The 57,671-nt window shown below is 40.4% G+C and carries 51 protein-coding genes and 1 other RNA gene (1 of these 52 running past the window's edge); 28 read left to right on the top strand and 24 right to left on the bottom strand.

Annotated elements, in window-relative coordinates; translation table 11 throughout:
- Positions 1-1,865, bottom strand: the 5' portion of a protein-coding gene (ftsH, locus tag BLS32_RS15405; RefSeq protein ID WP_091397893.1) for an ATP-dependent zinc metalloprotease FtsH. It extends 67 nt beyond the left edge of the window; the window shows 1,865 of its 1,932 coding nt (coding positions 1-1,865); its start codon is at positions 1,863-1,865; the stop codon falls past the left edge of the window.
- Positions 1,866-1,879: 14 nt separating this feature from the next.
- Positions 1,880-2,251, bottom strand: coding sequence for a ribosome silencing factor (gene rsfS / locus BLS32_RS15400; protein ID WP_091397891.1), 372 nt, complete (start codon positions 2,249-2,251; stop codon positions 1,880-1,882).
- 94 nt (positions 2,252-2,345) lie between these two features.
- Between rsfS and BLS32_RS15395 the strand changes: the two genes are divergently transcribed.
- Complete coding sequence (locus BLS32_RS15395) at positions 2,346-3,074, top strand: biotin--[acetyl-CoA-carboxylase] ligase (RefSeq protein WP_091398437.1); 729 nt, start codon at positions 2,346-2,348, stop codon at positions 3,072-3,074.
- A 57-nt stretch (positions 3,075-3,131) separates the two neighbouring features.
- Here BLS32_RS15395 and BLS32_RS15390 read toward each other — a convergent pair whose 3' ends face one another.
- Positions 3,132-3,524 carry an orotate phosphoribosyltransferase gene (locus BLS32_RS15390; protein WP_091397888.1) on the bottom strand — a complete coding sequence of 131 codons (393 nt, stop codon included), beginning with the start codon at positions 3,522-3,524 and terminating at the stop codon, positions 3,132-3,134.
- Positions 3,525-3,581: 57 nt separating this feature from the next.
- Positions 3,582-4,232 carry an orotate phosphoribosyltransferase gene (pyrE, locus tag BLS32_RS15385; RefSeq protein WP_091397885.1) on the bottom strand — a complete coding sequence of 217 codons (651 nt, stop codon included), beginning with the start codon at positions 4,230-4,232 and terminating at the stop codon, positions 3,582-3,584.
- Positions 4,233-4,239: 7 nt separating this feature from the next.
- On the opposite strand from pyrE, the gene BLS32_RS15380 reads away from it, so the two are divergent.
- Together BLS32_RS15380 and BLS32_RS15375 are read left to right on the top strand one after the other, a co-directional pair.
- The gene (locus BLS32_RS15380) at positions 4,240-4,842 is read left to right on the top strand and encodes an NUDIX hydrolase (protein WP_091397882.1); all 603 of its coding nucleotides are present in this window, start codon (positions 4,240-4,242) and stop codon (positions 4,840-4,842) included.
- Positions 4,843-4,925: 83 nt separating this feature from the next.
- Positions 4,926-6,275 (top strand): DEAD/DEAH box helicase, encoded by a 1,350-nt coding sequence (locus BLS32_RS15375; protein ID WP_091397879.1) that lies wholly within the window; start codon positions 4,926-4,928, stop codon positions 6,273-6,275.
- A 38-nt stretch (positions 6,276-6,313) separates the two neighbouring features.
- On the opposite strand, the gene coaD is transcribed toward BLS32_RS15375, so the two are convergent.
- From coaD to BLS32_RS15355, 4 genes are read right to left on the bottom strand one after another with little or no spacing between them, the layout of a single operon-like run.
- Complete coding sequence (gene coaD, locus BLS32_RS15370) at positions 6,314-6,772, bottom strand: pantetheine-phosphate adenylyltransferase (RefSeq protein ID WP_091397876.1); 459 nt, start codon at positions 6,770-6,772, stop codon at positions 6,314-6,316.
- A 44-nt stretch (positions 6,773-6,816) separates the two neighbouring features.
- Positions 6,817-7,509, bottom strand: a complete 693-nt coding sequence (locus tag BLS32_RS15365) for a DUF421 domain-containing protein (protein WP_091397874.1) — start codon at positions 7,507-7,509, stop codon at positions 6,817-6,819.
- Positions 7,510-7,554: 45 nt separating this feature from the next.
- Positions 7,555-8,169: a zinc ribbon domain-containing protein gene (locus tag BLS32_RS15360; protein ID WP_091397872.1), complete on the bottom strand. Its 615-nt coding sequence runs from the start codon at positions 8,167-8,169 to the stop codon at positions 7,555-7,557.
- A complete protein-coding gene (locus BLS32_RS15355) occupies positions 8,166-9,137 on the bottom strand; it encodes a D-alanine--D-alanine ligase (RefSeq protein WP_091397869.1) in 972 nt (323 codons plus the stop codon). Before BLS32_RS15355 ends, BLS32_RS15360 begins: the two co-directional genes overlap by 4 nt.
- A gap of 201 nt (positions 9,138-9,338) precedes the next feature.
- Here BLS32_RS15355 and BLS32_RS15350 point away from each other — a divergent pair, with 201 nt between their 5' ends.
- The gene (locus tag BLS32_RS15350) at positions 9,339-9,950 is read left to right on the top strand and encodes a PASTA domain-containing protein (RefSeq protein WP_091397866.1); all 612 of its coding nucleotides are present in this window, start codon (positions 9,339-9,341) and stop codon (positions 9,948-9,950) included.
- Positions 9,940-10,989: an RluA family pseudouridine synthase gene (locus BLS32_RS15345; protein ID WP_091397864.1), complete on the top strand. Its 1,050-nt coding sequence runs from the start codon at positions 9,940-9,942 to the stop codon at positions 10,987-10,989. The genes BLS32_RS15350 and BLS32_RS15345 overlap by 11 nt, the downstream gene beginning before the upstream one ends.
- Positions 10,990-11,150: 161 nt before the next feature.
- Here BLS32_RS15345 and ypfJ read toward each other — a convergent pair whose 3' ends face one another.
- From ypfJ to panB, 6 genes are all read right to left on the bottom strand, one after another.
- Positions 11,151-12,005 (bottom strand): KPN_02809 family neutral zinc metallopeptidase, encoded by an 855-nt coding sequence (gene ypfJ, locus BLS32_RS15340; RefSeq protein WP_091397862.1) that lies wholly within the window; start codon positions 12,003-12,005, stop codon positions 11,151-11,153.
- A gap of 25 nt (positions 12,006-12,030) precedes the next feature.
- Positions 12,031-16,086 carry a PAS domain S-box protein gene (locus tag BLS32_RS15335; protein ID WP_091397858.1) on the bottom strand — a complete coding sequence of 1,352 codons (4,056 nt, stop codon included), beginning with the start codon at positions 16,084-16,086 and terminating at the stop codon, positions 12,031-12,033.
- A 303-nt stretch (positions 16,087-16,389) separates the two neighbouring features.
- Positions 16,390-17,718, bottom strand: a complete 1,329-nt coding sequence (locus tag BLS32_RS15330; protein ID WP_091397855.1) for an aldehyde dehydrogenase — start codon at positions 17,716-17,718, stop codon at positions 16,390-16,392.
- Between the two features lie 12 nt (positions 17,719-17,730).
- Positions 17,731-19,074: a hypothetical protein gene (locus tag BLS32_RS15325; protein WP_091397851.1), complete on the bottom strand. Its 1,344-nt coding sequence runs from the start codon at positions 19,072-19,074 to the stop codon at positions 17,731-17,733.
- A 107-nt stretch (positions 19,075-19,181) separates the two neighbouring features.
- Positions 19,182-19,871 (bottom strand): RluA family pseudouridine synthase, encoded by a 690-nt coding sequence (locus tag BLS32_RS15320; protein WP_170227610.1) that lies wholly within the window; start codon positions 19,869-19,871, stop codon positions 19,182-19,184.
- 83 nt (positions 19,872-19,954) lie between these two features.
- Positions 19,955-20,773 carry a 3-methyl-2-oxobutanoate hydroxymethyltransferase gene (panB, locus tag BLS32_RS15315; RefSeq protein WP_091397844.1) on the bottom strand — a complete coding sequence of 273 codons (819 nt, stop codon included), beginning with the start codon at positions 20,771-20,773 and terminating at the stop codon, positions 19,955-19,957.
- 294 nt (positions 20,774-21,067) lie between these two features.
- Here panB and BLS32_RS15305 point away from each other — a divergent pair, with 294 nt between their 5' ends.
- The 9 genes from BLS32_RS15305 (at position 21,068) to BLS32_RS15265 (ending at position 31,709) form a co-directional block, all read left to right on the top strand.
- Positions 21,068-22,408, top strand: a complete 1,341-nt coding sequence (locus BLS32_RS15305; RefSeq protein ID WP_091397838.1) for a sigma-54-dependent transcriptional regulator — start codon at positions 21,068-21,070, stop codon at positions 22,406-22,408.
- Positions 22,409-22,569: 161 nt separating this feature from the next.
- A complete protein-coding gene (locus tag BLS32_RS15300) occupies positions 22,570-22,851 on the top strand; it encodes a DUF7674 family protein (RefSeq protein WP_091398434.1) in 282 nt (93 codons plus the stop codon).
- 101 nt (positions 22,852-22,952) lie between these two features.
- Positions 22,953-23,030 (top strand): K(+)-transporting ATPase subunit F, encoded by a 78-nt coding sequence (gene kdpF / locus BLS32_RS15295; protein ID WP_091398430.1) that lies wholly within the window; start codon positions 22,953-22,955, stop codon positions 23,028-23,030.
- Positions 23,031-23,034: 4 nt separating this feature from the next.
- Positions 23,035-24,756: a potassium-transporting ATPase subunit KdpA gene (gene kdpA, locus BLS32_RS15290; RefSeq protein WP_091398427.1), complete on the top strand. Its 1,722-nt coding sequence runs from the start codon at positions 23,035-23,037 to the stop codon at positions 24,754-24,756.
- 6 nt (positions 24,757-24,762) lie between these two features.
- Positions 24,763-26,817: a potassium-transporting ATPase subunit KdpB gene (kdpB, locus tag BLS32_RS15285; RefSeq protein ID WP_091397835.1), complete on the top strand. Its 2,055-nt coding sequence runs from the start codon at positions 24,763-24,765 to the stop codon at positions 26,815-26,817.
- Positions 26,818-26,902: 85 nt separating this feature from the next.
- Positions 26,903-27,454, top strand: a complete 552-nt coding sequence (locus BLS32_RS15280) for a K(+)-transporting ATPase subunit C (RefSeq protein WP_091397832.1) — start codon at positions 26,903-26,905, stop codon at positions 27,452-27,454.
- Between the two features lie 20 nt (positions 27,455-27,474).
- A complete protein-coding gene (locus BLS32_RS15275) occupies positions 27,475-28,854 on the top strand; it encodes an outer membrane beta-barrel protein (protein ID WP_091397829.1) in 1,380 nt (459 codons plus the stop codon).
- A 13-nt stretch (positions 28,855-28,867) separates the two neighbouring features.
- Complete coding sequence (locus tag BLS32_RS15270; protein WP_091397827.1) at positions 28,868-29,989, top strand: sensor protein KdpD; 1,122 nt, start codon at positions 28,868-28,870, stop codon at positions 29,987-29,989.
- A 1-nt stretch (position 29,990) separates the two neighbouring features.
- A complete protein-coding gene (locus BLS32_RS15265) occupies positions 29,991-31,709 on the top strand; it encodes a HAMP domain-containing sensor histidine kinase (protein WP_091397824.1) in 1,719 nt (572 codons plus the stop codon).
- Positions 31,710-31,855: 146 nt separating this feature from the next.
- Here the strand turns inward: BLS32_RS15265 and BLS32_RS15260 are convergent, their stop codons facing one another.
- Complete coding sequence (locus BLS32_RS15260) at positions 31,856-33,283, bottom strand: L-serine ammonia-lyase (RefSeq protein WP_091397822.1); 1,428 nt, start codon at positions 33,281-33,283, stop codon at positions 31,856-31,858.
- A gap of 304 nt (positions 33,284-33,587) precedes the next feature.
- On the opposite strand from BLS32_RS15260, the gene BLS32_RS15255 reads away from it, so the two are divergent.
- Both BLS32_RS15255 and dnaK read left to right on the top strand, forming a co-directional pair.
- Complete coding sequence (locus BLS32_RS15255) at positions 33,588-34,493, top strand: EamA family transporter (RefSeq protein ID WP_091398424.1); 906 nt, start codon at positions 33,588-33,590, stop codon at positions 34,491-34,493.
- Positions 34,494-34,724: 231 nt separating this feature from the next.
- Complete coding sequence (gene dnaK, locus BLS32_RS15250; protein WP_091397819.1) at positions 34,725-36,620, top strand: molecular chaperone DnaK; 1,896 nt, start codon at positions 34,725-34,727, stop codon at positions 36,618-36,620.
- Between the two features lie 47 nt (positions 36,621-36,667).
- Here dnaK and BLS32_RS15245 read toward each other — a convergent pair whose 3' ends face one another.
- A complete protein-coding gene (locus BLS32_RS15245; RefSeq protein WP_091397816.1) occupies positions 36,668-37,363 on the bottom strand; it encodes a carboxypeptidase-like regulatory domain-containing protein in 696 nt (231 codons plus the stop codon).
- 110 nt (positions 37,364-37,473) lie between these two features.
- Here BLS32_RS15245 and BLS32_RS15240 point away from each other — a divergent pair, with 110 nt between their 5' ends.
- A complete protein-coding gene (locus BLS32_RS15240) occupies positions 37,474-38,142 on the top strand; it encodes a hypothetical protein (protein ID WP_091397813.1) in 669 nt (222 codons plus the stop codon).
- Between the two features lie 31 nt (positions 38,143-38,173).
- Here the strand turns inward: BLS32_RS15240 and BLS32_RS15235 are convergent, their stop codons facing one another.
- Positions 38,174-39,007: an alpha/beta hydrolase gene (locus BLS32_RS15235; RefSeq protein ID WP_139171787.1), complete on the bottom strand. Its 834-nt coding sequence runs from the start codon at positions 39,005-39,007 to the stop codon at positions 38,174-38,176.
- Positions 39,008-39,143: 136 nt separating this feature from the next.
- Positions 39,144-40,199, bottom strand: coding sequence for a glutaminyl-peptide cyclotransferase (locus BLS32_RS15230; protein ID WP_091398421.1), 1,056 nt, complete (start codon positions 40,197-40,199; stop codon positions 39,144-39,146).
- Positions 40,200-40,287: 88 nt separating this feature from the next.
- Here BLS32_RS15230 and ffs point away from each other — a divergent pair.
- The 3 genes from ffs to fsa all read left to right on the top strand — a co-directional run bounded on the left by ffs (position 40,288) and on the right by fsa (position 42,457).
- Positions 40,288-40,386, top strand: an RNA gene (ffs, locus tag BLS32_RS15225) — signal recognition particle sRNA small type.
- A gap of 333 nt (positions 40,387-40,719) precedes the next feature.
- A complete protein-coding gene (locus BLS32_RS15220; protein WP_091397809.1) occupies positions 40,720-41,523 on the top strand; it encodes an SDR family oxidoreductase in 804 nt (267 codons plus the stop codon).
- A gap of 277 nt (positions 41,524-41,800) precedes the next feature.
- On the top strand, positions 41,801-42,457 hold the full coding sequence (gene fsa, locus BLS32_RS15215) for a fructose-6-phosphate aldolase (RefSeq protein ID WP_091397807.1): 657 nt from the start codon (positions 41,801-41,803) through the stop codon (positions 42,455-42,457).
- 93 nt (positions 42,458-42,550) lie between these two features.
- On the opposite strand, the gene BLS32_RS15210 is transcribed toward fsa, so the two are convergent.
- On the bottom strand, positions 42,551-43,960 hold the full coding sequence (locus BLS32_RS15210; RefSeq protein WP_091397805.1) for a TlpA family protein disulfide reductase: 1,410 nt from the start codon (positions 43,958-43,960) through the stop codon (positions 42,551-42,553).
- A gap of 201 nt (positions 43,961-44,161) precedes the next feature.
- Here BLS32_RS15210 and BLS32_RS15205 point away from each other — a divergent pair, with 201 nt between their 5' ends.
- Positions 44,162-45,778, top strand: coding sequence for an ABC-F family ATP-binding cassette domain-containing protein (locus BLS32_RS15205; RefSeq protein WP_091397802.1), 1,617 nt, complete (start codon positions 44,162-44,164; stop codon positions 45,776-45,778).
- Between the two features lie 44 nt (positions 45,779-45,822).
- On the opposite strand, the gene BLS32_RS15200 is transcribed toward BLS32_RS15205, so the two are convergent.
- The 4 genes from BLS32_RS15200 to BLS32_RS15190 all read right to left on the bottom strand — a co-directional run bounded on the left by BLS32_RS15200 (position 45,823) and on the right by BLS32_RS15190 (position 50,766).
- Positions 45,823-48,522, bottom strand: a complete 2,700-nt coding sequence (locus BLS32_RS15200) for a T9SS type A sorting domain-containing protein (protein WP_091397800.1) — start codon at positions 48,520-48,522, stop codon at positions 45,823-45,825.
- Positions 48,523-48,627: 105 nt separating this feature from the next.
- The gene (locus BLS32_RS18560) at positions 48,628-48,801 is read right to left on the bottom strand and encodes a hypothetical protein (protein ID WP_170227609.1); all 174 of its coding nucleotides are present in this window, start codon (positions 48,799-48,801) and stop codon (positions 48,628-48,630) included.
- 108 nt (positions 48,802-48,909) lie between these two features.
- Entirely contained in the window at positions 48,910-50,298 is a 1,389-nt protein-coding gene (locus BLS32_RS15195; RefSeq protein ID WP_091397797.1) for a sensor histidine kinase, read from the bottom strand.
- A gap of 6 nt (positions 50,299-50,304) precedes the next feature.
- Entirely contained in the window at positions 50,305-50,766 is a 462-nt protein-coding gene (locus BLS32_RS15190) for a response regulator (RefSeq protein WP_091397794.1), read from the bottom strand.
- A 143-nt stretch (positions 50,767-50,909) separates the two neighbouring features.
- Between BLS32_RS15190 and pyrR the strand changes: the two genes are divergently transcribed.
- The 7 genes from pyrR to BLS32_RS15155 all read left to right on the top strand — a co-directional run bounded on the left by pyrR (position 50,910) and on the right by BLS32_RS15155 (position 56,026).
- Entirely contained in the window at positions 50,910-51,449 is a 540-nt protein-coding gene (gene pyrR, locus BLS32_RS15185; RefSeq protein WP_091397793.1) for a bifunctional pyr operon transcriptional regulator/uracil phosphoribosyltransferase PyrR, read from the top strand.
- Between the two features lie 4 nt (positions 51,450-51,453).
- Entirely contained in the window at positions 51,454-52,380 is a 927-nt protein-coding gene (locus BLS32_RS15180) for an aspartate carbamoyltransferase catalytic subunit (RefSeq protein WP_091397790.1), read from the top strand.
- A gap of 76 nt (positions 52,381-52,456) precedes the next feature.
- Positions 52,457-52,789, top strand: a complete 333-nt coding sequence (locus tag BLS32_RS15175; RefSeq protein ID WP_091397788.1) for a ribonuclease Z — start codon at positions 52,457-52,459, stop codon at positions 52,787-52,789.
- 85 nt (positions 52,790-52,874) lie between these two features.
- Positions 52,875-53,780, top strand: a complete 906-nt coding sequence (locus tag BLS32_RS15170; protein WP_091397785.1) for a ribonuclease Z — start codon at positions 52,875-52,877, stop codon at positions 53,778-53,780.
- 11 nt (positions 53,781-53,791) lie between these two features.
- Positions 53,792-54,436 carry a pyridoxamine 5'-phosphate oxidase gene (gene pdxH / locus BLS32_RS15165; protein WP_091397783.1) on the top strand — a complete coding sequence of 215 codons (645 nt, stop codon included), beginning with the start codon at positions 53,792-53,794 and terminating at the stop codon, positions 54,434-54,436.
- A gap of 233 nt (positions 54,437-54,669) precedes the next feature.
- Positions 54,670-55,182 (top strand): CAP domain-containing protein, encoded by a 513-nt coding sequence (locus BLS32_RS15160; protein ID WP_091397780.1) that lies wholly within the window; start codon positions 54,670-54,672, stop codon positions 55,180-55,182.
- Positions 55,183-55,510: 328 nt separating this feature from the next.
- A complete protein-coding gene (locus BLS32_RS15155; RefSeq protein WP_091397778.1) occupies positions 55,511-56,026 on the top strand; it encodes a CAP domain-containing protein in 516 nt (171 codons plus the stop codon).
- A gap of 478 nt (positions 56,027-56,504) precedes the next feature.
- Here the strand turns inward: BLS32_RS15155 and BLS32_RS15150 are convergent.
- On the bottom strand, positions 56,505-57,671 hold a 1,167-nt coding region (locus BLS32_RS15150; protein WP_175453165.1), incomplete at its 5' end, for an OmpA family protein.

Genomic DNA, 57,671 nt, shown 5'->3' with positions numbered 1-57,671 from the left:
TCTTTAAATATGACTTCTTTTTCTATCAGAATATCAGCGAGTTGGTTCAGTTTGTCTTTATTGTCTTCAAGCAACTGGATCGCTCTTTGGTATTGGCTTTCAATTAACGCCGAAATTTCTTTATCGATGATGATCGCGGTATCTTCAGAATATGGTTTTGAAAAATTATATTCGCTCTGTCCGGTCGAATCGTAATAGGTGACATTCCCAATCTTATCATTGAGTCCGTAAATCGTAACCATAGCACGAGCCTGTTTGGTTACTTTTTCCAGATCGCTCAAAGCGCCGGTTGAAATCCTGTTGAATGTTACTTTTTCAGCAGCACGGCCGCCCATAGTTGCACACATTTCATCCAGCATCTGGTCAGGGCGAACGATCAGTCTTTCTTCAGGTAAATACCAGGCAGCACCCAAACTTTGCCCTCTTGGAACGATGGTTACTTTTACCAATGGAGCAGCATGTTCTAACATCCAGCTTACAGTCGCGTGTCCGGCTTCGTGAATTGCGATCGCTTTTTTCTCTTCGGGCGTAACGATTTTATTTTTCTTTTCGAGTCCGCCAACAATTCTGTCAACGGCATCAAGGAAATCCTGTTTGTCAACTGCTTTTTTATCGTAACGTGCAGCGATCAAAGCCGCTTCGTTACAAACATTTGCAATATCGGCTCCCGAGAATCCCGGAGTTTGTTTGGCAAGGAAATCGGTATCCAAACCTTCTACTTTTTTAAGCGGAGCCAAATGCACTTCAAAGATTTCTTTTCTTTCACGAACATCCGGAAGATCTACAAAAATCTGTCTGTCAAAACGTCCGGCGCGCATTAAAGCTTTGTCTAGCACATCGGCGCGGTTGGTCGCAGCCAACACGATTACATTAGAATTCGTACCAAAACCGTCCATTTCTGTAAGCAATTGGTTCAATGTATTTTCGCGTTCGTCGTTTCCGCCAGACATGTTGTTTTTTCCACGTGCTCTTCCGACAGCGTCAATTTCATCGATGAAAATAATAGCAGGTGATTTTTCTTTAGCTTGTTTGAATAAATCCCTTACGCGTGAAGCGCCGACACCAACAAACATTTCAACAAAATCTGATCCTGATAAAGAGAAAAACGGCACTTTGGCTTCACCGGCAACGGCTTTCGCCAATAATGTTTTTCCGGTTCCCGGAGGCCCGACCAACAAGGCACCTTTTGGAATTTTCCCTCCAAGGTTTGTATATTTTTCAGGGTTTTTCAGGAATTCGACGATTTCCTGTATTTCTTCTTTTGCACCTTCAAGTCCCGCAACATCTTTAAAAGTCGTTTTGATATCGGTTTTTTCATCGAACAACCTCGCTTTTGATTTCCCGATGTTGAAGATTTGTCCGCCGCCGCCGCCAGCTCCACCGCCGCTCATTCTTCTCATGATGAAGATCCAGATTGCTGCAATGATTAAAATTGGCAATAATTGGAATAGAATTTCGGTCCAGTTGCTTTTCGGAAGGAAGTTGTAATCTTTCAGCTTTCCTTCTGCGACAGCAGTTTCAAGTTTTTTCTGGAAAATTTCGTCATTCCCGATGTCGAAAACGAAGTGTGGCCCTTTATTCGGGCGGTTAAGCAAATCTTTGGCAACCGCTTTGAATTTTGGATCTTTTAATGCAGCCGCAGTCAGGTAAACTTCTGCTTCGGTTTTATTGTAAATGATGACTTTTTCAACAGCACCTTGCTCTAAAAAACTATTGAATTTTGAAGAAGTGGTTTTTGCCGGTTCAGAAAAATTCTGTCCTCCGGTAGCCACACTAATGAAAATAAAAATGAGTATGATCGCACCGTAAATAATCCACGGGCTGATTTTTACTCTGTTTGGATTTGGTTTGTTATCGTTGGCCATTATAGATTAATGCTTTAATATTTGTTTTGAATCGTAGTGATTTTTGCATCACCCCAAAGGCTCTCAATATTGTAGTATTCGCGAATTTGCTTTTGGAAAACGTGAACAACGATGTTTACATAATCCATTAAAACCCATTCGGCATTGTCCGCGCCTTCTACGTGCCAGGGTTTGTCTTTAAGTTCTTTTGAGACTGTTTTTTGGACAGAGTTAACGATCGCGTTAACCTGTGTGTTTGAATTTCCGTTGCAGATGATAAAATAGTCGCAGGCTGCGTTGTCTATTTCACGTAAATCCAGGATGTCAATATCGTTGCCTTTTACTTCTTCAATTCCTTTGATGATGTTAGCCAGTAAAACATCATTATTTATTGCTTTTTTCGCCATTTATTATTTTTGTATAAGTTTGCAAAGTTACCACTTTTTGTGATTAATTTTGATCCTTAACATAAGATTAAATTTAGTTTCAAAATTATTTCCGATGCAGCTAATCAAACTCGATGCCATAGATTCTACCAACGATTTCCTGAAAGCCATGGCAGCCAACAGCGATACATCAAATTTTACTGTAGTTACAGCAGAAAACCAGACAAAAGGCAAAGGACAAATGGGCGCGGTGTGGAATTCTGAAATTGGTAAAAATCTTATAATGAGTATTTTAATCAAGAAAGTGCTAAGCAATATTACCGATGTCTTTGATTTGAACATCGTCGTGGCGTTGTCTGTAATTGATGTTCTCAAAAAGCAAGAAATCCCTGACTTGTCAATTAAATGGCCAAACGACATTATGTCAGCTAATAAGAAAATTGGCGGGATCCTGATCGAAAACAGTATCAAAAGCGATGGCAGTATTTATTCAGTTGCCGGTTTGGGCTTAAATGTCAACCAGACCAATTTTGAAAATCTTCCAAAAGCATCTTCACTTGCGGTTGTAACTGATAAGAATTTTGATAAGGGAAATCTGCTGATCGATATTGTGGCATCAATGAAAATGAACATTGAGAAGTTAAAGGAAAACAAAACGGCACTTTGGCAAGAATATGAAAGCGAATTGTTCAGAAAAGAAATGCCCACAGTTTTCGAAAATCAAAATGCAGGACGGTTTATGGGAATTATAAAAGGCGTCAGCAAATCAGGGAGGCTTCAGGTTTTAATGGAAAATGATCAACTCAAAGATTTTGAAATCAAGCAAATCCAAATGTTATATTAAAAAAACTTCCATTTTTCAACAGAAGTTTTTAAATTATAAATTATAAAATTGATTCCACTAAAGCTTATTCATATTTCCAGCCAATGTTTCAATGAATTTAGAAATTGGGCCTTTAACCATCATTGCCATCATCGCATTGAATTCGCCTTCAAAAAACAATTGAACATCTGATTTGTCAGCCGATGTTTCGTCAATTTTTGCGGTTAGTGTAAACGGAAGCTTGTCACTTGCAGCGCCTAAGACCAATTTGTTCGGAGGCAATTTGTCTTTCATTTTAAGCTTGATTTCCGGCATGCCTTTCAATCCGAAAATAAACGAATCATCACCCGTAACTTCAAATTTTGAAATCGTTTCCGGCATTAATTTCTCAAAATTCTTTACATCCGATAAGGAATCAAACAATTGCTGCGCAGATTTGTCAACGCTGACTTTCGGGCTTTCTAAATTCATATTTTTGGTTGTTAAATCGTTTAATCGGTAAATTTTTTAATCGTAAAGATGTAAATTTCAAAGCGCTTCAACGCCCCATCCGGCTGGGTTTGCGCTCCATTCTTTCAATATTTCCTGCTCGGTTTCAGTAATGTATTTTTTCGCCAAAGCCAAATTCAGCAAATTCTCGTAATTCGATAAAGTATACAAATCCAGTTTTGCATTTTTGAAATTTTCTTCTGCAACGCCAAAACCGTAAGTAAAAATTGCCGCCATGCCTTTTACATTGGCACCAGCTTCGCGAAGCGCTTCTACAGCAAGTAAGCTGCTGTTTCCGGTACTGATCAGGTCTTCAACAACTACGACGTTTTGTCCTTTTTGTAAAAAACCTTCCACTTGGTTTTGCCTTCCGTGTTTTTTGGGTTCCGGGCGAACGTAGACGAATGGCAATCCGAGGCTTTCGGCAACAAGAATCCCGATTCCGATCGCGCCTGTCGCCACTCCGGCAATAACATCTGGTTTTCCAAATTGTTTTTCAATATTTTTGGCAAATTCATCCCGTACGTAATTTCTTATCGCAGGAAATGAGAGTGTTAGCCTGTTGTCGCAATAAATAGGCGATTTCCAACCCGAAGCCCATGTAAAAGGATTTTTCGGATTCAATTTAATTGCATTTATTTGCAAAAGCAACTCGGCTGTTTTTTCGGCTGTATCTTTATTAAAAATCATACTACAAATGTATAAAGTTTTTGTAAACGACAAACCACTTTTTTTGACAAATGAAATCCTGAAAGAAACAGATTTTCAAATGTTCCTGCTTGAAAGTATTGATATCGAACAGCTTATTGTGAAAATGTTCCAGAACAAAATTTCAAAGGCGTATTTGTATTATCCCGACGAAAAGGAGATGCTCAAAAAACTGAAGGAAAAAATCCCGGTTCAAAAAGCCGGAGGCGGATTGGTTTACAATAAAAACGGCGAAGTTTTATTTATTTTCAGAAACGGAAAATGGGATCTGCCAAAAGGCGGAATCGAAAAAGGCGAGGAAATCGAATACACTGCACTACGTGAAGTAGAAGAAGAAACCGGAGTAAACAAATTACTGATTTCTAAAAAGTTAGAGAAAACGTACCACGTATTTCGTCGCAACGGAAAATACAAATTAAAAATCACGCATTGGTTCGAAATGACTTCCGATTTTGATGGAATTCCAATCGGGCAGGCCGAAGAAGGAATCGAAAAAGTTGCCTGGCTCAATCCGGAGCAAATTCAGGAAGCACTCAAAAATTCTTACGAAAACATTAAATTATTGTTTGAAACGGAAAAGTCTCGATTATAGGGGCTTTTTTCGTTTTTAACTACAATCCAAATCTTTCGACTTTGCACTTTTCACTTTCGACTATAAAAACCTACTTTTGCCAAATGAAAAATCCCCACCATTCAAATAATATCCTGCTGAATTTAGGTATCGAAAACCTCAATGAAATGCAAGAAACGGCGCAGCAAACCATTTTAAATGACAGCAATGTTTTATTGCTTTCGCCAACAGGATCGGGGAAAACGCTTGCTTTTTTGCTGCCGATATTTGAAATGCTCGACGAGAAAATTAAAGCTGTTCAATGTTTGATTTTGGTTCCGTCACGCGAATTGGGCTTGCAGATCGAGCAGGTCTGGAAAAAAATGGGAACCGATTATAAAGTGAATGTGTGCTATGGCGGGCATTCCATTGAAACGGAAATCAAAAATTTAAGCAATCCGCCGGCAGTTTTAATTGGAACGCCTGGAAGAATTGCAGATCATATCGACCGCGGAACTTTTACAGCAAACACCATTACGACATTAATTCTTGACGAATTTGACAAATCACTGCAACTCGGTTTTCACGAACAAATGTCATTTATAATTGCACGTTTGCCGAAGCTGAACAAGAGAATTTTAGTTTCGGCAACTTCCGATATTGAAATTCCAAAATATACGCGTGTCATGCATCCGACGGTTTTGGATTTTATTCCCGAAGAAGAATCGAAAACCAATCTTTCCATGAAAATGGTGTTGTCGCCAAATAAAGACAAGATCGAAAGTTTGTTTCAATTGATTTGCTCGTTAAAATCAGAATCGGCAATTGTTTTTTGCAACCACAGAGACGCCGCCGAACGCATCAGCGATACATTAAATGAAAAAGGAATTTATTCAATATATTACCATGGCGGAATGGATCAGGACGAACGCGAACGCGCATTGATCCAGTTTCGAAACGGAAGTGTCAGTTATCTTGTGACTACCGATTTGGCTGCGCGTGGGCTCGACATTCCCGAAATGAAACACGTTATCCATTATCATTTGCCATCAAAAGATGATGAATTTACGCATCGAAACGGCCGGACTGCGAGAATGCTGGCATCGGGAACTTCGTATATTATCATCCACGAAAGTGAAAAAAAACTCGATTATATCGATTACGGAATGAAAGTCCTGAATGTTGAAAACTCAAATAAACTTCCTAAAGCACCTGAATTTCAAACGATTTATGTCAGTGGCGGAAAGAAAAACAAGCTCAATAAAATTGACATCGTCGGATTTTTCTCCCAAAAAGGAAAACTTGAAAAAGGCGATTTAGGTTTGATTGAAGTCAAGGATTTTATTTCATTTGCCGCGGTAAAATCTGCAAAGGTCAAAGATTTGCTTAAAAATATCCGCGATGAAAAAATGAAAGGCAAGAAATTCAAGATCGAGGTTGCCCGAAAAGTCATTAAAAAAGAAGAAGAAAAATAATTTTTGATTTGCGATTTCAGAAGTACGATTTGCGAAACTTACAATTTTACCCTTACCGAATCCGGAACTAAAACGGTGTAATCGCCGCCATTTCGAAGCACATCTCGCACAATGCTCGAACTGATGTAAGAAGTATTTGCGGCGGTCAATAAAAAAACCGTTTCAATTTTTGACAATTTCCTGTTCGTATGTGCGATCGCTTTTTCGAATTCAAAATCGGCTGGATTTCTAAGGCCGCGGAGTATAAAATTAGCTTTTAATTTCTTGCAGAGATCAATTGTCAAACCTTCATAAGTCACAACCGAAACAGATTTGTCATCTTTAAAAGCTTCTTCAATAAAGCGCAGGCGTTCTTCCAAAGTAAACATGTATTTCTTTTCGGCGTTGACGCCAATGGCAATCACAATCTCGTCAAACAGCGGAATGCTGCGTTTGATGATGTCGTAATGCCCAAGTGTGATTGGGTCAAATGAGCCTGGAAATATTGCTTTTCTCATGGTTTTGGATTGGATTGAAATTCAAAAATACAATAAAATTCAATTTAAGTAATGCGAAGTGTTTTTATCGCTTCGACCCATTCGTCGCGTTTGCAGGATTTACAGGTTGCTGTTCCGGGTTTTTGAATTTGCGTATTTCCGCAAAATGTACAGGAATAAAGTCCGTCGGAAAGGATGATTTTGCTTTTGTTTAAAAACAATTGCGGAATGATCGGCAATCCAGGAAGCACATTTTCATCTTCGTAATAAAAAACGCTGACTTCACCGCTGGTTTCAAGATATGCAAATTTGACCTGGCCTAAATGTTCGATGGATTTTAATCGCAATTCCGAGAAGAATTCATCCTGGGCGAGGCTTTCTTTTTCAAATGTGCTGATCGAAAATTTTCCGTCATTGATTAGGCATTCGGTTTTTCCTTCGATGAATTCCTCGAATTTTTTGCTTTTTCCCGTCAGCCAGGTCACCAAACGATACATGATGATGATTACAGTAAAAACCATCACAGCTGGAACAATTCCAACATCTTCATAAAACATCGGATCGCCTGCAGCTGAACCAAGTGCAATGATAATTACCGTTTCAAAAACCGATAATTGTTTGACGCCGCGTTTTCCTGTCAATTTTAGTGTCAGCAGCAAAACGGTAAACATAATCACCGAACGGAAGATGACTTCAAATAAAAATTCGCCCGGCAATTCGTTAAATAAAACCCTATTCCATTCGAAAGTTTGATGCATGATGATTGATTTGTCTTATAAATGTACAAGTTTTAATTTGAAAAGCTATTTCCTTTTTATAGAAATGATTTCGCCTTCGGCATATCGCTTTTTCAAATCGGTTTTCAAATAGCGCTCTTTTTTTGAAGTATAATTTTCTGGTTTACCAATATTGCCGGTTTCATAAAACATGCCAGCCTGATAGTCATTTGCCGTACTGAAAATGATGTCCTTTGTGGCTTTATCAATTCTTAAAGTCGAATAATAGCCGTTTGAAAACTTCAGGTCATACACATCTCCAGCAATTGGATTTTCGATCCATTCTGCAGTTAGGTCTTTCACAATGAAATAATTGTAGCCGCTGTAAGCTAGGAAACCAATCAAAAGAATTGTCCCCGAAAACATCCAGATTGGTGTCCTGAACTGGCTTTGGCTTTCCCGTTGCTGCATTTTCCTAAGGATATTTTCGGGAAGATTATCGTAATCAAAAATGCGGTTGCAATGGTTGCATTGCGTTTCAATAAGCGTATCAACCGGAAACAACGGAATGAAAGTCAGGTGCGTGTATCTTCTCAAAACACGATAAGTAAATGTTGTTGAAGTATCGCATTCAGGGCAAATTACATTATTGACAGTTCCTGTTTTCTGATTGTATGATGTTGTTCCGGCGAGAACGATCATGCTAGAGCCAATTCAATAGCGTTTGTAAACAAATCTTCCAACGAAATTCCGGCAGCTTTAGCCTGTTGTGGAATCAAACTTTCAGTTGTTAATCCGGGAATCGTGTTCATTTCAAGCATGTAAGGTTCGCCACCAACAAAGATGAATTCGCTACGCGAAAACCCAGACATTTTTAAGATTTCATAAGCGCGTTTGGCGATATCGCTGACTTTTTTTGTCATTTCATCAGAGATTCTGGCCGGTGTAATTTCCTGGGATTTTCCGAGATATTTGGCTTCATAATCGAAAAAGTCGTTTTCAGAAACGATTTCGGTAATGGGAAGTACTTTGATTTCGCCTTTGTAATTGATCACGCCAACAGAAACTTCGATTCCGTCGAGGAAACTTTCTATGATAATTTCGTTGTCTTCTTTGTAAGCGACTTCAATGCCGATAGGCAATTCGGCTGCTGATTTTACTTTTGAAATCCCGAAGCTTGATCCTGATTTATTTGGTTTTACAAAACATGGCAAACCGACTTTCGAAATGATTTCTTCAGCGTTGATTTTTTCGCCTTTATTCAGATAATATGAAGTAGCCGATTTGATTCCGTATGGCTTTAAAACCGAAAGCAGGTCGCGTTTGTTGAACGTCAGCGCCGCCTGATAATAATCGCAGGATGATTGCGGCATTCCGATGAGCTCGAAATAAGCCTGAAGCAAACCGTCTTCGCCCGGAGTTCCGTGGATCGCATTGAAAACGACATCGAAAGAGATCTTTTTACCGTCTACGAAAGCCGAAAAATCATTTTTATCGATGGGAAATTCGTTGTTATCGGCATCAACATAAACCCATTTTTCCTTGAAAATATGAATGCGGAAACCGTTATATTTGGTTTTGTCGAGAAATTGATAGACGACATTGCCGCTTTTTAACGAGATTTCGAATTCGCTGGAATATCCGCCCATGACAATGGCTATGTTTTTCATTTTGATTTTTTAAATTTAATTGAAATTATGGTTTTGGAACGGGAACATTTTTAGCCCAGATAGCAGTGGAAATCCTTTTGATTTTTTCTTTAAAAAGCAAAAGATTGCAACGGATAGCGGGAAATAGCTTCTCATAAACGCCTAACAAAAATATCATTTTTTGTTGAAAGGAAATTATATCTTTGTGGAAATAATTTGTTTATGAGTTTACGTAATTTTCTTACGAGCCGGGTTTTTGTAATCCAGCTTTTGATTGCCGCTGTGATTGTTGGCGTTTTGGGTTATTTGTTTATGCATTGGCTGACTTTTACAACCGATCACGGTGAAGAAATCACGGTGCCCAATTTGAGCAAACTGAGCGAATTGCAGGTTGAGGAGAAGCTTGATGACCTAAATTTAGAATATGTTTTGCTGGACAGCGTTGATTTTAGAAAAGGGTATCCGAAGCACAGCGTGGTCGAACAGGATCCGGTTGCAGGCGCAAAAGTAAAAGAAGGAAGAAAAATTTATATTAAGATCAATTCGTCTGGGTTTACGACCGTGAGGATTCCGAATTTGGTTGAAAAAACATACCGCCAGGCTGTTCCAACATTGAAATCTTTAGGTTTGGAAGAAGGCACGATTACCTACAAACCCTATCTTGGAAAAGATATGGTGCTTGAAATGCGCTTTAACGGAAAGAAACTGAATCCGGGCGATAAAGTATTCAAATCTTCAAAAATCGACCTTGTTCTGGGTGACGGAAAAGTGGGTTTTGATGAAGCTGAAATGGATACGATTAAAAAAACTGAAACCCCAAAAGATGAACAATAACGAAGAAAACCAGGAATTGCCCGAAGACGAATTGTATGAGCATTTGAGGTTTGATGTTACCAATGGCCAGTCGCCGTTGCGGATTGATAAATTTTTGATGGGTTTACTGCCGAATGCTTCACGCAATAAAATCCAGGCTGCTGCTACAAATGGCGATATCTATGTGAATGATGTTCCGGTAAAATCGAATTACAAGGTTAAACCGATGGATGTTGTGCGGCTGTTGTTGTCGCATCCGCCGTTTGAAAACCGCGTAGATCCCGAGAATATTCCGCTTGATATTGTGTATGAAGACGATGCTTTGTTGCTCATTAACAAGCCGCCGGGATTGGTGGTGCATCCCGGACACGGAAATTATACGGGAACTTTAGTCAATGCTTTAGCGTATCATTTTGAAAACCTTCCGATGAACAGCAGTGAGCGTCCGGGATTGGTGCACAGGATCGATAAAGACACTTCGGGGCTTTTGGTGATTGCAAAAACCGAAGCGGCCATGACGCATCTGGCCAAGCAATTTGAACAAAAAACTTCTGAAAGAGAATATGTTGCTCTCGTTTGGGGAAATGTCAAAGAAGACGAAGGAACGATCGAAGGCAACATTGCAAGACACGTAAAAGACCGCATGCAAATGGCTGTCTTTGCCGATCCTGAAATTGGAAAACCGGCGATCACACATTATAAAGTATTGGAGCGTTTTGGATATGTAACTTTGGTTTCATGTATTTTGGAAACCGGAAGAACGCACCAGATCCGCGTGCACATGAAACATATCGGACACACTTTGTTCAACGATTCGCGTTATGGCGGTGACCTGATTTTGAAAGGAACGACGTTTACAAAATACAAACAATTTATCGAAAACTGTTTTAAAGTATTGCCAAGACAAGCGCTTCACGCAAAAACATTGGGATTCGTTCATCCAACGACTGGCGAAATGATGCGTTTTGATACCGAATTGCCGCAGGATATGAAAGACATTATTGAGAAATGGCGCGGCTATTCCAAATCGAATGCTGCGGAAGAAGAGGAAGAAGATTAATTTTTGGTCGAACGTCGAAAGTCAAAAAACGTACAAGAAAATAATAAAAGGCATAAGTGTTTTAACTCATGCCTTTTTATTTATAATAATTTGCCTTTTGTTGATTTCGTAATTTAACGCAAAAGTGAAAAATTTAGACTTTCAACTTTTTGACTTTCGACTTAATTCACCTCCGCAAAAGTATCTCCCTGTTTAAAATCACCTGATTTGAATCCGCGGTTAAACCAATACATACGCTGTTCTGAACTTCCATGTGTAAAAGAATCGGGAACAACCTGCCCTTGCATTTTTTTCTGAATGGCATCGTCGCCAACAGCATTTGCGGCACTTAGCGCTTCTTCGATATCTCCGGGCTCAAGGACGTGGTTTTTTTCTTCGTTGTAATGTGCCCACAATCCGGCGTAGAAATCGGCTTGCAACTCTAAAGCTACAGATAATTTGTTGGCATCGCGCTCGCTTAATCCTTGCTGCTGTTCGCGCATTTTTGCAGATGTTCCGAGCAAGGTTTGTACGTGATGTCCGACTTCATGCGCGATCACATACGCAATAGCAAAATCGCCACCTTCGGCACCAAAACGCGTTTTGAGTTCATCGAAAAAAGCCAAATCCATGTATACTTTATGATCGCCCGGACAGTAGAATGGGCCTGAAGCAGCACTTGCGCCGCCGCAGGCTGTCTCTACAGAACCTCTGAATAAAACCAATTTGGGTTCTTCATATTGCAAACCGTTTTCCTGGAATATTTTGTGCCAGACATCTTCGGTATCGGCAAGGACAACGCGAACGAATTTGCCCATTTCTTCATCTTCTTTGCTTAAAGGTACTGCTTCGGTTTGCTGGCCTTGCTGCATTTGTTGTTGCACCTGATTCAGCAATTGCGACGAATCGCCTCCCATAAACATATTGATCAATAGGATTACAATTCCGATTGCACCGCCGCCCAGCGCAACTTTTCCGCCTGAAATCGACCTGCGGTCTTCCATGTTATCACTTTCTCTTCTGCCGAACCATTTCATAATTTTGAGTTTTTGAGTTTGTAATTTAAATCCAGTTGTGGATTATTTTTTCGAGTGTTTCTTTGATAATTGGTTTTGAAGCGTAATCGTCCATTCCGGCTTCAAGGCATTTTTCCCTTTCGCCAATGACTGTACCTGCGGTAAGCGCAATGATCGGAATGTGTTTTTTCTGGATTTTCCTGATTTCAACTGAAGCCTCATAACCGTTCATGACCGGCATTTGGATGTCCATGAAAATCATATCCGGATTGGTTTCTATGAATTTCTGAACGCCTTCTTTTCCATCATAAGCCTCAGTAATGTGGCAATTCGGAATAATCTGCCTGATAAGCGTTTTCGCGAGCAGCATGTTGATTTTATTGTCTTCTACTAACAATACTTTGAAGTTTTTTCCTGACGTTTCTTCTTTTTCTTGTTCTGTAAAAATGATGATCGGATCTTGTTGGATCAGGATTTTTTCTGTAAACCCGGCTTCATCTGAAGTTTTGAATGTGACTTCGAAGAAAAACGCGCTGCCTTCGCCATAATCACTTTTGAGCTGCAATTTACTGTCCATTAAATTCAGTAATTTGTTGGAAATCGTGAGTCCGAGCCCAGTTCCTCCGAATTTTTTCGTCGTATATGTATCTTCCTGTGAAAAAGCCTCGAAGATCTTTTCCTGATTGGCTTTCCGGATTCCGATGCCGGTGTCTTTTACGGCAAAGCGGATTGTTGATTTTCCATCGTGGCTTTCAATGAGGCTGATGCTAAGTTCAATGATTCCTTTTTCTGTAAATTTAATCGCGTTACTTAACAGATTGATCAGGATTTGCTTGAGCCTGATGTAATCGGCGTAGATCATTTTTGGCAATTCGGGGCTGATGTTCAGGATCAGGTTGATTTTTTTAGCATTGGATTCATACGCGACCAATCCAATAACCTGGCTTGCAAGATCGGTTAAATTGTGCTTTTCAATATTGAGTTCGAGTTTTCCCGATTCGATTTTAGAGAAATCAAGAATGTTGCTGATGACTTCCATGAGCAATTTTGCCGATTGGTTTACCGTATTCATGTACTGTTTTTGAAAATCCTCGAGTTTGGTATTGGCCAATAAATCGGTAAAACCAATGATTCCGTTTAATGGTGTACGGATTTCGTGGCTCATATTTGCCAGGAATTCTGATTTTGCTTTGTTGGCCGCTTCTGCGATTTCCTTTTCTTTTACGGCAGTTTCATTTAGTTTTCTCTCGGTAATGTCGATAAAAATCCCTTCGATGAAAGCAATTTCGCCATCTTTGTAAATCGGTTCACCAAATTCTTCAACCCAAACCGTTTCGCCATCTTTTCGTTTGATGCGATAAATCGAATGAATCGGCTTGCCGCTTTGTATGGCATCATTGTCTTCCTGCAAAGTCCGCTCCTTGTCTTCGGTAAAAATCAGGTCGATAAAATGCCTTTTGTTTTCGAGGAAATCCGATTTTGGATAACCGGTCAGTTTTTCGATCTCGTCATTGAGGTAAATTTTCGTCCAATTCGGGTCATTTTTAGACAAATAAACCGTTCCCGGAATGTTATTGGCCAAAAGCCTGAATTTCTCTTCGCTTTCCTGAATGCTTTGCTCGCTGTAGATTTTCTCGATCGTCAGGGAGACATTTGTGGCAAGATTGAAAAGGATCTTAATTTCATCATCGGTCCAAATGCGTTCTTTGTAGATATCGTCAAAACCCAAAAATCCGTGGAATTTATTTTTTACGAAAATCGGGAACAAGATGATCGATACCACTTCCAATTGCTGCAGTTTGGCTTTAAGCGATTCATTTTTAATTTTCCGCGTATGCGCTACGAAGATCTTGTTGTTCAGCAATGGATCGATCAATTCCTCAAAAAAACTGTGGGGTAAATTTTGAAGCTTTTCGTTGTTTGCTGTCAGCGCCGTATTGTTGGTCAGCCAACGGTGCTTCTGGCTGATCAGATTGGTTTCGAGGTCATTTTCGTAATAATAGGCGCGGCTTGATTTTGTTGCATTCCCGATGATAATCAGCACATCGGCAAATACGTCATCGATGTTTTTGCTGTTCAGAAATTTTTCGGTACACTGTGACATCGCCGATAGCAGTTCGCTTTTATAGGCCAATGTGTTTTCGGCTTCAAGCCTGAGCTGTGATTCTAAAGCGATGATAATCAGGTCGGAAACCGAACGTGCAAAATTTATGTCTTCCGTATCCCAGATTTTAATTTCGGATGTAGTTTCGAAGCAAATAATTCCTTTGAGTTCGCCATTCATGAAAATCGGCGTATCGAGTAGAGAAAGGATTTTATTCTTCGGGATGTAATCTGTGCACAATTCTGCCGTAATCGGATTTGAATAAACATCTGAAGCCACAACCTGCATTTCATTTTCGATCGTATCGAAATATTTTGGATAAGCGGCTTTCGAGAGCGTAAAATTTTTCTCAAATTTATTCCGGCCAATGTCAAACATATTGCGGCAGCGGATTTTATCCGGATAATAATTCCAGTAACTCGACCGGTTTACGCCCAGGGTTTTCGTTGCTGTTTCAAGGATGTTTTTCAGGATATTTTCAAAATCTTCCTGGTTGGAGTAGGTTGTTTCCGCAAAAATCTTTAAAGTTTCATTGTAATGCTGGGTTTTTTCCTGGCGGTTTGCCCTTTCGGTCTCAAGGATTTTTATTGCGGTAATGTCACGTGCTATCGATGAATATCCGATCACCTCACCATTGTTATTTCTCCGCGCATTTACTTTTTGCGAGATCCAGATGAGTTCGCCGTTTTTATTGTAGATTGGAATATCCAGCGTTTCATGATTGGTGATGTAATAATCAAGGCTGTCGAAAAAGGACAGGACAGGCTCTTTAAAATCATCGCGGATGAATTCGGTGTAATGCATTCCCAGCACAGATTTCAGGCGGTAACCAAGTGTTTTTTCTGTAAATTCGTTGATGAAAGTCAGGTTTCCTTCGACATCGGTTTCCAAAATGATATCGGTCGCCGATTGCACGAGGTTTTTGTATTGATCCTGCATCAAAACCTGTTCTGTTACATCCTGGCCAATGCCAATAGTCATATCTTCGGTGTACTTTTTGTCTTTCCACTGAATGTATTTGTATTCGCCGTTCTTGCATTTGAGCTTTCTGATGTGCAGTCTTTCGTCAATAAAATTATCATGATAAGCTTCTCCTATGAATTCGGGGTCTTCGGTAATTTTCCAGAATCCCATGCCCATGGCTTCCTGTGGGGAATATCCTAAAATGGGCGTGATGGTGTCGCTGCAAAAGGACACTTCCCCTTTTTTGTTGGTGACAATGGTGAGTGAATTTCCCTTGTTTACGATTTCATTGGCAAATAAAAACTTGTCCTGGGCATTCAGCAACCCGATGTGTTTGGTGTAATGAAATACCGAGATGATGATCAAGGCATTGTACATGATACCAATGATTGCCGAATCAAGCCTTTCGTCCACAAGCAGCCAGGTCACTACTGCAAACATCGATCCGATGAAAAACAGGTATTGCCTGATGTTTTTGAACGTGTTGTATGAAAAGAAAAACGCCAGGATCAATTCTGTTAATGTAATGATCTCAAATGGCAGGAAGGTGATCTTGTAAAGCGAATAAAAGATGTAAAGAAGGAAAAGCGCTAGGAAAATCTTCTGGATGTTGTCCTTGATTGTTTTAATTTTCTTGCTGATAAAATACAAGGCAAGCAATACCAAACTGAAAACGGTATTGGCGAGCAATTCGGTTTTTACGCGGACTTTAAACAGTTCCAGGAAAACTTCTGTAATGAAAAAGACAATCCCTAAAAACAACAGATACAACTGGTATTGATCGGCTGTTGTGTTGATTTCAGAATAATTGCGTACTAAATTTTTATTGTATTTTGATTTTCGGGTAAACAGCGCATAAAATAAAATTCCGGTAATGAGCAACAATGCTATTAAAAACCAGGGATGAAAATAGAATGGCTGTGTTTCAATTCCAGCCCGAATTGCCGTTTGCCCAAACAATCCCGAAGCATGTGTTTCAGACACTACAAACAGGCTGATCAGTACAGATGTGAATATTTTGTAGCTTGGAGGCATTGATTTTATTGGCTTGAGACATTATAAAAATATAAAATTTAGTTTTACAGCCACTTATTTTCTCAGAATTTGTTGAAAGAAACTCCCGGACAATTGGCATTATAAGGAAAATATAGCCTTAAAGTGTGGTAAATACTGAAAATTTATTTTTTAAAACTCTGAATATCAGTATTTTGAAATTTTATTTGTATAAATGAATGTATTTTTTTTTATTAATCCAAGCCATATATATACTTCAGTAAATTATTTCTGATATTTTAGTAATAGAGAAAAAACCTACATAAACTTTAGTAGTTAAAATATTTACATCCATCGCATGAAAAACCTGATTGCCTTGAGTTTATCTTTGTATGGCGCATATCTAAAAGGCAAATCGAGCCAGTTGGCTTTCCTGACGATTGCTTTTTGATGGGAAAACAGGTCAAAACTGCTTCTGCCGTGATAAGCGCCAATTCCAGAATGGCCAACGCCGCCAAAGGGCAGGTTTTTATTTGCAAAATGAATCACGGCATCGTTAATGCAGCCACCGCCAAAAGAGAAATCCCGAATGATTCGACGCGCAAAAGACTTATCGTCTGAAAAAATGTAAAGCGACAACGGTTTTTCGTATTTGGCAATAATAGTTTCGAGTTCTTTTTCGTTTTCATAAGAAATGATTGGCAGTATGGGCCCAAAAATCTCCTCCTGCATGACAGCACTCTGAAGATCGGGTTCGTTGATCAAAGTAGGAGACAGGTATAAATTTTCTGGATTGCTTTTCCCTCCGGTTAAAACTTTGGTTTGGTCGATCATATCTGCAAGCCTGCTCCAGTTTTTAGCGTTAATAATGCGTGGAAAATCTGGAGACAATTCAGGATCTTCGCCATAAGCCGCAGTAATTTCTGACGTCAGAAGGGAAACAAGTTTGTTTTTTACTTTGTTCTGAACCAGGATATAATCAGGTGCAATGCAGGTTTGGCCGGCATTGATGAATTTTCCCCAAACGATTCTTTTTGCTGTTATAGGCAGATTCGCAGTCGCATCAACAATACACGGATTTTTTCCTCCGAGTTCCAATGTAACTGGCGTAAGATGTTCTGCTGCAGCTTTTGCAACAATTTTACCTACAGCGACACTTCCTGTAAAAAAGATATAATCCCAGCGTCTTTCAAGCAATCTTTTTGACACTTCAGAACCGCCTAAAAAAACCTCCACATGTGTTGGGTCAAAACTTTCACGGATAATTTCAGCAATCACGCCCGATACTTTTGGAGTTAATTCTGAGGGTTTTAAAACAACCGAATTTCCGGCAGCCACAGCAGCGATCAGCGGACACATCGCAAGCTGAAAAGGATAATTCCACGGTGCAATGACCAATACATTTCCGTAAGGTTCGCTATAAATGAAATCTGATGACGGAAAATTCAGTAAAGAAGGAAAAACCCGTTTCGGCTTCGTCCATTTTTTGATATTTTTTATGGTATGCTTTAGATCTGAAATGACATAACCTGTTTCAGTAACGACCGCTTCAAATTCAGATTTTTTAAAATCGTCATATAATGCCTGGATGATTTCCTGCTCGTGTAATAAAATACTGTCGAGCAATCGGTTGAGTGATTGTTTCCTGAAATCAATATCGGTTTTAAAATTCATCCTCAATAGTTTTTATAGCGAAGTCCGGAATCCAAAATAAGCATCTGCCTGACTGCTATCGCTGGTAAGTGCTGTAACGACGGCATTTGACCCGATGAAAAACCCGCCAACGCGAAATCCTAAGCCAAGTGTCGTTCCTGAAATTTCATTGAATGACAATGGCATATACGCTTCAAAATAATCCATTGTAAATCGCGGCGTGACTGAAAAAACATTCTGAGAAGTGATTTGACCGTTTTTATTGTCGTCGTTTATTTTTTGCCTTAAATATACGGTTGCATTTAATTTAGGGACAATATTTACATCTGCGTAAGCATTAAATGTTGTGGGAAGTTTGATCTTGAAATCGGTTTTTTCCGGGGAAGTTTTGTTTAGATAACCACTACTAATCAATACATTTTCAATGTCTTTAATGCTTTCTGAACCGTTAAACTGATTTAGGTTTAAACCTTCAGATGGAACTGCGTAATCCGGAATGCTCAAAGTATAATTTGTAGAGTGGTTGTCATTTGACCTGAACGTCATCGTACCGATGTTTTTCACGGCAAGACCAACTTTTAACCTATAACTGCCATCGTCGTTTTTCATTTGGTAATCAATCCCGAAATCTGTTGCGAGGCCGCTTAAACCGCCAAATAAAGATTTGGTGTAATCGCTGGTATTGGTAAAATCGCTGGCAAGCGAACCCGAATAAGCGATATTCAGATTGGCATTGGCATTGTCCAATACAAAATCGCCCAGCGTATTATTGATGGTTCCGCTAAAATCTCCTGCACCAAAATTCACATACGAACCGGGAAACAATAACTTTATTGTAAGTCCGCCGTTTAATTGATGTTTGTCATTTGAAAAAATCTTTCTCGCCGCAGATAAACCCACTTCACCCCAGGTCGTCGCACTGACACGCTGGTTTTTTGAGCCTGTTACCGCCGTCGCATAAAGCAAATCGTTAGTCGTTACCGCAAGCCCCAGATTTGGATCGACATCAACGATATTCGCCTGTATGTTCGCTCCGGTCGTAATCGCAAATCCCCAATCCATAACTTTTATTGCCGCTCCCGGCCCCATGATGTAAGCATCGAGCTTAAAATTTGCCGGGCTGTTTCCACTAAACAAAAGCTTTTCAAAATCATTGCCGTCGATAAGATCGCTAAAGCCGATTTTGTTGCTGCTCGCATTGACGCTCATGCCGAAAAAATTAAGTTCCAGATAGCTTTTTAGATTCGCCAGTTCTGAAGGATTGTTCAAAGCATTGACAATCCCAACGCGTTTGGAGGTCGATATTCCCGAGAATTCTTCCTGCGCTAAAGCAGGTAAAAATAACAACGAGCAAAAGGGCAGCAGGAATTTTTTCATTGATGCAGATTTTAATTTACGTTAAAAATACCGATATATTAGATACTTTTTATAAGAAGCCACAAAAAAGTAAAAATAAAATAATCTTTAAGAAGTAAAAAAGGCAATTATACAGATTTCCAAACCGCATCTTCAGGAACCGGCGCGGTGATTTTCAATTCCTCTTTGCTTACCGGATGAATAAATACGAGCTGCCGTGCATGCAAATGAATGCCGCCGTCAGGATTGCTGCGGTCTGCGCCGTATTTGAGATCGCCTTTTATGGGTGAACCAATGGCAGAAAGCTGCGCCCGGATTTGATGATGCCTACCAGTATGCAGATTAATTTCGAGTGCAAAATAATTGTTGAGTTCCTTAATGATTTTATAATCAAGGCTCGCAAGCTTACTTTCGGGAACTTCTTTTAAATATGCTTTTGAAGTATTGTTTTTTTCATTTCTCTTCAGATAATGAACGAGTCTGTCTTCAGATTTTGTCGGTTTGTTTTTAACAACGGCCCAATAGGTTTTTTGCGTTTCCCTGTTTTTAAACAACTCATTTAACCGTGTCAATGCTTTGGAAGTCCGCGCAAAAACCACAATTCCCGTTGTGGGCCGGTCAAGCCGATGCACCACACCCAAAAAAACTTCCCCAGGTTTGTTGTATTTATCCTTGATGTATTCTTTAACAACTTCCGACAAAGGTTTATCGCCGGTTTTATCGCCCTGAACAATGTCGCCCACACGTTTGTTGACCACGATAATGTGGTTGTCTTCGTGAAGCACCTGCAGGTTATTCTTATCAGAAATGGTTTTCATGTCAATTAATAATTAACAATGAATAGTTGACAGAAGTTATGGCCAATACGAGTAATTATTAATTGTTAATTATGCATTATTAATTAATACTGTTCTTTCTCATTGGGAAAGTCTTTCGACTTCACATCAGTCACATATTGCCCGATCGCCGAAGTCATCGTGTCATATAAATTGGCATACCTTCTCAGAAAACGCGGACTAAATTCATTGTTCATCCCAAGCATGTCGTGAATCACCAAAACCTGTCCGTCAACGCCGCCGCCAGCGCCAATTCCAATGACGGGAATCGAAATGCTTTCGGCTACTTTTTGTGCCAAATGTGCCGGGATTTTTTCAAGAACAACTGCAAAACAGCCAATTCTTTCGAGCAATTTAGCGTCTTCAATTAATTTCTCAGCTTCAGCTTCTTCTTTAGCACGAACGGTGTAAGTCCCAAATTTATAGATCGATTGCGGTGTCAAGCCCAAATGCCCCATCACAGGAATTCCGGCATTTAATATTTTTTTGATCGAATCTTTAATTTCGCTTCCGCCTTCCATTTTTACAGCATGTCCGCCACTTTCTTTCATGATCCTGATCGAGGAGCGCAACGCTTCTTTCGGATCCGATTGGTAACTTCCAAAAGGCAAATCAACCACGACTAAAGCGCGTTCTACCGCACGAACCACCGATGCCGCGTGGTAAATCATCTGGTCTAAAGTGATCGGCAAAGTCGTTTCATGCCCGGCCATGACGTTTGAAGCAGAATCGCCCACAAGAATCACGTCAATTCCGGCCGTATCCACAATTTTCGCCATTGTAAAATCGTATGCCGTGAGCATCGAGATCTTTTCGCCATTGGCTTTCATCTCGATCAGTGATTTCACCGTAATCCTTTTGTAATCTTTTTTCGCAACCGACATAAATGTTTTTTTTGGTACGTAAAAGTACTAAATGCTTTATTTCTGCAAGTCAAATCACCAATCTTTTTGACATATTTTTTCGGTTTAGGCGTTTCCCCGGCAGGAAAGTTCCCTCAAAACCGAAACAGCTTCCATGCCGGCGCCAGGCTGTCCGCTGTATCTTTTGTTCCGCTACGCTTCTCAAAAGGATGCCGCTTCCATCCCTAACGCAGAACCCACCGTAAAATGAAACCTGTCGTTTTACATCAACAGCCAAACAAAATAATGTAATTTTGTACCCAAAAATAGCCCGTTTTGAAAAACATCCTTATCATCGACGACGAAGAAAAACTCCGCGGATTGCTCGTTCGCATCATCAAATCAGAAGGTTTTGAAGCTTTTGAAGCACCCGATTTAAAGTCGGGTTTCAAAAAGATCGGACAAAATAATATTGACGTCATCCTCTGCGATGTCAAGCTTCCCGACGGAAATGGCGTCGAATTTGTCGAAAAAGTCAAAGCTGAATTTCCATTCATCGAAGTCATTTTACTCACAGCTTTCGGAAAAATCTCCGACGGCATCCAGGCGATGAAAAATGGTGCTTTTGATTATATCGTCAAAGGCGACGACAACGACAAGATCATTCCGCTGCTTTATAAAGCGCTCGAAAAAACGCAGTTGCAGCAAAAGGTACAGCAACTCGAAAAGCGCATTTCCGATAAATATTCTTTCGATACCATCATCGGAAAATCCAAAGCCATCGAGCAAGCCATCAGCCTCGCAAGAAAAGTCGCCAAAACCGATTCAACCGTATTATTAACCGGCGAAACCGGAACCGGAAAAGAAGTTTTTGCCCAAGCGATCCACGAAAACAGCAACCGCGCCGGGCAATCTTTTGTTGCATTGAATTGCAGCACATTCAGCCGGGAAATTCTCGAAAGCGAATTGTTCGGGCATAAACAGGGCGCGTTCACCGGCGCTTTAAAAGACAAAAAAGGTTTTATTGAAGAAGCCAACGGCGGAACATTATTTCTGGACGAAATCGGCGAAATGCCGCTCGAACTTCAGGCCAAGTTGCTGCGCGTGCTTGAAACCAGCGAATACATCCGCGTAGGCGATACGACACCAAAAAAGTCAAACTTCCGGTTGATTGCCGCTACAAACCGCGATTTAAAAACCGAAAGCGAAGCGCATCATTTTCGTTCTGATCTGTATTTTAGATTGAATATTTTCGGGATCAACATGCCGCCATTGCGCGAAAGGGTCAAAGACATTGCACCTTTGATTACATATTTCACACGCCAATTTTCGGCAAAAACTAATAAAAAAACTTTGGCAGTCGACGCCGCTTTTGTCGAAAAACTCGAAACTTACCATTGGCCGGGAAATGTGCGCGAACTCAAAAACATCATCGAAAGATCGGTAATCCTGGCCAATGAAGATCGGTTGACGGTTGACGAATTGCCTTATGAAATCCAGCATCAGGCGGAAAAAACTACAAAATCCATGTCGGCATTTTCACTCGCAAGTACTGAAAAACTCCAAATCCAAAAAGTTTTTAATTATGCTAAAGGCAATAAAGCTGAAACCGCGCGCCTGCTTGAAATTGGGATTGCAACACTTTACCGCAAACTCGAAGAATACAACATTCATTAAAATGGTATCATAACGATAAAAGCCTATCAAAACGATAGGCTTTTTTTATGAAAAAAAATCATGGATTTGACCTAAATAACTGTTTTTCAAAGCATTGTTTGTACGTGCCAGTTTTCGGAACACCTTTCGCTAACTGCGGTGCAAACATAAAAAATCACCCTATGAAAAATCAGGTCAACAACATCTACAACCAGGCAGAACGTTTTGCCGAAATCACCAAAACTGCGATTATTACAGGAAACATCATCCGTGCAAAAAAATGCCTCGCGTTGGCCGAAAGGCTTTTTGCAACAGGAAGCAATGAAACGAAAATTGCCATTTCAAATGTGTATGTTTTTTCGGTTTCGTCTTTTATGGAACTGCGTCACTGCAACATTTTAAACCTGTTCCCAAAAACGCTCAAGGCAGAATACATCAGGCAAATCAACGCTACCGGCGTTTAATTCAAACTCAAATGATCCTTACCATTATCTTAATCGGAGTAGCCATTTTGCTGTTTGCGATTTGTTTCAAAACCGTCGATTTCTTCGAAAAAATTTAAATCATGGCTATACTATTTATTGTTGCGCTCGCCGTTTTCGGCTATTTGGTTTATGTCCTCATCAAACCTGAAAAATTTTAATATTATGAATACAGAAATACTTGGCGTCATTGTCATTTTTATCATTTCGATCGCGCTTGCCTTGCCGCTTGGAAGTTATATTGCCCGGATTTTTTCGGGTGGCAAAACGTTTCTCGATCCGGTTTTCAATCCGATTGAAAAAGCCATTTTCAAAATATCGGGAATCGATTTCCAAAAGGAAATGAACTGGAAACAGCATTTAAAAACCTTATTGGGACTCAACATGGTTTGGTTTTTCCTCGCATTTTTCGTCCTGCTCGCACAGGGATTTTTACCGCTAAATCCGGATCACAATCCATCTATGTCGCCAGATCTGGCATTTAATACTGCCATTTCATTTTTGGTCAACTGCGATTTGCAGCATTATTCCGGAGAAACCGGCGTGTCTTATTTGTCCCAACTTGTATTGATGTTTCTGCAATTTGTTTCTGCCGGAATCGGGATTGCCGCGGCTGTTGTCGTTTTTACTGCAATGCGGGAACGCACGACTGACAAACTCGGGAATTTTTACAATTATTTCGTAAAAAGCTGTTTGCGTATTTTGTTGCCGCTTTCCGCTATAGTTGCGATCATTCTCGTTTTTAGTGGAACGCCTATGAATTTTGAAGGCAAAGATTCGATCACAACATTACAAGGACAAACGGTTGAAGTGTCGCGCGGGCCTGCTGCGGCGTTTATCGGAATCAAGCATATCGGTACGAACGGCGGCGGATTTTTCGGAGCCAATTCGGCGCATCCGTTGGAAAACCCGACTTATTTCACCAATGCGGTAGAACTTATTGCACAACTACTGATTCCGTTTGCGATGATTTTTGCGATTGGTTTCTTTCTAAAAAAAAGAAGATTTTCTTTTATCATTTTCGGCGTGATGACGGCAGGTTTTTTATTGCTGCTGATTCCGACGATGATCGCAGAAACCAGCGGAAATCCGGCGATTGAGAAAATGGGAATTTCCCAGATTTCCGGTGCGATGGAAGGTAAAGAAGTACGTTTTGGGCCAGCCGTTTCCGGATTTTGGAGCATTGCAACGACGGTCATTTCGACCGGCTCAGTCAACAGCATGCACGACAGTTCGATGCCGGTTTCGGGCGCAATGCAACTACTTGGAATGATGGTCAATGCCTTTTATGGCGGCTGCGGCGTAGGTTTTCTGAATTTCTATATCTTCATCATACTCGCCGTTTTTATTTCGGGTTTGATGGTCGGAAGAACGCCGGAATTCCTCGGCAAAAAGATCGAAGCGCGGGAAGTCAAGATTGCGGCATTTATTGCGATCCTGCATCCGTTTTTAATTTTATCCGGAACCGCATTGGCTTCTTATTTTGCCGCTCATGATACCGACATGGGTTTTTGGTTCAGTGGAAATGCCACAGACTGGCTTAACAATCCCGGACATCATGGTTTTTCTGAAATGCTATACGAATTTACTTCAAGTGCTGCGAACAACGGTTCCGGATTTGAAGGACTGGCCGATAACAATCCGTTTTGGAACATTTCGACCGGAATCGTTTTACTGCTAGCGCGTTTTCTCCCAATCATCGGCCCATTGGCTATAGCCGGATTACTCGCCAATAAAAAATACATCCCGGAAAGTGCCGGAACTTTAAAAACCGATACCACGATTTTTGGCGTGATGGTTTTTGCAGTTATCTCGATCATTGCTGCCTTGTCCTTTTTTCCTGCTTTGGCACTTGGCCCATTGGCCGAATATTTTACCTTAAAATAAATTAAAATGTCTCAAAATAAATCCAATTCATTGTTCGAAAAACGCCAGATGAAAGAAGCGCTTGTGCAATCTTTTGTCAAGCTGAACCCGAAAGTAATGTTCAAAAACCCGGTCATGTTTACCGTCGAAATAGGGACTGCCATAATGTTTGTCGTATGCATTGCCATTTTATTCGGCGCACAAGAGCAAGGCAGTTTCGCCTATAATTTTATCGTGTTCCTGATTTTACTAGCCACGCTTTTGTTTGCCAATTTTGCTGAAGCGATCGCCGAAGCCCGCGGAAAAGCCCAGGCCGACAGTTTGCGTAAAACCCGCGAAGAAACACCAGCCAGAAAAGTTTTATCTGATGGTACTTTTGAAAACGTCAGTTCGTCGGCGTTAAAAAAAGGCGATATTTTCATCTGCGAAAGCGGCGATCTGATTGCAACCGACGGCGAAATTATAGAAGGTTTGGCTACAATCGACGAAAGCGCCATTACCGGAGAAAGTGCTCCGGTGATTCGGGAATCTGGTGGCGATAAAAGCTCGGTTACGGGCGGGACAAAAGTACTTTCTGATAAAATAAAAGTCATCGTAACATCTGAACCCGGAGAAAGTTTCCTTGACAAAATGATTGCATTGGTTGAAGGGGCAAGCCGCCAGAAAACACCGAACGAAATCGCTTTAACCATATTACTCGCCGCTTTTACGCTCATTTTCGTGATTGTCTGCGTGACCTTAAAACCTTTTGCTGACTACGCAAACGCGCCTATTACCATTGCGGCATTTATTTCTTTGTTTGTTTGTTTGATCCCAACAACGATAGGCGGTTTGCTTTCAGCGATCGGGATTGCGGGAATGGACCGTGCGCTGCGTGCCAATGTGATCACCAAATCGGGAAAAGCGGTCGAAACTGCCGGAGATATTGATGTGTTGTTGTTGGATAAAACCGGAACAATTACGATAGGAAACCGGAAAGCCACGAATTTTTATCCGACAAAAGGCATTGCTTTTTCAGATTTTGTACGGTCGGCGGTGATGAGTTCGCTTGCAGATGACACGCCAGAAGGCAAAAGCATCATCGAACTCAGCGAACAACTCGACGAAAACGGGGGAAAATTATTGCTGACTTCATTGGCTTCGGATATTTCAGAAACGATCAAATTTACCGCCGAAACCCGAACCAGCGGCGTCATTTTAAAAGACGGAACAAACATCAGGAAAGGCGCACAGGACGCGGCAAAAAATATCGCGCAACAAGCCGGAAATGCTTATCCGCAAGATACTGCGAACAGAGTCATCGAAATTTCTTCAAATGGCGGAACACCTTTGGTCGTAATAAAAAACGGACAAATCCAGGGTGTAATCGAATTGCAGGACATCATCAAAACCGGAATGAAAGAACGTTTTGACCGTTTGCGGAAAATGGGTGTTAAAACAGTAATGGTCACCGGCGACAATCCGCTGACAGCAAAATTTATCGCAGAAAAAGCCGGTGTCGATGATTTTATCGCCGAAGCCAAACCCGAAGATAAAATGAATTACATCAAAAACGAGCAGCAAATGGGCAAGCTTGTCGCGATGATGGGCGATGGCACGAATGACGCTCCGGCGTTGGCCCAAGCCGATGTTGGCGTAGCAATGAACAGCGGAACACAAGCTGCAAAAGAAGCCGGAAACATGGTCGACTTAGACAATGATCCTACAAAATTGATTGAGATTGTTGAAATCGGAAAACAACTGCTGATGACACGCGGCACGCTGACGACATTTTCGATTGCAAATGATGTGGCGAAATATTTTGCGATCGTTCCGGCACTTTTCATCACCGCAATTCCTGCGCTTGAAGGTTTAAACATCATGCATTTGCACAGTCCGGAAAGCGCGATTTTATCGGCAGTGATCTTCAATGCGATCATCATTCCGATCCTGATTCCGCTTGCGCTGCGCGGCGTAGATTACAAACCCATCGGAGCCAGCGCGATCCTAAAAAGAAACCTTTTGATCTATGGCCTTGGCGGATTGATTGTGCCGTTTATCGGGATCAAACTAATCGATTTACTTGTCGCTTTATTCATGTAAAGTGACTGAGCAGTTGAGAAACTGAGCCATCAGAAAACTCAGGTACTCAGTTTCTCAGGCACTCAGCAACTAAAAAATCCAAATTATGAAAAATATATTTCCAATGATTAAATTAACGATTGTGACACTCGTTTTATTTGCCGGAATTTATCCGCTGGCGGTATTCGGCATTGCGCAGTTTGCACCAAACCATGGCAAAGGCGAAACGATTGTACTCAACGACAAAACTATAGGTTACCGCAGGATCGGACAGGAGTTCAACCAGTCGAATTATTTCTGGGGCAGGCCGTCGGCAGTAAATTACAATGCAGCAGGAAGCGCGGGAAGCAATAAAGCACCTTCAAATCCTGAATATTTAGCATTGATTCAGAAACGCATTGATACTTTTTTGATTGCACATCCGTATTTGAAAAAATCTGAAATTCCGTCGGATATGGTGACGGCTTCGGGCAGCGGACTCGATCCGGACATTTCTTTTCAAGGTGCAAAAATCCAAATCAAACGCATTGCGGCTGTTCGGAAAATCGATGAAAGTAAAATTCAAAAACTGGTTTCGGAACACATTGAAAAATCGGTTTTCGGGCCTGAAAAAGTCAATGTGCTCGAACTCAACCTTGCTTTAAACAAATTACAATAACAACATTTACCATTACTCTTATGAAACTATTCAGCACCTTACTCTTGCTATTTTTCTGTGTCATTTCGATGAACGCACAAACCGATTCAATCAAATCTAAAATTCCGTTTGACGGCATGGACTTGAGTTGGATCAACGGACAAAACCGCCAAAAGAATTTTCCATTGTCACTAAAAGACAGCGAAGGTGAAACGATTTTAACCGGCGTGGCGTATCTCGATACGTATTACAATTATAATTTTGCAAAGCCGACCGACAATACCCAGACGAATTCATCGACCATTGGCCGTCACAACGAATTCACGCTGAACCTTGCCAGCATCGGAATTGAGACCAATTACAAAAATATCATCGGAAGGATTTGGCTGCAATATGGCCAAATGGGTTCTATCGTAAATGACCTTGACGGATCGGTGTATCGCGGACGAAATACAAACATCAACAACCTCAAATACATTCGTGAAGCCGCAGCCGGTTATCATTTTGATGTCATGCACGGATTGAACATTGAAATGGGGATTTTCATGAGTTACATCGGATTGGAAAGTTACATCACGCAGGAAAACTGGAGTTACCAGCGCAGCATGGTGTGCGATTTTACGCCTTTTTATTTTTCAGGAGCGCGGGTGCAATTGTATCCATCGGCGAAATTTAAGACTGAATTGTGGCTTTTGAACGGCTGGCAAACCTACAACAGTTACAGCAAAGGTCCCGGAGTTGGAAATTCAAATTATTACCGCCCGAACGAAAATTTACAACTTGTTGCCAATTTTTATTACGGAAAAGACACACAGAATCCGGACGAATTTGGCAACCAATCCAACCGCATCCGCTTTCACCACGACAACAGTATCGTTGCGCGTTATTATAAAAACCCGAACTCAAAAGGCATTTCGCAAGCGGCGTTCAGCCTGAATTCGCATTATGGTTTCCAGAAAAATGACGAAGCAAACGACGTGGTAAAAGCATCACAGAATTTTATGCTCGGAACGTCATTGGCCAACAGAATCTGGTTCAATAAAAACAAAATGGCGGTGACGCTGCGCGGCGATTATTTAACGAACCAGTCGGTTGTCAACGGTGTGAACACTTCACCTTATTTAGCTTTTACACCGGCTGCAACAGGAGATATTCCGAACAATTACGACGAGGCGATTGCCAATAATGAAAAACTGCGTTTGTTTCAGTTTACCACTACATTTGACATCATGCCAAGCGATTACGTGACTTTCAGATTTGAATATGGTTACAGAAATGCATCGGTTCCTTATTTTACAGGATCTGGCGGAACGACATCGCCAACCGGATTTACAAACGGTGCGCCGTCAACATTGCCTTGGGCAGCCAATTTAAGGAAAAATGAAAACCGATTTACAGTTGCCGTGAATTTCAGGTTATAAAAACAACACAATTATGGATAAAGAACAGCACGTTCAGCAGTTCCTCGACCTGATCCAGAAATCGCGCAAAGGAAAGTTTAAAGTCTACATCGGGATGAGCGCCGGTGTAGGCAAAACGTATCGGATGTTGCAGGAAGCGCATACGCTTTTGCGAAATGGGATCGATGTGAAGATCGGGTTTATAGAAACGCACCACCGCAAGGAAACCCACGAATTGCTCGTGGATTTGCCGGTTATACCGCGGCGTACGTTATTTTATAAAGGCAAGCAGCTTGAAGAAATGGATTTGAATGCGATCATTAATTTGCGGCCCGAAGTGGTAATTGTCGATGAATTGGCACATACCAATATCGAAGGCAGCAAAAACGAAAAGCGCTGGCAGGACGTTTTGGAAATCCTGGACGCCGGGATCAACGTGATTTCGGCGGTCAACATCCAACACATTGAAAGCCTGAATGCAGCGGTGAAACGCATTACGAATGTCGATGTTCAGGAACGCATTCCGGACAATGTTTTACGGTTGGCCGATGAAGTCGTCAATATCGACCTTACGGCAGATGAACTCATTGCGCGGCTCAAAGAAGGAAAGATTTATACTTCCGACAAAATTGCAACGGCGCTGAATAATTTCTTTAAATCGGATCAGATTTTACAATTGCGTGAACTTGCTTTGAAAGAAGTGGCGAGCCAGGTGGTACGGAAAGTGGAAAATGAAGTTCCGAAAAGCATCGCGCTTCGGCATGAAAAACTGCTCGCGTGCATCAGCAGCAATGACAAAACGGCAAAGATCGTGATTCGGAAAACAGCGCGGCTCGCCGGATATTACAACAGCAAATGGTATGTTTTGTATGTCGAAATTCCGAAGGAAAGCAGCGACAAAATCGCACTCGACAAACAACGGCATCTGATCAATAATTTTAAATTGGCTACAGAACTCGGTGCTGAAGTCATCAAAATCCAAAGCTCGAATATTACCGACGGCATTCTCGAAATCTGCGCCCAAAAACAAATTACAACCGTTTGCATCGGAAAGCCGCACCTGAACTTATTTAAAGTAATTTTGTCAACGAATATTTTTAATAAATTGCTAAACAACCTCTCATCGTCAAATACGGATCTTGTAATTCTGTCATGAAATGAAAATTAAAACCAAACTCAACCTCGGCGTCGGATTGTTATTTGTGCTGATTATTATACTGGCGCTTACGGCGGCTTTTTATGTGTTTCAGATCAAAAAAGACACGGAGAATATCCTGAAAGCCAATTACAATTCGCTTGAATATTCCCGAAATATGTTGCTTGCCATTGATGAAATTCTGCCTGAGCAAACGCAATCGACACAAATTTTCGAATCGAGCTTAAAGAATCAAACTGCCAATGTAACCGAACCCGGAGAAAACAATTTTACAATGTCCTTGCAGAAAAATTTCAATCTGCTCAAAAAAGACCCGAACAATGAACACGTTAAAAGTGCCGTGCGCCGCGATATTTTTGAGATCATGAAACTCAATATGGCAGCGATCAAGCAGAAAAATGAAGTCGCCAGGAAAACTGCCGAAGCTGCAAATTTTTACATTGCCATTACCGGAACGTTGTGTTTTTTGATCGCATTTAATTTGCTAGTGAATTTACCGAATAACATTGCCAATCCAATCAAGGAATTAACAGCCAGCATCCAGCAAATTGCGAATAAGAATTATTCTGAGCGTGTGCGGTTTACAAATCATAACGAGTTTGGCGACCTTGCAAAATCATTCAATACCATGGCGGAAAAACTGCAGGAATACAACAATAGCAATTTGTATAAACTGTTATTTGAAAAGCAGCGGCTCGAAACGCTGATCAACAACATGCACGACCCAATCATCGGACTCGACAACGAAGGAACGATTTTGTTTGTGAATGATGAAGCGCTTCGGATCATCGGATTAAAATCTGAAGATATCATAGGAAAATCTGCGTCTACATTGGCGTTAACCAATGACTTGCTGAAATCGCTGATCATTAATGACCTCGAATCCGGGAAACCGCACCCAATGAAAATCTATGCCGATAATAAGGAAAGCTATTTCGAAAAAGAAACTGTCAACATTACGATTACGCCCATTGGCGAAGACCGGACAATCGACATTGGAAACGTCATTATCCTCCGGAACATCACGCTTTTTAAAGAACTCGATTTTGCCAAAACCAATTTCATCGCTACGATTTCACATGAATTGAAAACCCCGATCGCATCGATCAAACTCAGTTTGCAGCTGCTGGAAAAACCGGCGACCGGAATGGTAAATGAAGAACAGCAATTGCTGATTGAAAGCATTAAAGACGACAGCCAAAGACTCCTCAAAATTACCGGCGAATTGCTCGAACTTTCACAGCTGGAAACCGGCAACATTCAACTCAATATCGAAAAAAGCAATCCGTATGAAATTGTAAATTATGCCATGGAAGCGGTAAAAGCACAAGCCGAACAAAAGCATGCCGAACTGGTCATCCATACAGAATCCAATCTGCCAAATGTGAAAGCCGACACCGAAAAAACTGCCTGGGTTTTGATCAATTTCCTGACCAACGCGATCCGTTATTCTTCAGAAAACAGCAAGATTACAGTCCATTTAAAACGAGAAGCGCAACAAATTATTTTTCAGGTAACAGACACCGGAAAAGGCATTGATAAACATTATCAATCCAAGATTTTTGACAAATATTTCCAGGTTCCTGGCAGCCACAAATCGGGAACTGGCCTCGGCCTGGCCATCAGCAAGGAATTTATCGAGGCGCAATCTGGGACAATAGGCGTGGAGAGCGCGCTGGGATTGGGAAGTACGTTTTATTTCAGATTGGGAATTGTTTGATTTTTCAGGAGCTTTTTCCTGCTATCCGCTCTATCTTTTGTTTCACTGCGTTGCACAAAAGGATGCCGCTTCTATCAGGGCTAGGGGAGTTTTGAAATGAAAAAGCGACTCAAAATGACAATAGCGTTTTTAACTCAGGCACTCCATCAACAATCTGCCATATTCACAGCCACTGCCAATCCGCCTTCAGAAGTTTCTTTGTACTTCGAATTCATGTCTTTTGCAGTTTGCCACATCGTATTGATGACTTTATCCAATGGCACTTTGGCGTTTCTGGCATCTGTTTCCATCGCAAGTTCGGCGGCATTGATCGCTTTGATCGCGCCCATGGTATTTCTTTCGATACACGGAATTTGTACGAGTCCGCCAATTGGGTCGCAAGTCAAGCCCAAATGGTGTTCCATTGCGATTTCGGCAGCCATTAAAACCTGTTCGGGAGTACCGCCCATGACTTCAACGAGCGCAGCCGCTGCCATTGATGACGACACGCCAATTTCGGCTTGGCATCCGCCCATAGCGGCAGAAATTGTAGAGCCTTTTTTGAAAATGCTGCCAATTTCGCCTGCAACCATTAAAAATTGCTTGATCTCATTTGGTCCGGCATTGTGGTTTTCGATTACCAAATAATACATTAAAACGGCTGGGATTACGCCGGCGCTTCCGTTTGTAGGCGCAGTAACAACGCGGCCTAAAGCTGCATTGACTTCATTTACAGCCAGTGCAAAACACGACACCCATTTTAAGATCTGGCGGAATTTGACTTCCGTTTTGCGGATTTGTTCGAGCCATTCTTGCGGATTTGAATAATTAGCCAATCCTATTAAGTTTTGGTGCATGTCGAAAGCACGTCGGCGTACATTCAATCCGCCGGGCAAAATCCCTTCTGAATGGCAGCCGATGTACATGCATTCGAGCATCGTATTCCAGATGCGCATCAGTTCGTGATCGATCACTTCTTCAGAACGCATCGATTTTTCGTTGTCGTAAACGATTTCTGAGATTTTTTTATTTTCGGAAATCGTATAATTTAAAAGTTCTTCGGCGTTTTGAATTGGAAATGGAAACGCGCATTTGATCTCGATTTTTTTCTTCGCATTGATGCGTTCTTCTTTGACCACAAATCCGCCACCGATAGAGTAAAAGGTCGATTCGTATTGAGAATCATTTGACAAATAAGCGGTAAAAGTCAGTCCGTTTGCATGAAAAGGCAGGAAGTTTTTATTAAAAACAATGTCTTGTAAAAACGAAAATGGAATGATCATTTCATTACCAAGATTGATTTGCTGTTTGTCTTCTATCGATTTGATAATGCCGGAAATATCATTAATCGGGATGTATTCAGGATCTTGTCCGCTGAGACCGAGCATTACCGCAAGATCAGTAGCGTGGCCTTTTCCGGTTAGGGAAAGCGACCCGTAAAGGTCGATTTTGACGCGTTCTGTTTGCTGCAAAAAACCTTCAGAACGCAATTCCGACAGAAAACGTTCGGCGGCGCGCCAAGGCCCGAGTGTGTGCGAACTTGAAGGTCCGACACCGATTTTTAGCATATCAAAAACAGAAATACATTCTTCCATAACAAAACATTATTTGAGTGACAAATATATAACGATTGCAGAATTAAAACGTTTTAGTGGCGTTAAAAATTGAGAATTTGATAAAATATGATTTTTAAAATTGGAATACTTTAAAAATTTAGTTTTTTGGGAAATTAGTTTTGAAAAAAATTAAGCATTACTTAACCAGACTCTCATTTTAATTGGAGTTCAGTGAATTTCATCTAAGGTATTAAAAGACATTAAGAGCTTAGGCTAGAATAGTTATTCAGTTTTGCATTTAATTGTGATGGGCTTGTGTACCTTTGCGGCAAAATTTCCAAACATGCCAACGAATAAATATTACGTTTCTGCGATTGCCGCTTTTGTGATTTGGGGATTTTTTAGTCTGGTTTTAAAGCCTTTGCATTTGTATCGGTCGTTGGATATTTTGTTTTACCGCGTGTTTTATGCCGTGACTTTGCTGTTGGTTATCAATTTGGTTTTTAGAAGAAAAGCCTTAAAAAATGATTTAAAAGTTTTTAAAAGTTTTAATAAAAAAGCACGGCGAAGTACCATAATTTTAACCATAGTTAGCGGATTTTTATTGGTGACAAACTGGTTTTTGTTCATTTATGCCGTCAATCATGTCAGCTTAAAATCGGCGTCGTTTGCGTATTTGTTGTGCCCGATTTTGACTACAATTTTGGCGTTTTTTATTTTGAAAGAACAACTTAGCAAATGGCAATGGGTCGCAGTAGCAGTAAGTTTAGCGAGTTGTGCGATCTTGTCAATTGGGAGCCAGAAAGATTTGATTTACAGTTTTTTCATTGCTTTGAGTTTTGCTTTTTACCTGATTATCCAAAGGAAAAACAACCAGTTTGACAAATTTGTGATGCTTACGATCCAAATGGTAATCGTTGCGGCAGTGTTGATCCCGTTTTTTCCTAAATACAGTGGCAGCATTCCGCAGGAATCGTTGTTTTACATCATGTTGACGTTTATTGTGGTTTTGTTTACGATCATTCCGATGTTTTTGCAGTTGTATGCTTTAAAAGGCATGAAATCGTCGGCAGTTGGGATTTTGATGTACATCAATCCGATGATCAATTTTTTACTGGCCGTGTTTTATTTTAAGGAAGAGATTGATGATATTCAAATCGTTTCTTATGGATTGATATTATTGTCGGTTGTGATTTTTAATGAAAAATATCTTTTTAGAAGGAACACAATTGCGATTGAAAAACCTTAGCCCCGATAGCAGCGGAAATCCTTTCATGCAGCGTAGCGGAATAAAAGATTGCAGCGGATAGCGGGATTAGCTCCTAATAAAACTCAAAAAAATGCCAACTTGTCAGCTATTGAAATGACAAATTTTAACAAAAACTGACAATTTACATATTTTCCCGACATGGCACAAAGATTGTCTAATGCTCGCCGAGTTTAAAAATACACACACGAATAAAAATTAAATATATTAAAAATGGGTAAAATAATTGGAATTGACTTAGGAACGACGAACTCTTGCGTGGCCGTAATGGAAGGCAGTGAAGCGGTAGTAATCCCTAATTCAGAAGGAAAAAGAACAACGCCGTCTGTCATTGCTTTTGTTGAAGGTGGCGAAATTAAAGTAGGTGATGCTGCGAAAAGACAAGCGGTTACCAATCCTACAAAAACGATTGCTTCGATCAAACGTTTCGTAGGTCACACTTACGCAGAATCTAAAGATGAAGCAACAAGAGTACCTTATAAAGTAGTGCAAGGTGACAACAATACGCCACGTGTGGACATTGACGGTCGTTTGTATACTTCACAAGAACTTTCTGCGATGACTTTGCAGAAAATGAAAAAAACAGCTGAAGATTATTTGGGACAAACCGTAACTGAAGCGGTTATTACTGTTCCTGCATACTTTAACGATGCGCAACGCCAGGCTACGAAAGAAGCTGGTGAGATTGCTGGTTTAAAAGTAATGCGTATCATTAACGAGCCAACGGCTGCAGCTTTGGCTTATGGATTAGACAAAAAAGGAATCGACCAGAAAATTGCAGTGTACGATTTAGGTGGTGGTACTTTTGATATTTCTATCCTTGAATTGGGTGACGGTGTTTTCGAAGTATTGTCTACAAATGGTGACACACACTTGGGTGGAGACGATTTTGACCAGGTAATCATTGACTGGTTGGCTGACGAATTCAAAAATGACGAAGGCATCGACTTGCGTTTGGATCCAATGTCATTGCAACGTTTGAAAGAAGCTGCTGAAAAAGCGAAAATCGAATTGTCTGCCGGTGCAGAAACTGAAATCAACTTGCCTTATGTTACGGCTACGGCTTCAGGACCAAAACACTTGGTGAAAAAATTATCGAAAGCAAAATTCGAGCAATTGGCAGATTCACTGATCAAAAGATCGATGGAACCAGTTGCAAAAGCGTTGAAAGATGCAGGTTTGTCAAAATCTGATATCGACGAAGTAATCCTGGTTGGTGGTTCTACAAGAATCCCAAGAATCCAGGAAGAAGTTGAGAAATTCTTCGGAAAAAAACCATCAAAAGGCGTAAATCCTGATGAAGTTGTAGCGATTGGTGCTGCGATTCAAGGTGGCGTTTTATCTGGTGATGTAAAAGATGTATTGTTGTTAGACGTTACGCCTTTGTCACTCGGAATTGAAACTATGGGTGGTGTTTTGACGAAATTGATCGAATCAAACACAACAATCCCAACTAAAAAATCTCAGGTTTTCTCTACAGCAGCAGATTCTCAGCCAAGCGTTGAAATCCACGTGTTGCAAGGAGAAAGAGCATTGGCTGTTGATAACAAAACGATTGGTCGTTTCCACTTAGACGGAATTCCGCCAGCGCCAAGAGGTGTTCCGCAAATTGAAGTGACTTTTGATATTGATGCAAACGGAATCATCAAAGTGTCTGCAACTGATAAAGGAACAGGAAAATCTCATGACATTCGTATCGAAGCTTCTTCAGGACTTACTGCAGAAGAAATCGAAAGAATGAAAAAAGATGCTGAAGCTAACGCTGGAGCGGATAAAATCGCAAAAGAAAGAATCGACAAATTGAACGAAGCCGACAGCATGATTTTCCAAACGGAAAGCCAGTTGAAAGAATTGGGAGATAAATTGTCAGCCGATCACAAAACAGCGATCGAATATGCATTGACCGAATTGAGAATGGCACACCAGGGACAAGATGTTGAAGCCATCCAAAAAGGTCTTGACAACGTCAACGCAGCTTGGAAAACCGCTACTGAAGCAATGTATGCTCAAGGTGACCAAGGTGGAGCGCAGCCGCAAGGTGACGCACAGCCACAAGGTGACGCGCAAGGCGATAACGTTCAGGATGTAGATTATGAAGAAGTGAAATAATCCTTCTGAATTATAGATTGGAAACCGGGCAGCAATGTCCGGTTTTTTCATTTAAAGATATTTCCGATCGAATTAATGATGCGGCCAAGTAAACTGCGCTTTACATATATGTCGCCTGTAGTGACGGTGCCGTCTAATATTGTAATGTCAGTTTTCATAATTATTTTTATAGGTTCTTTCTGTTTAACAGTCATTTTATAATCCTCGAAGCCCAGAAAGGAAAAAACCAAAGTATCGTTCACTTCGGCAAAGATGTTAAAATCTCCGTCAAAATCAGTTGCTGTAGCAATTTCGGTTCCTAATATTTTTACTTGCGCTGTAGGTATCATTAATCCGCTATCATCGGCGACACTTCCAGTAATAGATAGATTTCTTTTAGTTTCGATAATTGCTTTTCCAATAAATTCTTCATTTTGGATTGTTTGGACAGTTTCAGGTTTTGCCTGCGCCTGACTTTTTTCATTGGCTGAACTTAGAAAACTCAAAATTCCTGTAATTGAAGCAGTCCAAATTGCAGATTTCTTTTTCGGAAGTAGCAATTCACGGTTCATCTGCGCATTCGAAAATCTTCCACATAAAGAACTTTCCGACTGGATTTTCTCAACAATCGCTTTATCCGATAATTTTGTAAAATTATAAACGGTTTTCTGGCAGGAATCACAAAAACGACCTTTTTCGCTTGGCGACATTTGGTTCCAGTTTTCACCGCACGGTTTCGGAATGTTGATTTCTATTTTCGGCATAAGCAAAATGTAATAAATTTCTGTAAAGCAAATTTTTAACTTTCAATAAAATCATTTCGCTGTTTTTGCGTTTGTATTTTTTGTAAATTCGGTTTCCTCAAATATATACTATGAAAAAAATAACACTATTGCTTGCTGCTGTTTTGATCTCTGGAGTTTCATTCGCCCAAAAATCCAAAAAACCTGCAAAGGCCACAAATGCCAATAAAATGGTTTTAACCAAATCCGGCAACCTGACCGCCGAATTACTAAAGAAGAAAAATGATTATTCTTTCTATGTTATTGTTGATAACAAATCCCAGAAAGACACGCTTTCGCTGAAGAGCATTCCTGGTGCAACGACGAAAGACAACCTTCCGACAAACTGCACGATCACACCATTCAATTCAAAAGGAACACCGCTTTACAGTATCGCCTGGACAGAAAAGAGCTTTACCGAAATTCCAGATAAAAAAGAAGACAAAACCACAACGGTAACTGAAATCTGGAATGCAGCAACTAAAACGCAATTGCATTCCAACATACAGGTTTCTACAAAAATCACAGAAATACTTTGGCTCGATAAGGGCAAAAATGCGTCGCAAACGAGTGAGAAAATGCGAAATGAAGGTTTTGCTTTGACACTTTCACCTGACGGCGATATTGTCCTGAAAAACAAGACGCAGGAGAATAAGCTGACTTATAATGCTGCAGATAATAAATATGATTCGGTGAAATCTGCTGCGGCCGCGACTTCAACTCCAGCATCTAAACCTGGAGCGACAAAGAAAAGAAGATAAAAAAATCCCGATTCAGTTCGGGATTTTTTTTTTAGAAATGTGCTGAAAAGAAAATGCCAAGTTTCGTATAAATGTCCTGCGTATCAGCCGGACTGAAATTGCCATGTTCTGCATTGTAAATGTGGAGTTCGTTTGGAACATCCATCACATCTAATTTCGCTTGAAGCCTTTGGCCTTGTGAAATAGGAACCAATGGATCAGCATTTCCCATAAACTGGATTGTCGGTGCAGAAAGCGAATTTATGTGTGTAATCGGGCTGACTTCCGACAGGAATTGCGGCGTAATATCAGATGTCACATAAACGAACAATTGGTCTGCAAGCGGACTTTCGGCATATGCCGGATCGTTAAAATCACTCGGGCCGACAATATTGCAAATGGCCTGTACGTGATGTTCGGGATCAAAATGGTACGAATACAGCATTGACAAATGTCCGCCAGCACTTACGCCAAGAAACGCATATTGTTTTGAAAGGTTAAAACCGCCATTTTCCATATGTGAAACCGCAGCCTGAATGTCATTGATTTGTTTTGGATAAGCCGGACTTGCAGTCGTGGCCAACCGGTATCCGATATTCACAAACGCATGATCGGGAAACAGTTGTTTTGCAATCGCGACTGAAGCGGTCATGTCTTCCTTCGATCCGCCACTCCAGCCGCCGCCGTGAACGAGAAACAACACTTTAGTTGTATTGTTATTCATGCGCTCAGGCAGATAAATATCGATTTTTTGCTGTGGATCAGCACCATAAGAAACATTTAGTAATGTTTGCGCTTCAAGTTTTGCAGGTGTTTCAGAATTTTTATCATCCTCGGAACAACTCCATAAAGCTGTCATTATAAATAAGATCAAATACATTTTCATAGCCTTTTCATTTTGATTTGTAGGAAGATCGGAAATATAAGCCTGAAATTCAACGCATTTAACTTTTTGCAAGCACGTTCCAATAAAAAAGCCGGACAAATGGAATGACCCGGCTTTAAAATATTCTGAAATGGGTTTATTCTGCCACTTTGATCTCAAACATTTTATCCCAGTATTTGCCCGTTACGAAAATCGTTTTGGTTTTTGGGTTGTAAGCGATTCCGTTCAGTACTTCAGCATCCGGAGCCGTAATTTGCTTTCTTAAATCAGCAAGGTTTAAAACACTTTCCACTGCGCCCGTTGCAGGATTGATCACTGCAATTGCATCTTTCTGCCAGATGTTTCCGTAGATTTTACCATTGATCCATTCGAGCTCATTGATCGCCTTGATTTTGTTGCTGCCGGAATAAACATTGATATAATCTGAGATTTTCTGCGTCGCCGGATCCATCATCCAGATTTTCTCCGTACCATCCGATTCATAAATCACCTTGCCGTCATTTGTCATTCCCCAGCCTTCAATTTTTTTATCATAATGAAATGTTTTCTCCAGTTTTAAACTGTTTGCATTGTACACAAATCCGGTATTATCCTGCCATGTCAACTGGAAAATCTTGCCTCCAATCACCGTAATTCCTTCGCCAAAATACTGCGGTTCCATATTGATCTGCTTAAACACATAACCCGTTTTGTAATTGATTTTCCTAAAGTATGAAGCGCCTTTCTGTCCGGTGCTTTCCATCAGCGTATCGCGAAAAAATTCGAGCCCTTCCGTAAACGATTTGGTATCGTGCGGATAGGTATTTACAACTGTATAACTCAGTAATTTTGGCTGTACATCCGAAATCACTTCCACGCGGCCATTGACTTCTTCGCCAGCCGTATCGCCATCAAAATAGACCAGAGCTTTGAGGTTCTGATAACCTAGTTTTTTTCCTTTTAAGTCAAATGAAACGCCTTCAGCGCTTTTTTTCGAAGCAATGTTTTTATCGTTCACATAATAAACAATGCTGTCAATTTTTTTATTTTGCGCATTTAAAATGGCCACATTTACAGTCTCCGACGGCTCATATTGCGCTTTTATCTTCGCCTCATCGAAGCCAAAATAACTTTCTTGATTTTTTTTATTGTGGTCACAGCTAAAAATAGATGCGCCTAATAGAATGACTGATAACAGTTTATGTTTTTTCATGCGTATTTTTTTGTTCCGTTTATGGTTTAAAGCCAACGAATATCCCGTTTTGCTCTTGCGAAAATACAAAAAGATTGTATATTTGCAACGGCAAGTCCTACACGACCAGCTCCCGTAGAATCCTCCAGGATGGGAACATAGCAAAGGTATATGGTCGTAGCGGTGCGATGTAGGTCGCTTGCCTTTTTTAAAATTAACAGAAAATCTTCCTTTTTGGAGGGTTTTTTTGTTTTAGGAGCACAGGCATTTGTTTTCAAATGATGTTTCGTCCCGCTTTCCGCCTTTATCTTTTCCGCCTCGTTCCTCGCCAAAAAAAGGATACCGGCTGCAATCGGGGCTAAGCCGGATGATAAATTTTCAAAACAAATTGCGATTTAAAAAAAATTACGATTTCAGACATACGATTTACGTTTCGTATTCAAACTTTGTCTACGGTAAATCAAACTTCATCTGTCGTAAATCAAAAATCATCCCTTATCTTTACGTTCGAAATCTAAATTCTCACATCTCAATTCTATAAATGGATAAAGTAGTTTTAATCACCGGCGGTTCATCCGGAATCGGGAAATCGATTGGGGAATTCCTGCACAATAAAGGCTTTGTCGTTTATGGCACCAGCCGGAATCCACAAAAAATCACCAATTCTGTATTTCCTTTGATCGCGCTCGACGTCAGAAATGTGGAAAGCATCCAGACTGCCGTAGCAAAAGTCATTTCCATTTCAGGGCGAATCGATGTTGTCATTAACAATGCGGGTGTTGGAATCATTGGCCCGGTTGAGGAAATCCCAACCGAAGAAATCCGCAACAATTTTGAAACCAACTTATTTGGCCCGATTGAAGTTATGAAAGCGGTTTTGCCGCAAATGCGTTCGCAAAAATCAGGGTTGATCATTAATATTACGTCGATTGCCGGTTATATGGGATTGCCGTATCGCGGCATTTATTCGGCAGCAAAAGGTGCGCTCGAAATCCTTACGGAAGCGATCAGGATAGAAGTAAAGCCTTTCGGGATTGAAGTCACAAATGTGGCTCCGGGAGAATTCGCAACCAATATCGCCGATCACCGCTATCATGCGCCGGTGCGCGAAAATTCTGCTTATAAAGCGGTTTATGGAAAAACCGTTCAGTTGATCAACGAACAAGTCAGCGGCGGACACGACCCGAAAGAAATGGCCGAAGCGATCTACAAAATCATCAACACGCAAAAACCGAATGTGCATTATAAAGTTGGGCCATTCTTATCAAAATTCTCGATTGTACTGAAACGCATTTTGCCAGATAAACGATATGAGAAAATGCTGATGAACCATTATAAGTTGTAGAAGTTATAAGTAAAAAGGCATAGGGCAAAAGTGAAATACTTTGCAGATATTTAGAAAAAGTTAAAAGCATTGCCAAAAGGAAGAAGTTGAAAGTTTTAAATCGGCAGAATGTTGTAATTTTGCGTCGGTTCGCGTGAAGGATTGCAGTGGAAATCCTTTTTTGCCAGCACAAAATTTTCTTCTTCAGAAAATAACATGTGGCAAAAGAGATTGCAGCGGAAAGCCTGACCCGCAGGGACACGCCCAAAAAAGCAAAACACAATTTAATTATACACATATGAAATTTTTTATTGACACAGCAAACCTGAAAGATATTAAGGAAGCGCAGGAACTTGGCGTTCTTGATGGCGTGACTACAAATCCGTCGTTGATGGCAAAAGAAGACATTACCGGAAGAAACAACATTTTGAAGCATTATGTTGACATTTGCAACCTCGTGACCGGAGATGTGAGCGCGGAAGTAATCGCAACCGAATATGATTTGATGGTTAAAGAAGGCGAGGAGCTGGCAGAATTGCACGATCAGATCGTGGTAAAATTGCCAACGACCAGAGACGGAATCCGTGCTTGTAAGTATTTTTCTGATAAAGGAATCCGCGTGAACATGACTTTAGTATTTTCGCCTGGACAAGCGTTGTTGTGTGCGAAAGCCGGAGCTGCTTATTGCTCGCCATTCATTGGAAGATTGGACGATATTTCTACTGACGGTTTGAACCTAATTGAAGAAATCCGTTTAATTTATGACAATTACGGTTATGAAACTGAGATTTTAGCAGCTTCTGTGCGCCACACGATGCACATCGTAAATTGTGCTAAAATTGGTGCTGATGTAATGACCGGACCATTGTCTGTGATTTTAGGCTTGTTGAAACATCCTTTGACTGATTTGGGATTGGCGCAATTCCTTGCGGATTACGAGAAGGGAAATAAATAATCATCAATGAAGAATTGATAATTGACAATTGATAATAAAAAGGGCTTCCGGATTTGGGAAGCCTTTTTTATATCGTAAATCTGAAATCGTAATTTACTTCAGGTTGTCTTCGAAATTTAAATCGAATAAGTTTGTAAATGCATTTTTAATGGTTCCGTCGGCGTTGACAACAATGGTGCGGTGTACTTTTGTGATCGCCCATTTGGCTTTTAGGTCTTGGAAATCGGCGGCACGAAGTTGCAGGATTTCGTCAAAATTGTATTTGGAAAGCAGGTTGTTCCATTCGGCTTGGTCGTTGTCGAGGTTGATGGCAATGAATTGGTAATCGGGGTATTTTTTCTTTAACGCAAGTACTTTTTTGTTGGCTGCGAGGAAATGCGATCCGAGGTTTTCTGTCCAGAAAAAAAGCACCGTTCTCTTTTTGGCAAAATCGTCTGATTTTACAATCTGGTTGCTGCTGTTTACAAATTCTACTTCGGGCAATTTCTTGCCAACGTTCAGGAGCTGTATGGCGTTTCCAATTTTCAGGATTTCGTTTTTCCGACTTTTATCGGTAGAATATTTATGGTAGGTTTCGAGGAATTTCTGGTTGTTGACCATATTTTGGTCTTCGAGCAGGTATGTAAATGCGATGTTGTTCAGGATGGTATTTCGAACCGTTTCATTTTTAATCAGCGTATCGGCAATGTTGAGTTTATTGATATTGGTCTTTAATGCCAAATCCACTTCTGTAAAATGGTTGTGGTAATTGATTGCAGCCATATTGTTCAGCATGTGCGTCAGGTAATTGACGAATGGCGAATAATTGACGAGCTTGCTGTCGTTGTAATCGATTTTCTTGCGGAAGTCGTAATAATTTGCAGGCAATGTTTCATTCACATCATTACCGGTGCGGATTTTATGAACCTGTGGATAAATCTCCTTTTTTGAATAATGCGGAAAATCGAGTGCCGCCTTGGCATACGTATCGAAAGAATCATCCCATTTGATTTCTTCTTTTTTAGTATTGTAGAATTTTTCGCGTGATTGGTAAGAAGAATCGATATTGGCTAAAAATCGCGGCGGATCAAAATCAAAAATGTCGAATATTTTTCCGCGGTCTTGTTCATTTTTAAGATACAATTCCATTAGAAAATTGTTCTTTTGGTCGCCGCGTCCGCAAAAAACAAGGGAATTATCAAAGTCTTTCGCATTGATGTGCACCATAATGCTGTCATTCTTATCGAAATAAACATATTGGTATTCCGGTTCATTTTTAAAAGAATACATGCCCGGAGCCAGCGAATCGAATTTGATGAAAAATCGGTTGTTGCTGTCGAGTTTTACACTGTCAATCACTCCTAAGTTATTTGAAAACAATACATAAGGACTCGTCGGATTGGTAACTTCACCGCCAAAATATGCCGTGTAATTGTCACTTTTGAATCCTTTATTGCAGGAACTAAACAGTACGATCAGGGAAGAAGCAAAGAATAAAAAGACAGTTTCCTTTTTAATATTCATTTATAGCGGTTATAAGGATACAAATATATCCGCAAACGATTAAGGTTGCTGTTAATGCATCGTTAAAAGTAAGCCAAAGCATTCATATTTAAACGGATTCCATATAATGTGACGGTCGATATCATATCATTTCCGTTTTTTCAGAAGTGCTCAAAAATTGCCATTTATTCCTTACTTTTGCACGAAAATAAATCTACAGCAATGCTTTCAGTAAATAATTTATCCGTACAGTTTGGAAAAAGGATTTTGTTCGATGAAGTGAACACAACTTTCGTCCACGGAAACATATACGGAGTCATAGGCGCAAATGGTGCCGGAAAATCTACCTTTCTTAAAATTCTTGCAGGCGATATGGATCCGACTTCCGGACACGTTCACCTTGAACCAGGAAAAAGGATGTCTGTTTTAAACCAAAATCACAATATGTTCGACGAACATACTGTTTTGGAAACGGTCATGATGGGAAACAAAGTCCTATTTGCCGTAAAAAAAGAAATGGACGAATTGTACCTCGATTACAACGATAAAAATGCAGATCGAATTGGAGAGTTGCAGGTGCAGTTTGAAGAAATGAATGGCTGGAACGCCGATTCAGATGCTGCGGCAATGCTTTCGAATCTGGGCATCGGAGAGGAATTCCACTATTCTTTAATGGGCGATCTTGACGGAAAATTAAAAGTCCGCGTCTTATTGGCGCAAGCGCTTTTTGGAAATCCTGACGTATTGATCATGGATGAGCCAACGAATGACCTGGATTTTGAAACGATCGCGTGGCTTGAGAATTTCCTTGCCAATTATGAAAGTACGGTAATCGTAGTTTCTCACGACCGCCACTTTCTGGATGCTGTTTGTACGCACATTTCAGATATTGATTTTAGTAAAATCAACCATTATTCAGGAAATTATACGTTTTGGTACGAATCAAGCCAATTGGCTGCCAAACAACGGGCACAGCAGAATAAAAAGGCTGAGGAAAAGAAACAGGAACTCGAAGAATTCATTCGCCGTTTCAGTGCCAACGTAGCCAAATCCAAACAGGCAACTTCCCGTAAGAAAATGATCAGCAAACTGAATATTTCCGAGATCAAGCCTTCAAGCCGCCGTTATCCTGCAATTATTTTTGACCAGGAACGTGAAGCCGGGGACCAGATTCTAAATGTTCAAAATTTAAGCGCATCTGTAGACGGAGAAACTTTATTTTCAGGGGTCGATTTAAATATGGCAAAAGGCGATAAAATCGTGTTGTTTTCTAAAGATTCGCGTGCTACAACAGCATTTTACGAAATCTTAAGCGGAAATCAAAAAGCCGATAATGGCACTTTCGATTGGGGAATTACAACAAACCAAGCATACCTTCCGGTGGATAACCATTCGTTTTTCGAAAACGATTTAACATTAGTCGATTGGTTGCGCCAATGGGCAAAAACCGAAGAAGAGCGCGACGAAGTCTATATTCGTGGATTTTTAGGAAAAATGATTTTCTCAGGCGAAGAAGCTTTAAAAACCAGCCGCGTATTATCAGGAGGTGAAAAAGTGCGTTGCATGCTTTCGCGCATGATGATGGAAAGAGCAAACATCTTGATGCTCGACGAACCAACGAATCACTTAGATCTTGAATCTATTACGGCATTCAACAATTCGCTTAAAAACTTTAAAGGCTCAATTATTTTCACCACGCATGACCACGAATTTGCACAAACCGTTGGTACTCGTGTTGTAGAGTTGACACCAAACGGAGCAATTGACCGTTACATGACTTTCGATGATTACCTTGACGATGATAAAGTTCAGGAACTTAGGAAGAAAATGTATTCTTAAATAAAAAATCCCGCTCATAAAGCGGGATTTTTTATAAATAATATTTAATTTTTAATCACTTTTATTGTTTGTGATTGATGTTCAGATCGAACCGTTACGAAATAAATTCCGCTGCCGCGATTGGAAAAATCAATTTGTAAACTGTTACTGCTGTAATTTTTTGAATCCAAAAGCATTCCGTGTGTATTATAGACCTCAATTTGTTCGATGTTTTCTTTTGCAGCAATATTGAAAGTTTCTTTTACCGGATTTGGAAAAGTCTTAAAATAAGAAGCATCAGGATTATTGTTTGTGTTTAATGACAATTCGACTGTCACCGGAAGCCTGTATAAACTTTCGATATTGTTTATGATTTGAGAGGCATAGTAAGTTTTACCGTTAACAAGCGGTGTATTTGGATCCAATGTCGACGGACTTGAAGCTACAGCGCTCTTACTGTTTTCCATCATGCAGCTGCTTTGACTGGCGTACCATTGGATATTTTGCCCTTGAACATGAATGTCCAACAACGTTTGGCCTTGAGTAAAACTAAAATGCAACGGCCCATCTGGCGGAATGGCACTAATGATATCATTGATATTGTATCGTAGCATATAATCTTTACCTGAGTTGTCGATGTCCCTTAGTTCAGACCAAAAAATTAGGTTGCTGCAATCCTGCACTCCAAAGTAACCACTTTTATTTACAAAAGAATGGGAGAACGTTCCATCGCTATTTAAGATAATTATGGATCGATAGGATTCTAGATTGAACCAGTTATATGCCGAAATTAATAATATTTGCCCATTCTCAAACACGTTGATAGGCAAAACATCACCAACATATTCGTTGAATGTAGTATCCTCTGTTCCGTCTTCATTGACTCTGGAAATCCTTTTACCAAATGTTCCTGAAAATATTAGAATTTTGCCATCGGGCTGCACTTTGACAGCATTAAAAGGATCGCGATTAATTGTTCGCATTGTATTGTCTGGAGAACCATCTGCATTTAGCCGTTTTAAATAGGGCCAACCGCCAGTACTGCCGAGCCCAGCTACAAGTATTTTACCATCCTTCTGCAGTTCGATAATGCTGTAACCATTGGCATCAGTTGGGCCGTTAAATGTTGTATCGATAGAGCCATCTCCATTAAGCCGCCTAATACTAAAGCCTGAGTTAATTACGATTTTTCCATCAGGCTGAATTAGGTAACTTGTGATAACAATGTTTGCAACTGCAAGAGAAAATGGAAGGTCAATTGATCCGTTTTCATTCAAGCGGATCGTACCAGTGATACCTGCAATTGTAGAATAAAACAAACTGCGCCCGAGAATCAATTTTCCGTCAGGTTGCTGCTGTATGAGTTGATTATCGGTTTGGTTATCCTGACCGGTATTGCTCGCAAGTACTCCCGGATCAAGGACAAATGTAGGGTCGATGCTGCCGTCCCGTGTCAATCTGATTACAGAAGGACATCCCACATCATTATAAGAAGAGAAATTACCTGAAACAAATATTTTACCGTCTTTCAATATTTTAGAAACGATGGCATCTTGGTTTAAGCGATTGGCCCGATTATGGAAGATTTTATTAAATCCATATCCTGGATTGAATGTTTTATCGATGCTGCCATTTGCGTTTAAGCGAAAAATATAATCTCGGGTAATTCCTGAAACATCCCAATAATCACTATTTACAACCACTTTATCACCTATAAAATAAAAGCCACCATTTGTGCTCTCGGAATATTTAACTGTGCTTTGTAAAAAGGAAATATCCCGAATCCCATTGCTGTTGTATTTTGCAACATAAGAACCTCCTTTTGTCCAGATCGATCCATCTGATTTAACGGTAACATAGTTGGTAGCAATTGTATTAGTCGTGTCATCAAATTTTATGTCCCTAGTACCATTGGCATTCAATCTTACAATATTGTAAAAAACAGTATAGTTTTCATACATCTCAGCGCCTACAGGAATAATTTTGCCATCTGCCTGCACCGCAATACCACGTATAGGATCTTTAATTCCCTTTTGAAATCCGCCGAATGGGCCGTCAATATAAGGAACGTCGAAGGAACTGTCAATGGTTCCATCAGCATTGAGGCGTAAAATATGGTGCTTGGCCACGCCATTATACGAATGAAAATTGCCACACACAACAATTTTGCCGTTTTCTTGTACTACCGCTTGATTTGCACTCCCGTAAAGGCCGGTGCCTGACGGATTAAACGTCGCGTCTATGCTTCCATCAAGATTCAAACGTACAAGCCCTCGTTTTGCGATACCATTTACTATTGTAAATTGCCCGCTAAGAATCATTTTGCCATCCGTTTGAAAAACAAGATCATTAATCATTTGCCCGGTTGTTGCCGTTGTTTCGAACGATGGATTGATAAAGTTGGCAGTAAGTTGTCCGGAAGCGGTATAGCTGCGAATTGAAGCTGAGCTTGTTACAACAAAACTATCATCCGGCCTCATAAAAATCCTACTTGGGAAAAAAGAATCTGATTCACCAAATTCGATTGGAGTAAAGGTATTGTCTATTGAACCGTTCTCAGTAATTCTAATAATTTTCGAAATACCCTCATCACCAACATCATAGAGACTGTAGATTGTCAAGAATTTACCTGACTGTAGTGGAGCACTCTGTCGACCGATGTATTCTTTCGCCGTTTCATTCGATCCTGGGTTAAAAGTGGCGTCAATGGTTTGTGCCGATAAATTTGCGCACAAAAGGATTAGTGCATAATAAAGTATCTTCATGTAAATGAGTGTTTTAAAGAGATACAATATTAAAGAAAATATTTGTTAAAATTTAAGAAACCTGCTATAACCTACGGCAGGTTTCTTTTATGCTTTCTTTATTCGTTATTTGCTTCCGGTAAATTTGCTTATTATAAAAATGATCACCGCTACAATCGCGATCACAATAAAAATACCAACGCCCATTCCGGCTTTAAAAATGCCTTCTACGAGTTCGCAGCTGGTTGCAGTAAATAAAATGAATAAAAGTAATAATGGTTTTAAAATCTTGTTGTTCATGGTTTCTAAAGTTTAGTTTGTCAGGATTTATTTTAATGATATAAAGTTCCTGAAAACCAAAAAGCATCGCCTTACAGCATTTATAAAATATGTTACAGCATTTGCCCGCTATGCCGGGAGATATATGGTAAATGTGGCGCTTTCCCCGATTTTACCATCGGCTGTAATAAAACCGTTGTGGTTTTCGACAATTTTTTTTACGATGGCTAGCCCGATTCCGGTGCCTTTATAATTCATGTCGTTGTGCAGTCGTTGGAATACTTCAAAAATGCGGTCTTTGTATTCAGGATCAAAACCAATACCGTTGTCGGAAACCGTAATTTTGGAATAACTACTTTCAGGATTGAAGTTTTTAATGCCGGTTTCGTTGCCTTTTACGAGTTTGTTGTCAATAGAAATCTGCAATTGCCGGCTGTCATCAGCAAATTTGATCGAATTCGAAATCAGGTTGGTCAGCAATTGCCTAAACTGCGACAGAATGATTTTGACGTTTTTTTCCCCGCTGAGGGAAACCTGAACATTTTTCTCGTGGATTTCTTCTTCAAGTGTACTTTTAACTTCCTCAACAATAAATCTCAGGTTGGTGATTTGTACCGGAAATATCTCGGTTTTCAAACGCGAATAGGCGAGCAGGTCCCGAATCAACGCCTGCATCCTGTTGGCCGATTCATTGGTTTTTATAAGATAGGTTTTGCTATTTGATGAAAGATTTTCAAATTCGCTGTCGATGATCCGCGTAACAAAAGTCTGTATTTTTCGGAGCGGTTCCTGCAAATCGTGGCTCGAAATATACGTGAACGATTCCAGTTCTTTGTTCATCAAATCTAACGTCTCGTTTTTGTTTTCAAGATCCGATTTTAGCGTATTTGAAATTTTAAGTTCTTTGCTGATGCCGTAATACGAAAGGATCAAAATTAAAATAGACCCAATGATCAATGAAATCGTAAACAATGGCGTAAGCGCAGTTTCCTTTACCAGTGACTTTGTTCGGAGTTTCATTAGAAATTGCTCCTCATTCACCATTTTATCCGTTTGCTGGCGAAGTCCCGTCATAATTGCACGCGCGACGAGCCATCTTTCTTTTTTGATCTTTAACGTCTGATCGGCTTTCACATCTTTCAGAACCGCATTCATGTGAACGATCCTTTTTTCAATCAGCACGTTCAAAGCTTCGAGGTTTTTTTGCTGAGAATAATTGTCAGATGTCAGCATTTCCAGTCGTTTTTGCCGTTTCCGGATTTCCCGGATCGTACTGTTGAACTGGTTGATGTAAGCCAGGTCTTTTGTCAGTACATAACCGCGCTGTTCCGAATCGGCATCTTTTATCCTTGAGAAAATACTTTCCAATTCTAATTTTACAATATTGGTATGGTTCAGCATTTCTGAAGATTTCAGCAAACTATTGATGCGCAAATACGAAAAAACCGAAAGCGAAATCAGGATCACCGAAGCAAAAATAAAAATAACTTTAATCTGAAACTGGCTGAGTCTTTCCATAATCCATTAGGCCATATTGATCACAAATTTGTCGCGCAAAGGCTGCTGGCTCAGTTTTTTAAGGTCGAAAGACAATACAAATGCAATTGTTTTCTTTAAGAGCGGATACGACTGCGGCTTGCAGATGTAATAATTCGCGCCATGGGCATAAGTTTTATCGACAATATCATTATTGGAAGAAGTCGAAAATATAATGATCGGGATGTTTTTATATTTTGGCGTATTTCGGATTTCTGCAATGCATTCGAACCCATTTTTCCTGGGCATATTCAAATCAAGGAAAATGACTTCGGGTGCAGGAGGAACCTTTTCTTTCAAAGCTTCCATGAGTTTTACGCCGTCATTTGTTATGGTCAGATTGGCTTTTTCATTGGGAAATAGCTCCTGCAATGCTTCTGAAAAAAGCACACAGTCGTCTGAATCATCGTCTGTTAAGAAAATATTTTTAATGTAGGATTGGAAGGACATAAAGTATGGGTTGTGCCGACTAAATTAAGAATTAATAATCTAAATCGGATGTTTTTTTTATTAAATTTGAAAGATTTTATCCCGAAACTAGCCTGTAAAAAACAATTTTTCTGTACTTTTACATCCCAAACACAACACTTCACATGAGTCAAAAAGTATTGCTCACTTCCAAAGAAGTCAATATCATTCTGCACCGTTTGGCCTGTCAACTGATCGAAAAACACCTTGATTTTTCTAATACTGTTCTTATTGGCATTCAGCCACGCGGTACTTTCCTGGCTGAACGCATTAAGGAATTGCTCGAAAAAGAATACGACGTAAAAAATATCGAACTCGGTTATCTCGACATTACTTTTTTCAGGGACGATTTCAGGCGTACAGACAAGCCGCTCGAGGCAAACAGGACTCAGATCGATTTCCTGACAGAGAATAAAAAGGTCATTTTCATCGATGATGTTTTATACACCGGCCGAAGCATCCGCGCAGCACTTACCGCAATTCAGTCTTTCGGAAGGCCTGCAGAGATCGAGCTTTTGGTTTTAATTGATCGGAGGTTTAGCCGCCATCTGCCAATTCAGCCCGATTACCGCGGCAGGCAGGTCGATGCGATCAATAATGAAAAAGTGCTTGTGAGCTGGGCAACTCAGGATGGGGAAGACGGCGTTTATTTAATAACCAATTAGTACAATGAAAGAATTAAGCGTAAATCATTTGTTAGGGATCAAATACATCAACAAAAATGATATTGACCTTATTTTTGAAACCGCCGACCATTTTAAGGAAGTCATCAACCGCCCGATCAAAAAAGTCCCATCACTTCGCGACATTACGATCGCCAATATATTTTTTGAAAATAGCACACGCACCAAATTATCATTCGAATTGGCACAAAAACGCTTGTCAGCCGATGTGATCAGTTTTTCGGCAGCGCAGTCGTCTGTTAAAAAAGGCGAAACCCTGATTGATACGGTGAACAATATTTTATCCATGAAAGTCGATATGGTTGTGATGCGGCATTCCAATCCCGGAGCCGCTTATTTCCTGTCGCAAAATGTAAAGGCAAGTATCGTAAATGCAGGCGATGGCGCGCATGAGCATCCTACGCAAGGGTTATTGGATTCATTTACGATCCGCGAAAAATTAGGGGAAGTCGCAGGGAAGAAAGTCGTCATTGTAGGCGATATTTTGCATTCGCGCGTCGCGCTTTCTAATATATTCGCATTGCAGCTTCAAGGCGCTAAAGTCAAAGTCTGCGGGCCAAAAACCTTAATTCCGAAATACATCGAATCGCTTGGCGTAACCGTTGAGCCCAATCTGCGCAAAGCATTGGAATGGTGCGATGTAGCCAATATGCTTCGTGTGCAAAATGAACGAATGGATGTCAATTACTTTCCATCAACTCGTGAATATGCACAGCAATATGGCGTAGATAAGGCATTGTTGGATTCCCTCAGCAAAGAAATCGTAATTATGCACCCAGGACCGATAAACCGCGGTGTTGAAATATCTTCAGATGTAGCAGATTCGCAACAATCGGTCATTTTGAACCAGGTCGAAAACGGTGTAGCAATCAGAATGGCTGTCATTTATTTACTGGCTTCAAAAATCAAGTAATTCCGCTTCTTTTTCGCTTTCCGACAGTAAAATCTTTGTAACTTTGAGAGATTTCAACTTATAATATTGCAACGCCATGAAAGTAGAACAAAAAGGACATTCTGTTATTATTAAGGATACTCAGGACGAAGTAGTTGCTTTTTTGATGAAAGTCACCCATGAATACAAGACTTTTGAAAAGCACAATATAATACTCGATGTGAGCCATTGCAAAAACATTTCCGATAAGGATATTAAGAGTTTCCTGCCACTTTCTAAAACCCATAAAAAGGCAAAAAAATCATTTGTCGTTGTTGCCAATAACATCGATTTTAATGCAGTTCCTGAAAAGCTGACTGTTGTTCCCACTTTGCTCGAAGCCCATGACATTATTGAAATGGAAGAAATAGAACGCGACCTTGGTTTTTAATTTAATGGACACCCGAGGCAACGGCCGAATTGAGCGAAGCTAATTGACAATGAATAATTGACAATTCATGATCCAAACCTGACACATGGAACTCACAATATTAGGCTGTTATGCCGCAACACCAAGAACTTTCACAAACCCAACTTCACAGGTTCTCGAAATTAAAAACAGGCTTTTCCTGATCGATTGTGGCGAAGCGACGCAGGTACAATTGCGTAAGAATAAGATCAAATTCTCTAAGATCAACCACATTTTTATATCGCACCTGCACGGCGATCATGTGTATGGACTGATCGGGCTGGTGTCGACATTCATGCTGCTCAACAGGACAAACGATCTTCATATTTATGGCCCGAAAGGCATCAAAGAAATGATTACGCTGCAATTGCGGCTCTCCAATTCATGGACAAGTTATGGACTTTATTTTCATGAACTCGAATCGAACGAAAGTGAAATTGTGTTTGAAGATGAGAAAGTTATCGTAAAGACGATTCCATTAAAACACCGCATTTACACGAATGGTTATTTGTTTCGGGAAAAGATCGGCGAGAAAAAACTCAATGCCGAAGCAATGAAGCATTACCAGATTCAAACCTGTTATTTCCAAAATATTAAAAACGGTAAAGACATTACGCTTGACGACGGCACTTTTATCGGAAATGACAAACTGACTTTTGAACCCATTCCGCCAAAAAGTTATGCGTTCTGCTCAGATACGGTTTACAATGAAAATATGATCGACCTGATCAAAGATGTTGACACGCTTTACCACGAATCGACTTTTTTAGAATCGGAAGCCACATTAGCAGGAAAAACCATGCATTCGACTGCAAAAGAAGCAGCGTCAATCGCCTTAAAGGCCAATGTAAAGCAGCTGATCCTTGGCCATTATTCCACACGTTACGAAAATATCTCATTATTTAAAGAAGAAGCCGAAACGATTTTCCCGAATGTGCTTTTGGCGGATGACGGAAAAACATTCGAAATTTAATACCAATTCCCATGAGCGATTTAAGCAATTACAGAAAATCCTACGAAAAAAGCCAGTTGCTGGAAAGTGAAATCCCCGAAGATCCGATGGCGCTTTTTAAAAAGTGGTTTCATGAAATGGAAGATTATGGCGGCGTGGAAGAAGTCAATGCGATGACGGTTTCAACGATCGGGCTCGACGGTTTTCCAAAGTCCCGTGTCGTGCTTTTAAAGCAATTCAACTTCGAAGGCTTTACGTTTTATACCAATTACCATTCGGAAAAGGGCAGGGCAATTGCTGAAAATCCACATCTCTGCCTGTCATTTTTTTGGCATTCGATGGAAAGGCAGATTATTATTAAAGGCATCGCTGAAAAATCTCCCAAAAATATTTCCGACGGTTATTTCGAATCGCGACCCGACGGAAGCAAGCTCGGCGCAATCGTTTCCAATCAAAGTGAAGTCATTGCGTCAAGAGAAGTTTTGGAAGAAAAACTCCACAACTTAGAAGAATCTTATAATGGAAAAGAAATTGCGCGCCCGCAACATTGGGGCGGATATACTGTAAAACCTGTCGAAATGGAATTCTGGCAAGGCAGGCCAAACCGTTTGCACGACCGCATCCGATATAAAATCAACGAAGATTATTCATGGCAAATCGACCGAATGGCTCCTTAACAATCATCACAGCATAAATTTTAACCGCTCCTTAGCGGTTTTTTTATACGCAATAGTCAAATATGTAAGAAATTTATCTTATAAAATTGATAATTTATGCATTTCATCGATTTTATTTGTACTTTAAACGATGTTTGCCTTAATATTGTCTCAACAAAAAACAACAACGTTCTTAAAATACAATATTAAAGAAGTTTGCCCCACAATCTACTTTAAACTTATCCCTACTATTTATGAAAACAACTCTACGCAACGCAATTTTGCCTGTGGCAATGGTTTTGGCTTTCGCCTTATCAATGGTTTCCTGTTCATCAGATTCGTCAGAAGAATCAGCTGCCCAACCTACGGCAGTATTGGTTCAGAATTACGACTATAGCGCCAGCGAACTTGAATTGGCCGACTTGATCAATGAGTACAGGGTAAGCATCGGACTCAATGCTTTACAGACCATCAACCACATTTCTTACAAATCCCAGGAGCACAACGAATACATGATCGAGAAGAATGCCTTGAACCATGACTTGTTTCAGGAACGCTCACAAAATATCATTCAGGTGCTTGGCGCTGTAAAAGTGAATGAAAACGTAGCTTATAATTATGTTGAACCAAGCTCTGCATTGAGTGCATGGCTTAGAAGTCCTGGCCACAAAGCCAATATCGAAGGCGACTTCACACACTTTGGTATCTCTATCCGCGAAAATGCCAACGGAAAGAAATATTATACCAACATCTTCATCAAGAAATAAATTGGAGTTTATTTATAATGTTTGTTTGACACTAAAAACCACCTTCGGGTGGTTTTTTTTTAGCTCGTTAAGGATTGATTTGAAAGCTATAATAGGTTAATTACCAGCCATCATCAAATGATTTATTGTAATTTTTCTATAAAATATATTTGTAAGAAAATTATATTATATAAATGCTAAATAATGTATTTCATCGATTTTATGTGTTGTTTAAACGATTATTTAATTTTATTGCGTAATATTGGTATAACAAAAAACAACAACGTTCTTAAAATCAATACTAAAGAAGTTTGCCCCACAATCTACTTTAAACTTATACCTATTAGTTATGAAAACAACTCTACGCAACGCAATTTTGCCTGTGGCAATGGTCTTGGCTTTCGCCTTATCAATGGTTTCTTGTTCATCAGATTCTTCAGAAGCTGCTCCTAATGCTGCCAATGAAGCTGCTTTAAATGCAGTTTACGATTACAGCAGCAGCGAACTCGAATTAGCCGACCTGATCAACGAGCACAGGGTAAGCCTTGGATTAAATCCTTTACAAACCATCAACTACATTTCTGTAAAATCCGAAGAGCATGATGAATACATGATCGGGAAAAATACTTTGAACCATGACTTGTTCGAACAACGTTCACAAGACATCATCCAGGCTTTGGGCGCTGTAAAAGTAAACGAAAACGTAGCTTATAATTATGTTGCTCCAAGTTCTGCGCTTCACGCGTGGTTAAATAGCCCAGGCCACAAAGCAAATATTGAAGGCGACTTTACGCACTTTGGTATTGCGATCCGCGAAAATGCCGACGGCAAAAAATACTATACAAATATCTTCATCAAAAAATAACGATTAATCTTAATTGCTTTTGTTTTGACAAACCACCTTTGGGTGGTTTTTTTATGGAATGATATAAACTTAAATGCAAATGCTGAAATCTCACAAACTTCTAAACCATATCTTTACAATATTAAAAATAATATTAAGCTTCAAGCGTAAAGATAAAGCACGATCCGCAGGTTGAAGAAACAACTGCTACACAAAGCGGATAATTCATACCAATATTTCTGCCTTGAAAAGGCTGCCTAAATAGCCTTCCGATTTTCGGAGGGCTTTTTTATTTTTGGCATCACCTTCGGCCCGGGCTGTCCGCTTTATCTTTTATTTCGCGTTGCTCCATAAAAGGATGCCGCTTCCATCCCTGATGCAGTGTGATCCAAACCGAAACAATCTTCCAAAGCGAAAATGTACTTCGACTTCGCTCTAGGGATGACAAACAAAAAAAGCACCCCGAAGGATGCTTTTCAAATAAAATATTTGTTTTTGCTTACAAACCTGTAATGATAAACTCAGAGCGTCTGTTGGCCTGGTGTTCCTCTTCGGTACACTGAACCCCATCGGCACATTTGTTCACCAGTTTGGTCTCGCCGTAACCTCTTCCTGTCAGTCTTGCTTTCTCCACACCGTTGGCTACCAGCCAGTCGATCGTTGAAGCTGCCCTGCGGCCAGAGAGTTTCTGGTTGTATTTGTGTGTCTGGCGCGAATCGGTATGCGAACGCACGTCGATTTTCATCATCGGGTATTGTTTCATTACGTCAAGGATTTTCTCGAGTTCCAATGCTGCATCACTTCTGATGTCCCATTTGTCCAAATCAAAGTAAATGATCTTGATCCCGAAGGCTTTGGCCAAATCGTCGCCCACAGTCACCGGTTTCACTTTTTTCTCCAATTGGATCGGAAGGTCGGTTTTTCCGGATTCTTTAGAGATCGTCACTTTCTGCTCTTTGGTCTCATAGGTTTCTTTCTCGCCTCTTACATAATAGATCTTGCCGCATTCTACCATTCCAAAATCATATTTTCCTTCCGCATCAGACATGATCTCTTTGATCTTGTTGAACTTATCATCCATCAGCGTCACTTTGGCACCAGCCAATATTTCGCCTGTTTCAAGATCGGTCACCACACCTGCAAGCACCTGTTCGCAGATCAGTTTCCTGGTTTCGGTGAATTTGTAGATGTCGTCATAACCCTGTCCGCCAGTCCTGTTTGAAGACAAAAAGCCCTTGCGTGTTTTGGTATCGATCAGGTAAGCAAAATCATCCTGTGGCGAGTTTGCCGGTGTTCCGATGTTTTGCGGTTCTCCATAAGATCCATCGGCATTGACCTTTGACATGAAGATGTCAAGCCCGCCAAGTCCGGGATGCCCGTCGGTAGCAAAATACAATTCATTCTCATCGGTAATCGTGGGGAAGGTTTCTTTTCCTTCGGTATTGATGCCTGTTCCCAGGTTTACCGGCGTTCCGAAACTTCCATCGTCACTAATCGACACTTTCCAGATGTCCGATTGTCCGTGCGTGCCTGGCATGTCTGATGCAAAATACATCGTTTTGCCGTCTGCGCTAAGGGTTGGATGCGCCGTACTGTAAGAATCGCTGTTGAAAGGCACTTCAGTAGCGTCAGACCAGTTCGTGCTGTCCTTTAAAGTGGCTTTGTA

The sequence above is a fragment of the Flavobacterium noncentrifugens genome (genome assembly GCF_900100375.1).
Classification (GTDB): domain Bacteria; phylum Bacteroidota; class Bacteroidia; order Flavobacteriales; family Flavobacteriaceae; genus Flavobacterium; species Flavobacterium noncentrifugens.
Note: the sequence above shows the minus strand (reverse complement) of the source record. Positions and strands in the feature narration are given on the sequence as shown.

Coding starts and splice junctions, on each gene's coding strand:
- BLS32_RS15170 (WP_091397785.1), top strand. CDS start 52,875: ATGGAACTCACAATATTAGGCTGTTATGCCGCAACACCAAGAACTTTC.
- kdpA (WP_091398427.1), top strand. CDS start 23,035: ATGAATACAGAAATACTTGGCGTCATTGTCATTTTTATCATTTCGATC.
- BLS32_RS15160 (WP_091397780.1), top strand. CDS start 54,670: ATGAAAACAACTCTACGCAACGCAATTTTGCCTGTGGCAATGGTTTTG.
- BLS32_RS15260 (WP_091397822.1), bottom strand. CDS start 33,283: ATGGAAGAATGTATTTCTGTTTTTGATATGCTAAAAATCGGTGTCGGA.
- BLS32_RS15320 (WP_170227610.1), bottom strand. CDS start 19,871: ATGAAAACCATTTCTGATAAGAATAACCTGCAGGTGCTTCACGAAGAC.
- BLS32_RS15190 (WP_091397794.1), bottom strand. CDS start 50,766: ATGTCCTTCCAATCCTACATTAAAAATATTTTCTTAACAGACGATGAT.
- BLS32_RS18560 (WP_170227609.1), bottom strand. CDS start 48,801: ATGAACAACAAGATTTTAAAACCATTATTACTTTTATTCATTTTATTT.
- pdxH (WP_091397783.1), top strand. CDS start 53,792: ATGAGCGATTTAAGCAATTACAGAAAATCCTACGAAAAAAGCCAGTTG.
- BLS32_RS15175 (WP_091397788.1), top strand. CDS start 52,457: ATGAAAGTAGAACAAAAAGGACATTCTGTTATTATTAAGGATACTCAG.
- BLS32_RS15220 (WP_091397809.1), top strand. CDS start 40,720: ATGGATAAAGTAGTTTTAATCACCGGCGGTTCATCCGGAATCGGGAAA.
- BLS32_RS15395 (WP_091398437.1), top strand. CDS start 2,346: ATGCAGCTAATCAAACTCGATGCCATAGATTCTACCAACGATTTCCTG.
- BLS32_RS15360 (WP_091397872.1), bottom strand. CDS start 8,169: ATGATCGTTCTCGCCGGAACAACATCATACAATCAGAAAACAGGAACT.
- BLS32_RS15300 (WP_091398434.1), top strand. CDS start 22,570: ATGAAAAATCAGGTCAACAACATCTACAACCAGGCAGAACGTTTTGCC.
- BLS32_RS15275 (WP_091397829.1), top strand. CDS start 27,475: ATGAAACTATTCAGCACCTTACTCTTGCTATTTTTCTGTGTCATTTCG.
- BLS32_RS15345 (WP_091397864.1), top strand. CDS start 9,940: ATGAACAATAACGAAGAAAACCAGGAATTGCCCGAAGACGAATTGTAT.
- panB (WP_091397844.1), bottom strand. CDS start 20,773: ATGTCGGTTGCGAAAAAAGATTACAAAAGGATTACGGTGAAATCACTG.
- BLS32_RS15375 (WP_091397879.1), top strand. CDS start 4,926: ATGAAAAATCCCCACCATTCAAATAATATCCTGCTGAATTTAGGTATC.
- BLS32_RS15365 (WP_091397874.1), bottom strand. CDS start 7,509: ATGCATCAAACTTTCGAATGGAATAGGGTTTTATTTAACGAATTGCCG.
- BLS32_RS15390 (WP_091397888.1), bottom strand. CDS start 3,524: ATGAATTTAGAAAGCCCGAAAGTCAGCGTTGACAAATCTGCGCAGCAA.
- BLS32_RS15155 (WP_091397778.1), top strand. CDS start 55,511: ATGAAAACAACTCTACGCAACGCAATTTTGCCTGTGGCAATGGTCTTG.
- BLS32_RS15180 (WP_091397790.1), top strand. CDS start 51,454: ATGAAAGAATTAAGCGTAAATCATTTGTTAGGGATCAAATACATCAAC.
- rsfS (WP_091397891.1), bottom strand. CDS start 2,251: ATGGCGAAAAAAGCAATAAATAATGATGTTTTACTGGCTAACATCATC.
- BLS32_RS15245 (WP_091397816.1), bottom strand. CDS start 37,363: ATGCCGAAAATAGAAATCAACATTCCGAAACCGTGCGGTGAAAACTGG.
- BLS32_RS15335 (WP_091397858.1), bottom strand. CDS start 16,086: ATGCCTCCAAGCTACAAAATATTCACATCTGTACTGATCAGCCTGTTT.
- BLS32_RS15200 (WP_091397800.1), bottom strand. CDS start 48,522: ATGAAGATACTTTATTATGCACTAATCCTTTTGTGCGCAAATTTATCG.
- BLS32_RS15355 (WP_091397869.1), bottom strand. CDS start 9,137: ATGAAAAACATAGCCATTGTCATGGGCGGATATTCCAGCGAATTCGAA.
- fsa (WP_091397807.1), top strand. CDS start 41,801: ATGAAATTTTTTATTGACACAGCAAACCTGAAAGATATTAAGGAAGCG.
- BLS32_RS15350 (WP_091397866.1), top strand. CDS start 9,339: ATGAGTTTACGTAATTTTCTTACGAGCCGGGTTTTTGTAATCCAGCTT.
- BLS32_RS15265 (WP_091397824.1), top strand. CDS start 29,991: ATGAAAATTAAAACCAAACTCAACCTCGGCGTCGGATTGTTATTTGTG.
- BLS32_RS15230 (WP_091398421.1), bottom strand. CDS start 40,199: ATGAAAAAACATAAACTGTTATCAGTCATTCTATTAGGCGCATCTATT.
- BLS32_RS15195 (WP_091397797.1), bottom strand. CDS start 50,298: ATGGAAAGACTCAGCCAGTTTCAGATTAAAGTTATTTTTATTTTTGCT.
- BLS32_RS15330 (WP_091397855.1), bottom strand. CDS start 17,718: ATGAATTTTAAAACCGATATTGATTTCAGGAAACAATCACTCAACCGA.
- BLS32_RS15255 (WP_091398424.1), top strand. CDS start 33,588: ATGCCAACGAATAAATATTACGTTTCTGCGATTGCCGCTTTTGTGATT.
- pyrE (WP_091397885.1), bottom strand. CDS start 4,232: ATGATTTTTAATAAAGATACAGCCGAAAAAACAGCCGAGTTGCTTTTG.
- BLS32_RS15235 (WP_139171787.1), bottom strand. CDS start 39,007: ATGAAAATGTATTTGATCTTATTTATAATGACAGCTTTATGGAGTTGT.
- BLS32_RS15205 (WP_091397802.1), top strand. CDS start 44,162: ATGCTTTCAGTAAATAATTTATCCGTACAGTTTGGAAAAAGGATTTTG.
- ypfJ (WP_091397862.1), bottom strand. CDS start 12,005: ATGAAATGGTTCGGCAGAAGAGAAAGTGATAACATGGAAGACCGCAGG.
- BLS32_RS15270 (WP_091397827.1), top strand. CDS start 28,868: ATGGATAAAGAACAGCACGTTCAGCAGTTCCTCGACCTGATCCAGAAA.
- BLS32_RS15380 (WP_091397882.1), top strand. CDS start 4,240: ATGTATAAAGTTTTTGTAAACGACAAACCACTTTTTTTGACAAATGAA.
- kdpF (WP_091398430.1), top strand. CDS start 22,953: ATGGCTATACTATTTATTGTTGCGCTCGCCGTTTTCGGCTATTTGGTT.
- BLS32_RS15240 (WP_091397813.1), top strand. CDS start 37,474: ATGAAAAAAATAACACTATTGCTTGCTGCTGTTTTGATCTCTGGAGTT.
- BLS32_RS15325 (WP_091397851.1), bottom strand. CDS start 19,074: ATGAAAAAATTCCTGCTGCCCTTTTGCTCGTTGTTATTTTTACCTGCT.
- BLS32_RS15280 (WP_091397832.1), top strand. CDS start 26,903: ATGAAAAATATATTTCCAATGATTAAATTAACGATTGTGACACTCGTT.
- dnaK (WP_091397819.1), top strand. CDS start 34,725: ATGGGTAAAATAATTGGAATTGACTTAGGAACGACGAACTCTTGCGTG.
- coaD (WP_091397876.1), bottom strand. CDS start 6,772: ATGAGAAAAGCAATATTTCCAGGCTCATTTGACCCAATCACACTTGGG.
- kdpB (WP_091397835.1), top strand. CDS start 24,763: ATGTCTCAAAATAAATCCAATTCATTGTTCGAAAAACGCCAGATGAAA.
- pyrR (WP_091397793.1), top strand. CDS start 50,910: ATGAGTCAAAAAGTATTGCTCACTTCCAAAGAAGTCAATATCATTCTG.
- BLS32_RS15210 (WP_091397805.1), bottom strand. CDS start 43,960: ATGAATATTAAAAAGGAAACTGTCTTTTTATTCTTTGCTTCTTCCCTG.